The organism is Gilliamella sp. wkB18 (assembly GCF_001690875.1).
Classification (GTDB): Bacteria; Pseudomonadota; Gammaproteobacteria; order Enterobacterales; family Orbaceae; genus Gilliamella; species Gilliamella apicola_A.
In genome coordinates, this window is sequence record NZ_LZHM01000083.1 from 1 (window position 1) to 51,885 (window position 51,885).

The 51,885-nt window shown below is 32.9% G+C and carries 49 protein-coding genes, 4 tRNA genes and 1 other annotated feature; of the genes, 30 read left to right on the plus strand and 23 right to left on the minus strand.

Annotated features, from left to right (window positions below; translation table 11 throughout):
* Nucleotides 1-314 precede the first annotated feature (314 nt).
* A tRNA-Leu gene (locus tag A9G48_RS08875) sits at nt 315-402 on the plus strand.
* 13 nt (nt 403-415) lie between these two features.
* Nucleotides 416-491: transfer RNA gene (locus A9G48_RS08880), tRNA-Gly, on the plus strand.
* A 351-nt stretch (nt 492-842) separates the two neighbouring features.
* Here the strand turns inward: A9G48_RS08880 and A9G48_RS08885 are convergent.
* Genes A9G48_RS08885 through A9G48_RS08915 form a run of 7 tightly spaced genes read right to left on the minus strand, consistent with a single transcriptional unit; the run spans nt 843 to nt 6,121 of the window.
* On the minus strand, nt 843-1,124 hold the full coding sequence (locus A9G48_RS08885) for a YciI family protein (RefSeq protein WP_034945941.1): 282 nt from the start codon (nt 1,122-1,124) through the stop codon (nt 843-845).
* Nucleotides 1,125-1,152: 28 nt separating this feature from the next.
* Nucleotides 1,153-1,896 (minus strand): SDR family NAD(P)-dependent oxidoreductase, encoded by a 744-nt coding sequence (locus A9G48_RS08890; protein WP_051825228.1) that lies wholly within the window; start codon nt 1,894-1,896, stop codon nt 1,153-1,155.
* Nucleotides 1,897-1,908: 12 nt separating this feature from the next.
* A complete protein-coding gene (locus tag A9G48_RS08895) occupies nt 1,909-2,685 on the minus strand; it encodes an SDR family NAD(P)-dependent oxidoreductase (protein ID WP_051825226.1) in 777 nt (258 codons plus the stop codon).
* Nucleotides 2,686-2,690: 5 nt separating this feature from the next.
* Nucleotides 2,691-3,845, minus strand: a complete 1,155-nt coding sequence (locus A9G48_RS08900) for an NADH:flavin oxidoreductase (protein WP_034945938.1) — start codon at nt 3,843-3,845, stop codon at nt 2,691-2,693.
* 19 nt (nt 3,846-3,864) lie between these two features.
* Nucleotides 3,865-5,004 carry an AfsA-related hotdog domain-containing protein gene (locus tag A9G48_RS08905; protein ID WP_034945935.1) on the minus strand — a complete coding sequence of 380 codons (1,140 nt, stop codon included), beginning with the start codon at nt 5,002-5,004 and terminating at the stop codon, nt 3,865-3,867.
* 3 nt (nt 5,005-5,007) lie between these two features.
* Nucleotides 5,008-5,532, minus strand: a complete 525-nt coding sequence (locus A9G48_RS08910) for a DUF2867 domain-containing protein (RefSeq protein ID WP_034945932.1) — start codon at nt 5,530-5,532, stop codon at nt 5,008-5,010.
* On the minus strand, nt 5,504-6,121 hold the full coding sequence (locus tag A9G48_RS08915; RefSeq protein ID WP_051825224.1) for an NAD(P)H-dependent oxidoreductase: 618 nt from the start codon (nt 6,119-6,121) through the stop codon (nt 5,504-5,506). Before A9G48_RS08915 ends, A9G48_RS08910 begins: the two co-directional genes overlap by 29 nt.
* A 1,105-nt stretch (nt 6,122-7,226) precedes the next feature.
* Here A9G48_RS08915 and hcp point away from each other — a divergent pair.
* Both hcp and A9G48_RS08925 read left to right on the plus strand, forming a co-directional pair.
* Nucleotides 7,227-8,897 (plus strand): hydroxylamine reductase, encoded by a 1,671-nt coding sequence (gene hcp / locus A9G48_RS08920; RefSeq protein WP_034945929.1) that lies wholly within the window; start codon nt 7,227-7,229, stop codon nt 8,895-8,897.
* A 124-nt stretch (nt 8,898-9,021) separates the two neighbouring features.
* Nucleotides 9,022-9,438: an Rrf2 family transcriptional regulator gene (locus A9G48_RS08925; RefSeq protein WP_034945926.1), complete on the plus strand. Its 417-nt coding sequence runs from the start codon at nt 9,022-9,024 to the stop codon at nt 9,436-9,438.
* A gap of 182 nt (nt 9,439-9,620) precedes the next feature.
* On the opposite strand, the gene A9G48_RS08930 is transcribed toward A9G48_RS08925, so the two are convergent.
* Complete coding sequence (locus A9G48_RS08930; RefSeq protein WP_034945923.1) at nt 9,621-10,268, minus strand: DUF421 domain-containing protein; 648 nt, start codon at nt 10,266-10,268, stop codon at nt 9,621-9,623.
* Nucleotides 10,269-10,694: 426 nt separating this feature from the next.
* Between A9G48_RS08930 and A9G48_RS08935 the strand changes: the two genes are divergently transcribed.
* Complete coding sequence (locus A9G48_RS08935) at nt 10,695-10,901, plus strand: hypothetical protein (RefSeq protein ID WP_034945920.1); 207 nt, start codon at nt 10,695-10,697, stop codon at nt 10,899-10,901.
* Nucleotides 10,902-11,183: 282 nt separating this feature from the next.
* On the opposite strand, the gene A9G48_RS08940 is transcribed toward A9G48_RS08935, so the two are convergent.
* Nucleotides 11,184-11,456 (minus strand): DksA/TraR family C4-type zinc finger protein, encoded by a 273-nt coding sequence (locus tag A9G48_RS08940; RefSeq protein WP_034945916.1) that lies wholly within the window; start codon nt 11,454-11,456, stop codon nt 11,184-11,186.
* Nucleotides 11,457-11,622: 166 nt separating this feature from the next.
* On the opposite strand from A9G48_RS08940, the gene msrA reads away from it, so the two are divergent.
* The 3 genes from msrA to msrB are packed head-to-tail and all read left to right on the plus strand — an operon-like array spanning nt 11,623 to nt 13,190.
* Nucleotides 11,623-12,174 carry a peptide-methionine (S)-S-oxide reductase MsrA gene (gene msrA / locus A9G48_RS08945; protein WP_065576087.1) on the plus strand — a complete coding sequence of 184 codons (552 nt, stop codon included), beginning with the start codon at nt 11,623-11,625 and terminating at the stop codon, nt 12,172-12,174.
* Nucleotides 12,174-12,692, plus strand: coding sequence for a cytochrome b (locus tag A9G48_RS08950; RefSeq protein WP_034945908.1), 519 nt, complete (start codon nt 12,174-12,176; stop codon nt 12,690-12,692). The genes msrA and A9G48_RS08950 overlap by 1 nt, the downstream gene beginning before the upstream one ends.
* Before the next feature lie 54 nt (nt 12,693-12,746).
* Nucleotides 12,747-13,190 (plus strand): peptide-methionine (R)-S-oxide reductase MsrB, encoded by a 444-nt coding sequence (gene msrB, locus A9G48_RS08955; RefSeq protein WP_034945905.1) that lies wholly within the window; start codon nt 12,747-12,749, stop codon nt 13,188-13,190.
* Nucleotides 13,191-13,338: 148 nt separating this feature from the next.
* On the opposite strand, the gene lptG is transcribed toward msrB, so the two are convergent.
* Together lptG and lptF are read right to left on the minus strand one after the other, a co-directional pair.
* Nucleotides 13,339-14,403 carry an LPS export ABC transporter permease LptG gene (lptG, locus tag A9G48_RS08960; RefSeq protein ID WP_034945902.1) on the minus strand — a complete coding sequence of 355 codons (1,065 nt, stop codon included), beginning with the start codon at nt 14,401-14,403 and terminating at the stop codon, nt 13,339-13,341.
* Nucleotides 14,404-14,414: 11 nt separating this feature from the next.
* Nucleotides 14,415-15,518 carry an LPS export ABC transporter permease LptF gene (gene lptF, locus A9G48_RS08965; protein ID WP_065576088.1) on the minus strand — a complete coding sequence of 368 codons (1,104 nt, stop codon included), beginning with the start codon at nt 15,516-15,518 and terminating at the stop codon, nt 14,415-14,417.
* Nucleotides 15,519-15,662: 144 nt separating this feature from the next.
* Between lptF and A9G48_RS08970 the strand changes: the two genes are divergently transcribed.
* The 12 genes from A9G48_RS08970 to A9G48_RS09025 all read left to right on the plus strand — a co-directional run bounded on the left by A9G48_RS08970 (nt 15,663) and on the right by A9G48_RS09025 (nt 29,610).
* Nucleotides 15,663-17,147 carry a leucyl aminopeptidase gene (locus A9G48_RS08970; protein ID WP_034945896.1) on the plus strand — a complete coding sequence of 495 codons (1,485 nt, stop codon included), beginning with the start codon at nt 15,663-15,665 and terminating at the stop codon, nt 17,145-17,147.
* A 14-nt stretch (nt 17,148-17,161) separates the two neighbouring features.
* Nucleotides 17,162-17,617: a DNA polymerase III subunit chi gene (locus tag A9G48_RS08975; protein WP_034945893.1), complete on the plus strand. Its 456-nt coding sequence runs from the start codon at nt 17,162-17,164 to the stop codon at nt 17,615-17,617.
* Between the two features lie 151 nt (nt 17,618-17,768).
* Nucleotides 17,769-20,627, plus strand: a complete 2,859-nt coding sequence (locus tag A9G48_RS08980) for a valine--tRNA ligase (RefSeq protein ID WP_034945890.1) — start codon at nt 17,769-17,771, stop codon at nt 20,625-20,627.
* 182 nt (nt 20,628-20,809) lie between these two features.
* A tRNA-Lys gene (locus A9G48_RS08985) sits at nt 20,810-20,885 on the plus strand.
* 1,265 nt (nt 20,886-22,150) lie between these two features.
* Complete coding sequence (locus tag A9G48_RS08990; RefSeq protein WP_034945887.1) at nt 22,151-22,483, plus strand: DMT family transporter; 333 nt, start codon at nt 22,151-22,153, stop codon at nt 22,481-22,483.
* Between the two features lie 653 nt (nt 22,484-23,136).
* Entirely contained in the window at nt 23,137-23,856 is a 720-nt protein-coding gene (locus A9G48_RS08995; RefSeq protein ID WP_034946235.1) for an epoxyqueuosine reductase QueH, read from the plus strand.
* A gap of 144 nt (nt 23,857-24,000) precedes the next feature.
* Complete coding sequence (locus A9G48_RS09000) at nt 24,001-24,612, plus strand: CDP-alcohol phosphatidyltransferase family protein (RefSeq protein WP_034946232.1); 612 nt, start codon at nt 24,001-24,003, stop codon at nt 24,610-24,612.
* A 9-nt stretch (nt 24,613-24,621) separates the two neighbouring features.
* Nucleotides 24,622-26,379, plus strand: coding sequence for a bifunctional alpha/beta hydrolase/class I SAM-dependent methyltransferase (locus A9G48_RS09005; protein ID WP_034945884.1), 1,758 nt, complete (start codon nt 24,622-24,624; stop codon nt 26,377-26,379).
* A 6-nt stretch (nt 26,380-26,385) separates the two neighbouring features.
* A complete protein-coding gene (locus tag A9G48_RS09010; RefSeq protein WP_051825222.1) occupies nt 26,386-27,717 on the plus strand; it encodes a phosphatase PAP2/dual specificity phosphatase family protein in 1,332 nt (443 codons plus the stop codon).
* Nucleotides 27,711-28,193, plus strand: a complete 483-nt coding sequence (locus A9G48_RS09015) for a hypothetical protein (RefSeq protein WP_034945882.1) — start codon at nt 27,711-27,713, stop codon at nt 28,191-28,193. Before A9G48_RS09010 ends, A9G48_RS09015 begins: the two co-directional genes overlap by 7 nt.
* Before the next feature lie 62 nt (nt 28,194-28,255).
* Nucleotides 28,256-29,194, plus strand: a complete 939-nt coding sequence (locus A9G48_RS09020; RefSeq protein ID WP_034945880.1) for a phosphatidate cytidylyltransferase — start codon at nt 28,256-28,258, stop codon at nt 29,192-29,194.
* Between the two features lie 152 nt (nt 29,195-29,346).
* Nucleotides 29,347-29,610, plus strand: coding sequence for an HPr family phosphocarrier protein (locus A9G48_RS09025; RefSeq protein WP_034913021.1), 264 nt, complete (start codon nt 29,347-29,349; stop codon nt 29,608-29,610).
* A gap of 122 nt (nt 29,611-29,732) precedes the next feature.
* Here A9G48_RS09025 and A9G48_RS09030 read toward each other — a convergent pair whose 3' ends face one another.
* Entirely contained in the window at nt 29,733-31,094 is a 1,362-nt protein-coding gene (locus A9G48_RS09030) for an APC family permease (protein WP_034945878.1), read from the minus strand.
* Between the two features lie 350 nt (nt 31,095-31,444).
* On the opposite strand from A9G48_RS09030, the gene A9G48_RS09035 reads away from it, so the two are divergent.
* A complete protein-coding gene (locus A9G48_RS09035) occupies nt 31,445-31,666 on the plus strand; it encodes a hypothetical protein (RefSeq protein ID WP_065576089.1) in 222 nt (73 codons plus the stop codon).
* 907 nt (nt 31,667-32,573) lie between these two features.
* A complete protein-coding gene (locus A9G48_RS11675) occupies nt 32,574-32,729 on the plus strand; it encodes a hypothetical protein (protein WP_155268323.1) in 156 nt (51 codons plus the stop codon).
* 168 nt (nt 32,730-32,897) lie between these two features.
* Here the strand turns inward: A9G48_RS11675 and A9G48_RS09045 are convergent, their stop codons facing one another.
* Complete coding sequence (locus A9G48_RS09045) at nt 32,898-34,586, minus strand: amidohydrolase (RefSeq protein WP_034945875.1); 1,689 nt, start codon at nt 34,584-34,586, stop codon at nt 32,898-32,900.
* Nucleotides 34,587-34,736: 150 nt separating this feature from the next.
* Between A9G48_RS09045 and matP the strand changes: the two genes are divergently transcribed.
* The 3 genes from matP to cysB all read left to right on the plus strand — a co-directional run bounded on the left by matP (nt 34,737) and on the right by cysB (nt 38,977).
* Complete coding sequence (matP, locus tag A9G48_RS09050; protein WP_065568516.1) at nt 34,737-35,201, plus strand: macrodomain Ter protein MatP; 465 nt, start codon at nt 34,737-34,739, stop codon at nt 35,199-35,201.
* A 29-nt stretch (nt 35,202-35,230) separates the two neighbouring features.
* Complete coding sequence (topA, locus tag A9G48_RS09055) at nt 35,231-37,840, plus strand: type I DNA topoisomerase (RefSeq protein WP_065576090.1); 2,610 nt, start codon at nt 35,231-35,233, stop codon at nt 37,838-37,840.
* Nucleotides 37,841-38,005: 165 nt separating this feature from the next.
* Nucleotides 38,006-38,977, plus strand: coding sequence for an HTH-type transcriptional regulator CysB (gene cysB / locus A9G48_RS09060; protein ID WP_034945872.1), 972 nt, complete (start codon nt 38,006-38,008; stop codon nt 38,975-38,977).
* A 75-nt stretch (nt 38,978-39,052) separates the two neighbouring features.
* Here cysB and hisIE read toward each other — a convergent pair whose 3' ends face one another.
* The 10 genes from hisIE to lolB all read right to left on the minus strand — a co-directional run bounded on the left by hisIE (nt 39,053) and on the right by lolB (nt 48,358).
* Complete coding sequence (gene hisIE / locus A9G48_RS09065; RefSeq protein ID WP_065576091.1) at nt 39,053-39,679, minus strand: bifunctional phosphoribosyl-AMP cyclohydrolase/phosphoribosyl-ATP diphosphatase HisIE; 627 nt, start codon at nt 39,677-39,679, stop codon at nt 39,053-39,055.
* Nucleotides 39,673-40,449: an imidazole glycerol phosphate synthase subunit HisF gene (gene hisF, locus A9G48_RS09070; protein WP_065576092.1), complete on the minus strand. Its 777-nt coding sequence runs from the start codon at nt 40,447-40,449 to the stop codon at nt 39,673-39,675. The genes hisIE and hisF overlap by 7 nt, the downstream gene beginning before the upstream one ends.
* Complete coding sequence (hisA, locus tag A9G48_RS09075) at nt 40,431-41,183, minus strand: 1-(5-phosphoribosyl)-5-[(5-phosphoribosylamino)methylideneamino]imidazole-4-carboxamide isomerase (RefSeq protein ID WP_065576093.1); 753 nt, start codon at nt 41,181-41,183, stop codon at nt 40,431-40,433. Before hisA ends, hisF begins: the two co-directional genes overlap by 19 nt.
* 2 nt (nt 41,184-41,185) lie before the next feature.
* Nucleotides 41,186-41,773 carry an imidazole glycerol phosphate synthase subunit HisH gene (gene hisH, locus A9G48_RS09080; protein ID WP_065576094.1) on the minus strand — a complete coding sequence of 196 codons (588 nt, stop codon included), beginning with the start codon at nt 41,771-41,773 and terminating at the stop codon, nt 41,186-41,188.
* Complete coding sequence (gene hisB, locus A9G48_RS09085; RefSeq protein ID WP_065576095.1) at nt 41,774-42,841, minus strand: bifunctional histidinol-phosphatase/imidazoleglycerol-phosphate dehydratase HisB; 1,068 nt, start codon at nt 42,839-42,841, stop codon at nt 41,774-41,776.
* Between the two features lie 8 nt (nt 42,842-42,849).
* Nucleotides 42,850-43,908, minus strand: a complete 1,059-nt coding sequence (gene hisC, locus A9G48_RS09090) for a histidinol-phosphate transaminase (protein ID WP_065576096.1) — start codon at nt 43,906-43,908, stop codon at nt 42,850-42,852.
* 9 nt (nt 43,909-43,917) lie between these two features.
* Nucleotides 43,918-45,219 (minus strand): histidinol dehydrogenase, encoded by a 1,302-nt coding sequence (gene hisD / locus A9G48_RS09095; RefSeq protein WP_034945864.1) that lies wholly within the window; start codon nt 45,217-45,219, stop codon nt 43,918-43,920.
* A 4-nt stretch (nt 45,220-45,223) separates the two neighbouring features.
* Nucleotides 45,224-46,123, minus strand: a complete 900-nt coding sequence (hisG, locus tag A9G48_RS09100; protein WP_034945862.1) for an ATP phosphoribosyltransferase — start codon at nt 46,121-46,123, stop codon at nt 45,224-45,226.
* Nucleotides 46,124-46,162: 39 nt separating this feature from the next.
* Nucleotides 46,163-46,287: a sequence feature (His leader region), on the minus strand.
* A gap of 597 nt (nt 46,288-46,884) precedes the next feature.
* On the minus strand, nt 46,885-47,730 hold the full coding sequence (gene ispE, locus A9G48_RS09105) for a 4-(cytidine 5'-diphospho)-2-C-methyl-D-erythritol kinase (protein ID WP_034945861.1): 846 nt from the start codon (nt 47,728-47,730) through the stop codon (nt 46,885-46,887).
* A gap of 13 nt (nt 47,731-47,743) precedes the next feature.
* Nucleotides 47,744-48,358 (minus strand): lipoprotein insertase outer membrane protein LolB, encoded by a 615-nt coding sequence (lolB, locus tag A9G48_RS09110; protein ID WP_034945856.1) that lies wholly within the window; start codon nt 48,356-48,358, stop codon nt 47,744-47,746.
* A 174-nt stretch (nt 48,359-48,532) separates the two neighbouring features.
* Between lolB and hemA the strand changes: the two genes are divergently transcribed.
* The 5 genes from hemA to A9G48_RS09130 form a co-directional block, all read left to right on the plus strand.
* Nucleotides 48,533-49,804, plus strand: coding sequence for a glutamyl-tRNA reductase (hemA, locus tag A9G48_RS09115; protein WP_034945854.1), 1,272 nt, complete (start codon nt 48,533-48,535; stop codon nt 49,802-49,804).
* Nucleotides 49,805-49,841: 37 nt separating this feature from the next.
* Nucleotides 49,842-50,093, plus strand: coding sequence for a DUF1289 domain-containing protein (locus A9G48_RS12215; RefSeq protein WP_080715888.1), 252 nt, complete (start codon nt 49,842-49,844; stop codon nt 50,091-50,093).
* 118 nt (nt 50,094-50,211) lie between these two features.
* Complete coding sequence (locus tag A9G48_RS09120) at nt 50,212-50,454, plus strand: zinc ribbon domain-containing protein (RefSeq protein WP_034945848.1); 243 nt, start codon at nt 50,212-50,214, stop codon at nt 50,452-50,454.
* 94 nt (nt 50,455-50,548) lie between these two features.
* Nucleotides 50,549-50,635: transfer RNA gene (locus A9G48_RS09125), tRNA-Leu, on the plus strand.
* Between the two features lie 716 nt (nt 50,636-51,351).
* Nucleotides 51,352-51,885 (plus strand): contractile injection system protein, VgrG/Pvc8 family (locus A9G48_RS09130; RefSeq protein ID WP_218057862.1); only part of this gene is annotated, 534 nt, incomplete at its 3' end.

The following is a 51,885-nucleotide window of genomic DNA, read 5'->3' on the forward strand; positions in this document are numbered from 1 at the left end:
CTTTATTCCATTATAATTTCAAAAAACATTTTATTTATACTAAGAAAAGTGGTTGGTATACAAAGCAAAATTTAAAATCAACTGAATATAATTTATTATAAAAATTCATTGCCACTTAATTGCAAATACAATCACTAGTTTAATCAAGATATACGTTTAAAATGTATTTTATTTTATGATAGCTTAATAAATCCACAAAAATGATAAACATTGAGCAATTAATCAATAATTTTAAATTTTTAGTTGACGTAGAAATTCAGATAGGTAAAATGCTCAGCATTCGAAACGCAATTATATTTTGTAATGTGTTTTGAGCCCGGGTGGTGAAATCGGTAGACACAAGGGATTTAAAATCCCTCGGCCTTTTTGGCCGTGCGAGTTCAAGTCTCGCCCCGGGCACCACTTACTTACCTATGCGGGAATAGCTCAGTTGGTAGAGCACGACCTTGCCAAGGTCGGGGTCGCGAGTTCGAACCTCGTTTCCCGCTCCAATCTAGTGTTTTTAGATGAAAATCAATATTTATTATTTCATGAAAATTAATAATTGTGTCTGACTTTTCTATTACAATATAGAACCCAATCATTAGGCTTATAGCATTAAAATTTGACCTAACACTTTGGTTGATAAGAATTTTGTTATTATTATTTTATTAACAATTGGTAAAAAATAAAAGTTGATTCAAATACTAGCGATAACCATTTTTCAATTTTAGTGTCTGAATATGACTAGCTAGTGTAATTTATCTGTTTCCCTTCCCATAAAGAACTATACAACTTTAAATGTACTTAATATGCTATCTAAAGTAGTTTCATAGTTTTTTAAGAGAAGGGCATAAAGTGACTTATTGTGTCGTTAGATTAGGTGATAATTTTGATGCTTGAAAAAAGGTATAACTAAGATCTACAAGGTCGTGAATATAAAAAGGGTCTTCTTTTATTATATTTTTTGTTTCTTCAATCGAGTCACTCATTACTAAAATTATACCGCCTGTTTTATCTTCAAAAAGTCCAGAAGCTAAAAACTTACTGCGAGCGAAATAGTTATCTAAAAATTTATTATGTTCATCTAATTTTGCTAAAATCTCTTGCATTGGTTTTTTAAATGTAGCAGTTACAATTATCATTTGTTTTTCCTTATTTAATAAAATAAATTTAATGTAGTAGATCACGTATTTCAAAAAAATCACCAGATGTGATTTGTAAAGTTTCAATATTATTTAAAACATGAATCAATTCTTTAGCCCTTTGTTGTGAACTTACTAAATAACCATCATTTTTAGATAAGCGCTCAGCTAATTTTTTTAATTCTGGAAATTCATTTAGCTTTGGATTGTCTAAAGTTATTACACGAGAAACTGCTGAGTCAAAAATACATAGTCCAATTACAGCAAAAAATAAATGTGGGTTTTCTAATGCATATATTTTTATCATCATATTTAATGCTGCTTTAGATACCGCATAAACAGACATTCCTTGTCTCGGACGAACACCGGCAATTGAACTGGATATTATAATTTGTTCTAATGATAGCTGGTCATGATTTAGAAAAAAATCTAATAAAATCTTATAAGAAAATAAGTTAACTGACATAACATAATTAAAGTCATCAAAACTTAATTGATCTAACCGAGTAACTTTATTAAATAGACCTGCATTTAGGTATAAACGGTCAATCTTTTTAATTTGTTTTAGATTAGAAAATTCTTTCAAATGGCTAACTATAAATTCCGATTGTGATAAATCTATACAGTGATGATGGAAATGTTGATATTTTTCAAGCTCAGCACATTTACTTCGGGAAATACCATATACACTGTCTCCTTCTTTTAAATGATAAAGAGCTAGCTCACGACCTATTCCTGAGCTTACTCCAGAGATAAAGATATTTTTTTTCATAAAGTTTGTCTTTTAATTGAATTTACCTGAATTAAATCCACCATCAATAGGTAATATAACGCCTGTAGTATATGATGATTGTTGACTTAATAACCATAAAACACTATTAGCAACTTCGTCAGCTGTGCCAAACTTTTTCATTGCTGTAATTGATAATTTTCTTTCTGTCCGTTCAGGGTTCTTTCGCAAATTTTCCTCATTATTCATTCCTCCTAATATTGGTCCTGGAGCTACAGCATTAACTCGAATTGCATGTACATTATCATGATCAACGGCACACTCTATAGCAGCAACTTGTGTTAGCATATTAATGGCGGCTTTACTTACGGAATACGCAGCTTGCATTCGTAATGCTTGTAATCCTGCACAGGATGAAATATTTACTATAGCGCCACCTTTACTTTGAGAAATTAATTGGATTTCTCTTTTTAAGCAATGGGCTGTACCTGTTAAGTTGGTGTCAATAATTTTTTTCCATTGAATAATATCCAATTCGGAGATATTACTATAAGGGGCTGTGATACCAGCATTATTTACTGCAAAGTGTAAAACTTTATATTCGTTTTTAATATGATCAAAAGTATTATCAATGTCATTAGAGTTTGAAATATCACATTTAAAAAATTGGCAATGATCCTTTAATTTTTTGAGTTCAGGCTTGTCAATATTTCTTCCAAGAACAATAATATTTGCTTTTAATTCAATAAGTCTTTGTACTAAGCACAGACCTATACCATTTGTACCACCAACAACGATGATATTTTTGTCTTCAAAATCAATGTATTTCATTTTATTTACTCATATTTAGTTTGAGAATCTCTTAAATAATCAGGGTTAACACAGCAATAAACTCTGTCTAATTTTGGATTGCTTTTATCTTTAAAACAAAAACCATCAAATCTACAAGCGTTGATTTCTCTTTTTTCAAAAAATTTGGATAAAAGTTTTGGATCGGCAAATAATGCCCTTGCCATACCAATATAGTCAAGTTTGTATTTATGGAGTTGCTCTTCTGCATCCAATATTGAGTGAACTAGTCCTGTACATCCTACTGGAATTTTAGTTGTATAAGACTTAATTTTACTTGCGCCAGAGAAAATTCTATTTTTGCTGTTTTGATTATAACCACTTAAAAATTTGTAAAATGTTTCGCCTATACACATTGAGCATTCTATCCCATCAATGCCTAATTGTTCTAATTCATGTATTACTTCCTCTAAATATTCTGGTTTTTGCCCTTCTTCATTATCAAAATAATCATCAATGCCCAAGCGAATAAAAATACTTAGGTTATATTTAGTTTTAACTTGAATAGCTTCAATGATTTTTATCAGTATAAGCGCTCTTTTTTTAGGGGTTCCACCATAGTCATCAGTTCTTTTATTTGTATAAGGCGATAAAAAACTACTAATTAGGTATCCATTAGCTGCTTGGATTTGAATAGCTTTACCACCAGCTTGTTGAACTAACCATGCAGAATGAGCAAATTCCTCAATGACATTTTCAATATCACTTATAGACATTTCTATAACTTTGTCTTCTGGGAATTTTTTTTTCATTTTTTGACTAAATTGCCCACTAGGGGATAATAGAGGGCAATTTGTGTGTTTTGATGAACCTTGTGCACCATAATGCTGGAGTTGTACTACCACTAATACATTTTTTTGATGGGCATATTCAAAAATTGGCTTTAGAGCTTGTGCATGTTTCCATTCATATAAAGCTAGCCCTCTTTCATGTAAGCGGGAGGATGGTGACACCGTTGAATTGCCAATTATAATCATCCCAACGCCGCCATCGATAATTTTTTTATAAAAATTGATCAATTCTTCGGAACATTCGCCAGTGGGTTTTGCTAAGTCTAGTCCTATCGATGATAAAAATAATCTATTCTTAATCGATATTCCATTTTCAAAATGTAAAGGTGATAATAGAATTAAATCATTCATGTATTTTTTATCCCAGTTTTTAAATGTTTAGTTCATCAAACATAGGTTTATGATAAAAAGAAGTATTTATTATATTATTCAATGTTAGTAACTGAGATTTAGATAAATCGTCAAATATCAAATAGTGCCAATTACTGTTTGTTTCTATTGTTGTGTGTTGTTTTATTGAGAACTCATGTTTATTCAATAAAATTACACTAGAAATATTTGCATTATCATCTTTATCACTTTCTATTGTGATCCCTGTTAATGATAAGTATATTATTTTTTTATTTGATTCTTGGCCATTATTGCTAAATACTTTTATTGACATGTCCTTATCGAAAGGATAAAAATTATGTGTTTTAGCATAGTGTTCATTTCTTAATCTAGGAAAAATACTCATGGGAATAACTGCACAATTTAAGGAGAAAGTTCCTTTAAGCTTACCTTTCTGATAAAACCATGCTTTCTTTTCAAGAATTTTAGGTTTTACCCTACGAACATAATCTTTTTGAGAAAAAAGTATCTCTAGTGGATAAGATGACACAACATAGTCTAAAAAATTTACTCCAAGACTTGTCATTGAGATAGAAACCTCTTTGTATTTATGCCCTGTTGTTGAGTAAACGTAATCATATGCAGCTTGTCTTGCAGCTTCTAATAACATCATTCCAGGAACATGTTCATGGACTTTTTTGTAAAAATATTGGTTTTTTGTATTATTAAATAAGAAATAAGAATAAATAGGGGCGGTGTTTTGTATGTTAGAAATTGCTCTTTTATCATCATCATTAATTGGAGGAATATTGGGTAATAATCTACTTCTAATAATTTCCTCTAGATGTAGAGGCATATAAGCACTAATTAATTCTAAAGTATTATCATCTAGTGGTTTATAAAACTCAGCTATATGTATATCAGAAAGAATAGTACAAGCTACATCTTTTGATATCTCTATTGGTAATGTTCTAAGAGTATAAATATGTTGTTTATTAGATTTACAGCGTTTATAAACAGATTTAAGAAGATGTTCATGCTCTGGATTAGAGAGTATTAAATCGTTAAAATCATCTTCTTTAATCATATTTAATAGTACAATACTAGGTTCATAAATAAGTACATCTTCTACTTCTGATTTATGAACTATGTACGAATCAACAAGTGCTTTTTTATCCATTTTTTATTCCTTCTGTTTAATATTAAGATTTTCGAACAATTTACTTACAATATATGGATGCATGATAGAAACAGGCAACATATATAATTTTCCAACAAGATTGTGATTTTTAACTGATGTAATTAAATATAACTTATTATGATAATCATTAGCGTTGATAATACGAATATGCACACAAACATCTAGATGCCAGTCTCTTACTACCAACGTTAATATATTTTCTTCTTTTTCAATGACTGTAAAAAAGTGGACTTTATTTCCTATATCGGGTTCGTTTTTGTCTAATACATTGAACCCGTTAATGGATTTAATTCCAACTATTTTTCCTAAAAAATCTCTAATGTTAAACAGTAACTCTATCCATTTAGGTTGATAACTCGTTATTTTTTTATAAGCATCATATGCTGAAATTTTTTTAGAAATATATAAGCTTTGATAGCTTAAATAATCAACTTCTTCTGCTATAAGAGTTATATTGTTTAATAAAGCATTGAGTTTTTTAATAGAACCCTTTTGCTTGGCATTCATAAGCTAATTTAATCAATTTTTTATATTGTTTATCTTTAGGAATATATTCTGAAAATATATGTTCTTTGTAATCTTTAAAAATATCATCCAATTTGGACGTTTCTTTAATAAAGTTTGAACCATAAATAAAAAATGGGTAAGTATATATACCACCAACATATTCAATTGTTATCTGTAAATGTCTTAATAACTCATTAATAGAAAAACCTACAACACCTCCAGGAGTATATACTTCTTTTGTTCCACCAATAGATGCTATGACACTAAATTGTTTATTAATGAGCTTAGTTCCTAAATCTGTTCCTTTTCTACCATAAGCAAAACCCGGAAGAAAAATTTCATCAATCCATTTTTTTAATATTGCAGGGTAGGAATACCAATATAATGGAAATTGAAAAATAATGCGTTCGGAGTTTAATAGATAAGATTGCTCTTCTTCTACATTGAACTGATTATTTACACAGGATTTTGAAATATCACGAATTATCAAATTTTCTGAAGCGAAAGGAGTTAATTTCTGTATTAAAGCTTTATTAACAACTGATTCATTTAAATTTGGATGTGCAAGTAAAATTAATGTTTTTTTCATACCCTAGTTCCTTATATAAAAAAGATTATCTTTACATGCTATCATGGTGTTTAAAAAATATCAATACAGCAGTAATTTTCCAGTTAATATTATTTATTATTTTGAAAAATAAGAAGTTATTAAAGGTGCTTTTAATGTCAAAGATTTAAAAATGATCTATAGTGTGGGTGATGTGCTTAAGCGGTTGATTGCTAAATTCAGGGTAAGTTGCATACTAAAAAGTTATGATAAAATTTAGTTTTATTAAATTAGGTAAGTAAAACATGGTCAATTAAGCTATATGCAAATGTAACTATCTCCTAAATAGTACATTTTCAAAGTCAAAAATTTTCTCCATTAACCCACATAGAGTTTACATAATAAAAAATGACAGAGCACCAATCGTATTTATTTTAAAAGATTCTTTTGCAGGCATTTCAGTCTAAGAGCTTTGCTGTTTATGCTGAATGTATGATTCAAATTTAGCTGCTATGCATAATATGTTTAACTTAAATTACTAAATTTAGGTTGTTGTTTTGGAGTTCAGTCCTTTTACTGACAAGCATTTACTCTAGGTCTTTTCTAATTGTTTTTACTATATATGAAAACTTAGCTATTAGTGTAACCATAATGTATTTACCTTAAGAATTGAGACTTAAAAGGCAATCTCAAGGTAAATTGTAAAAAAGCATTCAAGTGATAGGTGACTTTAATAGTGTGGCACTAGGCTTGATATTGTAGTCAGTTGTCCGTTAGTAGGATAATCTGGCTCAATATCATGGTTATTTACCCAAAATACGGATAGGTAATAAACCAAATTTATAGAAAAACTTTCACTAGCTAGGAAAAAATTTATGTTATGGTTACTATATCATCCTTTATAGTCCATATCAAAGTGGCTATACCAAATAATTTAACCCTACTTATTAACAACTAGGAGCCAGGGCTGGTTATCGAAGAATAGTTAATTATTTATAATTTTGAAGAACTTTATAGGGCATTAAATAATTTAATCCTAATTTTCTATGATTGTTTTTAAATCAATAAAGCTTAATCTGCTTTTCTTTTTTTATTTAAACATGTATTTTATTTATATGTTTACAAGAATGGAAAAAGAGGAGATATTATGTTCTGTATTCAGTGTGAGCAAACAATAATAAAATCAAATAATAAAGGCTGTAATTATGCAAAAGGTATGTGTGGTAAAACAGCAGAAGTTTCTGATTTGCAAGATGTTTTAGTAGCTAGTTTACAAAAGATTTCGTATTGGGCCACGCTTTGTCGTAGGTATAACATTGTGGATAGAGAGATTGATAGGTGGTCGTTTCAAACTTTTTTTGCGACATTAACTAATGTCAATTTTGATGCGCAGCGGATGCTAGAATATCTTGAGCAAGCTAATATACATTGTCAAAAGTTAGCACATTGCGCTAAAAGTGCTGCGCTTAAAGTAAATGATATTTTACCAGCATTAAGTTATGCAGCTAAGCTTAATTATCCAGAAGCAAAAGAGGATCTATTAGCGTTTGCTAGTCAAGTCAAGTTGAATCGAGAGCAAGAACAAGTTGGTGATGATGTAATAGGGCTTCGTTTATTAGCTTTATATGGCTTGAAAGGCGCGGCAGCTTATATGGAACACGCTGCGGTATTAGGTCAATTTAATGATGAAGTTTATTCAGAATATCATCACATCATGAACATTCTTGGCGATAATCCAACTGATGTAGATAAGCTTTTTGAACTTTCAATGCAGATTGGGCAATTAAATTATAAAGTTATGTCGATGCTTGATATGGGAGAAACAACTGAATTTGGTCATCCTGTCCCAACTAAAGTAAATACTAAGCCAATTGCAGGCAAATGTATTTTAGTTTCTGGACATGATTTTCATGATTTACGTTTGATTTTAGAACAAACGCAAGGAAAGGGCATTAATGTTTATACTCATGGAGAAATGTTACCCGCTCATGCTTACCCAGAATTAAAAAAATATACTCATTTAGTCGGAAATTATGGTAGCGCTTGGCAAAATCAGCAAGTTGAATTTGCTAATTTTCCCGGGGCAATTGTTATGACGTCAAATTGTATTATAAACCCTTTTACAAACGGATATGCGGATCGCATTTTTACTCGTAATATGGTTGGTTGGCCTGGGGTTGCTCATATTCAGACTGATGATTTTAGTCCTGTTATTGATTGTGCACTTAATCAATCAGGTTTCAATTATACTGAAATTGAACATTATATAACTGTTGGTTTTGCAAGAAATACATTAATGAATGTTGCACCTACAGTTGTTGAACAAGTAAAAGCTGGAAATATTAAGCATTTCTTTTTAATTGGGGGATGTGATGGTAGCAAAAGTGAACGTCATTATTATACCGAAATGGCAAACCAAGTACCTAAAGATAGTGTTATTTTAACTTTAGGTTGTGGTAAATATCGCTTTAATATGCAAAACTTTGGTGATATTAATGGCATTCCTCGTTTACTTGATATTGGGCAATGTAATGATGCTTATTCGGCAGTTCAATTAGCGCTTGCATTGGTTGAAGCTTTTGAGTGTAGCGTTAATGAACTTCCATTAACATTGGTTCTATCATGGTTTGAGCAGAAAGCAATTGTCATTTTGCTCACTTTACTATCATTGGGTATTAAAGGAATTTATGTAGGGCCTTCAATTCCCGAATTTTTAACAGATAACTTATTGAGCATATTGAAAAATAAGTTTGATTTACGTATTACGGCAGATGCAACCAGTGATTTAAATCAAATATTAACTTTTAATGCGGCTTAAAATAAATGGATTTATGCTATTATCTGCTTTTCGATGCAGATAATAGTGTTTATGGGAACAGATTATTCTAAACTAGAATAGGCCAAATAAGAATATTAATAGATTGTATAATATAGGAGATTTAGTGCAATTATCAAATTTTACTGATTATAGCATACGTGTACTTATTTATTTGTCAGCTTTAACTGAAGGTGAAATGACAAATATTACTGAGGTAAGTAAATATTATAATATATCTAAAAATCATTTGGTTAAAGTTGTCTATAAACTAGGTAAGTTAGGTTATATTGAAACAAAACAAGGAAAGTATGGCGGTATAAAATTAAAAATGCATGGGAGTCAAATTAATGTAGGTAAAGTTATTAGGCAGATTGAACCGCTAGAACTACTTGATTGTAGCGTTTCAGCATGTAATATTAGCCCAGTTTGTCTTTTAAAAAGATATTTATGGGATGCAAAAGAGGCATTTTTAAAAGAATTAGAACAATATACAATTGATGATTTAATTAACGACAAGACAAAATTAATTAGCCTATCATAATTTTATTTGGTTTTAACTAGATAATAACCTATTCCTGAACAGTTTTATTAGTAACTGCCAGGTTAGGTTAAAAGTGATTAAGCACACGCATTAGACAATCTAATTAAATAAAACGATCAAATAAAAATATATGAACAATTAGCAATATAAGTTTATACTTATAAAGTTATATTAATCGGTTATTAATTTTTTTGCTGGGCTTTATCATAAGGATAAATAAATAATTTATTATCAAACCATTCCGCGCAGAAAATATCCTCTATCTTTTCATATCCTTGTTTATGAATTTCTTGTTTAACCCAATCTTCATCTTTTTGGATCTGATCGAGGTTATCATGGCTTATTCCTCCATTTTCAATAATTAGAACCGCAATATCTTTCTCACCTTTCTTGATAATTGTTAATGATCCATTTAATTCATACCAAACTTGCTTTAATTGTTCGAATGATGAAATACCTTGTATATTAACTAAAGTTTCAAAGTCTCGTACAGGTAAATTGGCTTTGATAAAATTATCGGTTATTAATTTTCCATTTTTGACCAGCTGAATAGGCGCACCATCAATTGCATCTCTTAAACGAGAATTTTTGGATTTGATGAATCTGATTATAACCAATAAACCGGCCCAAATTGCTACAAGAGCAGCTGCTTCCCATGCAGAGACGGTTGGGCTTAACAATGCTCCCCCAACCAAAGCACCAATTACCATACTACCAACTTGATCTAACTGAGACATAGGTGCTATTTGGCTTTTGCCTGATAATTTCACATAAATAAGTAAGATAACTAATGCTAATAAAAATTTTGGTGCCATTTCTAATAAATACATTCACTACCTCCTAGTTAATATTTTTATTTATCTGTATGCTGTTACTGTAGTAGTAAGTTGAAGCATTAACTTCAGAATATTTAGTAACTTTTGTTAACAATATGTATGAGTTTTAGTCTAGCGTGAATCATTGATTTATTATAACTTTATTAATAAAAGATATTAATATTTCGAAAATTGGAAACTGTATTATACGCTATATATCTAGATTGGAAAATCGACAATATAAGTCTTATTTGTATATAGCTATTTAATATAGTCTGTATAAACCATGCATAGTTAATAATCATCAACTTTTATTCACTGCTTTTTTATAAAGTGTAAATTAACGAAATCTAATCTTGATTTTTGTTTAATCACAGTTTATATATATTAATGATAAGTAAGGTGCTTATCGCTAATATAAAATTATTGGAGGAGCTTATAATGGTACAAAAATTTGCTTCGTACGGTAGTGATGTTTCAGCGGGTACTTATAAATGTGCAGATTGTGGTTATATTTATTCAAATCAAAGTAAAAAATCCTTACCACCTTGCCCAGATCATAATAAAAAACCACATATTAAGAATGGTTGGTATATTGTTACAGGACAAGGTGATTCAGCTAAAGACCCTCATCCAGATAAAAAATAATCTCAATTTTTTCAGTGGATAATAGATATACTTGCATTTTGATTATTTTGTAAAAAATAAAACGGAGCGTTACTTTTATTTTGATCTGGAATATTTAGTTTGTAATCAGGTTGAGTAACGCTTTAGTTACTGAAAGTTAAATTACATATAATAAAGTTAAAACGGTAAGACTGCTAATTTTTAATATGTTAGTTATTAATGAAATTAGAGTTTTAATTCTATAAATTGATACAATTTTGTAAATTATGGAAGAGTAATTAATTTAGCAAATATATGGTATTGTTACCTAAGCTGGCTGTCTTTACTGCCCCGACGATTATATAAGACTGCTGCCTTTGCTATTTGCTTATCAATTTCTTGTTGACAGGTGAAGCAAAACTGGACACCAGGCAATACATGCCTTCTTGCTTCAGGGATGATTTCACCACATTCAATACAAAAATTAGCACTATTAACACCTTGTTTTAATTGGCGTCTAGCATTTTCGATAGCGTCAGAAATTGTACCTTCTATTTGTTGATTTACGGCATCATCTGATGCCCAGCCATTAGCCATAATGTAACCCCTATGATAGTAACGTAGCTTTTTAGATATGGTTTTTTAAATCTTTTTCAAGCCATGGTTTGGCTATTATTAATTTGTATGAATGTTAATGTAAGTTGAATGATAATATATTGATGTAATCAACATATCTATTTTGTATTATTTAGCGGAGATAGTTATGCAACAATATGAACAAGCAATATTTGCTGGTGGTTGTTTTTGGTGTATGGTTAAACCATTTGATCAGTATGATGGTGTTATTCGTGTTATTTCTGGGTACACTGGAGGACATGTTGCTAATCCTACTTATCAACAAGTTTGTCAGGGAAATACAGGGCATACTGAAGCTATTCAAATAACTTTTGATCCATCTAAAATAAGTTATCAAAAATTACTTGATGTTTTTTGGCAACAGATAGATCCTACAGATAAAAGAGGACAATTTGCCGATCGTGGCGATTCTTATCGTCCGGCTATTTTTTATCATAATAAATCTCAACACCAACAAGCATTAATATCTTTGCGTGCACTTGAAGCAAGTAATCGATTTGCTAATCCAATAACAGTGGATATTGAGCCCGCTGTTGAATTTTATTCAGCAGAAGATTATCATCAAGACTATTATAAAAAGCAACCTGAACACTATAATCGTTATTATCAATTATCAGGCCGAGCTCATTTTATATCGACGCACTGGCAGGACAAAAATTCATCTAAGGTAAATAAATAATGCAAAATTATCCACAATATTCTGTAAAACAAAAATGGATTCATTGGTTATCAGCGATATGTGTTTTAATGACTTTTTTACTGATAGCATTTAAAGGAAGCATGTCATATTATTTGGGGGGAATGCCTAATATTTATTTACTACATAAATCTTTTGGGATAGTTATCGTGGTATTAACCGTATGGCGAATACTTGTCGTAATATTCGAAAGTTCTCCGAATCTATTATCTAATGATAATAGATTACTAAAAATATTGTCAAAATCAGTCCAAGGATTTATTTACATCTTTCTTTTAATTGTCCCTATTTCAGGATATTTGATGAGTAGCCGTGACTTTAATGTATTTGGTGTTATTTCAATTCCTGCAATTGATATGCCTAATAAGTTTTATACATTTTTTTACAATACTCATATTTTAACCTCTTTTATTTTTATGATTTTATTGCTTTTGCATGTTATAGGGGCAATGTATCACTACTTTTTTCTTAAAGATAAAGTTCTACAATCAATGTTATAAACTTGATATTTTGCCGTTTTAATTATCTTAATAATTTAAAGGGTTTTACTGATTATGAATAAATTAATGAAAGAAAAAGTACTTTCAACGTTAACGCCTATGCAATATCATGTAACGCAGCATAATGGAACTGAACCACCATTTGATAATGAGTTCAACGACAATTATCAAGAAGGGCTTTATGTTGATATCGTTTCTGGTGAACCATTGTTTACTTCATTAGATAAATTTGATTCAGGGTGTGGTTGGCCTAGTTTCGCTAAACCTATTGGTAAACACTCTATTGTTGAAAAAAAAGATAATAGCTATGGAATGCATCGTATTGAAGTTCGCTCAGTAACTTCTGATTCCCATCTTGGTCATGTTTTTCATGATGGACCAAAAACATTAGGTGGATTACGCTACTGTATAAACTCAGCAGCGTTACGCTTTATACCTAAAGATGATCTTAAAGCAGAAGGATATGGGCAATATTTAAAACTTTTTAAGAAAGCTTAGCTAATTAAAACACCCTATTATTTAGTATGAATAATAGGGCTTAGAAAAAAGGTCTTCAATTATTTATGTTTATTTGTTCATTTATAAAATAAAAATGAATTTTGGGGTTTTTCATACCTAACTTGCAGTATTTAACAATTCGTACGAGTTAATTCTTTTTTTTAAATAAAACATAACAAATCATTAAAAATACAATGCTAGTTAATAATGAGCCAATTAATGGATAAAGTCCAATTACAATACTTATTTGTGCAAGGAGATTGTCTGTAATATAGAATAGAAAACCAAAACTTATACCGGTAATGACTCTAACACCCATAGATACGCTGCGCAGAGGTCCAAATATAAAAGATAATGCTAGTAGCATCATTACTGCTACAGATATTGGTTTAATTATTTTTTTCCAGAAAAGTAAATCGTAATATTTTGTATCTTGCCCTGAATTATGTAAATATTTGGAGTATTGATAAAGACCACTAGCAGAAAGTGAATCAGGATCAAATGCAACTATGCTTAATTTATCTGGTGTGATATTGGTACGCCACTTCATAAGTACTAAATTGGTACCAGTTATTTGTTTTGGGTTTGTTAGATCATTTTTTTCAACCTGAGCCAACGTCCATTCATTATTAGAATATACGCCATAATCAGCATGTGTGATTGAAAGTAATTTGTTATTTTCGACTGTGTAAATAAAAATATGTGATATAGAATTATCATTATTGATGCGGCCTATATAGATGTAGTTATTTCCATCTCTTGCCCACAAACTTCCTTTCTCTGCCATTAATGAATTACCATAAAGTTTTTCAGAGCGCATATTTCGAGCAGCTTGTTCCGTTACAGGGGCAACCCATTCACCAATTGCCATGGTAATCACAACCAATGGAATAGCTGTTTTCATCACTGCTTTAGCAATTTTAAATCGACTGAATCCAGATGTTTCCATAACAATAAGTTCACTGCGAGATGCCAGTAAACCTAATCCAATTAATGCACCTAATAATCCAGCCATAGGGAAAAATGTTTCTAAATCTTTGGGCGCCATTAAGGTGGTATAAATTCCTACAGCAAATGCATCATAGTCGCCCTTTATTTTTCGAAGCTGATCAATAAAACGAATGATTCCTGATAAGCTAATTAGTAAAAAAAGTGATAACCCAATGGTACTTAATATTGTTTTACCAATATAGCGATCTAAAATCGAAAACACAATTTTCCCCTTTATGATGCTAAATATTTAAGACGAAGTTTACGTATAAACAAGTTATCCCAGCAATTTAAAAATAACGCAATAATAAAATATACTGTATTAATGATATAAAACCAAGGTTCTGGATTTATATGTCCTTTTCCTGCACTTCCTTTTATTGAACTCGATAGTAAAAAATAGATCAAATAAAGTAGTAAAGCAGGGAGTATTTGGGTAAGCCTTCCTTGTCTCGGATTTGAAACACTTAAAGGAATTACAAGAAAAGCCATTAAAGGTACTGAAATCATCAGCGTTAATCGCCAATAAAATTCTGCTTTAGTTTTTGATGATCGGATATTGTATAAGTCAAATAGTCCAAGTTGCTGGGCATCTAATTTTTCTTCATCGTCATAATTCTCTAATTCTTTGGGTTTTATTATGCCTAAATAATTATGGAAGTTTGATATCCGAAAATCTTTTAATTGTGTAGTACCTTCGTAACGATTAGCATTTTCTAATGTGATTGTTTGGTTACCGTCTTTATCACTTCCTGTTTTACCTTTATTCGCTACAATTATTGATGGTCTTAAATTATTTTTAGGATTAGTTTGTACAATGAAAATCTTTTCAAGATTGTTATTATTAACATTTCCTATATAGATTACGGAATTACCGTCAGGTGTTTGTTGAAACTGTCCTTCTAATAAACCTGTTAAACTTGGATTAATTTTTGCATTTTCAATTAATTGCCCTTGTTTGACGCTAGACCATGGTCCAAACCAAAGTGTATTTATCATTGTTAATATACAAGTAAAAATGCAAAGTAAAAAAACAACTTGATAGGCGATATTTTTTTTCACTCCACATGCATGCATGGCAACCATTTCACTATCAGAGTAAAGTCGCCCAAAAGTAACTAATACACTTAAAAAAAGACTTAGCGGTAAAATAAGATCTGCTATATTAGAAATACCCAAGATGAGCAATGGCATAATTAAATCACGAGGTATATTCCCTTCAATGGCGCTCGATAGAATTTTAATTAGCTTTTGAGAAAAGAAAATTAATAGTAAGATGAAAAGAATTGCACCTTGAGTTTTCAATGTCTCTTTAACTAAATATCGTCGAATTATCACATTTAACCTATCTGCAAAATTAATGTTTTATAAAATTGAACTATTATAAACTGAATTAATCGGTTTAGTTATCTTTTTTGTTGCTATCCCATAATGAATCGATAGAATATCAGTATTTATCCCATATTTTACAAGAGAAGTTTTATGAAATTTTTAATTAAAAACAGTGATATTATAACCAAACTAAAAAATGAATGTTTAGTTATTTCAATAAGTTCAGAAAAAGAACAATCAGCTTTTGTAAAAGATTTAGATCAATTTACTAAGGGAATGATAACTCAATTAATCAAATCAGGTGATATAAGTGGTGAATTAGGACAAACAACTTTGCTATATCCATACATGAATAATTTAAGGCAAAAGATATTATTTGTAGGTTGTGGTAAATTCAAGGAATTTGATTTAAGCAAATCTAAAAAATTGATACAAACGGTTATTAATGAAGTGATTGCCAAAAAAATTAAAACTATTTCCTGGGATCTTTTAACCATTAATTCATCAATAAGTGATGAGGTAGCTAAACAACTTCCACAAATTGTAAGCGAGATAACTTATCGCTTTGATGAATTTAAATCAAATAAAACAGTTGGATTAAGTTTAAATAACATTGCTTTATTATATAACGATCCAAAATTAGTTGATACTGTAAGTAATAATTTGGCGCAGGGTCAAATTATTGCAAACGCTGTTGAATCGACTAAAACTTTAGCTAATATGCCTTCAAATATTTGCAATGCTCAATATTTGGCAGATCAAGGTAAGCAACTTGGAAAACGTCACTCTTCTTTAAAAGTTTCTTGTTTAGGGGAAAAAGAGCTAACTAAACTCAATATGAATGCTTATTTAGCTGTCGGACGTGGTTCACAGAATGAATCAATTATGACAGTTATTGAATACAAAGGTGCCAAAGAAAAAAATGCTCAACCTTATGTATTAGTTGGCAAAGGATTAACCTTTGATTCTGGTGGAATCTCAATTAAGCCTTCTGCAAGCATGGATGAAATGAAGTATGATATGTGTGGTGCAGCAACAGTGTATGGGGTTATGAAAGCTGTCGCCGAATTAGAGTTACCTATTAATGTAGTCGGAATTATGGCCGGTTGCGAAAATATGCCAAATGGTAATGCTTATAGACCAGGTGATATTTTAACGACAATGTCTGGCATAACTGTTGAGGTCATTAATACTGATGCCGAAGGTCGTTTAGTTTTATGTGATGTGTTGACTTATGTTGAACGTTACAATCCTAAAATTGTGATTGATATAGCTACGTTAACAGGAGCCTGCATTGTTGCACTTGGTCACCATTATACTGGAGTAATGGGTAACAATGAAAAATTAGTTGCACAGCTAATTTTATCATCGAATAAGGCGGGCGATAAAGCATGGGCGTTACCGATAGATAATGATTTTCAAGAACAAATTAAATCAAGTTGTGCTGATATTGTTAATGCAGGGGGCCGTGATGGTGGTACGATAACCGCTGCTTGTTTTCTATCACGGTTTACAGAAAAATATCCGTGGGCTCATTTAGACATTGCAGGCACAGCTTGGCAATCAGGAGCAAAAAAGGGGGCTACTGGGCGCCCAGTTGCAATGTTGATTCAATATTTACTTGAAAGTAATTAGCGAGCTTACATTCTATGAAAAAAGTGATTTTCTACCTATTAGAAAACCAGACGGAAGCGAGTGAATTAGGCATGTTATTTTATGAAAAACTCGCTTGTGAAAAAATTGTTGAGGCTTGGCAAAACAAATTGCGAGTATTGGTTGCTTGTCAAGATCAAACTCAAGCAGAACGAATAGATGAATATCTTTGGCAATTAGATACTGAAAATTTTGTTCCACATAATTTAGCTGGTGAAGGCATGAAAGGAGGCTCCCCAATAGAAATTAGTTGGCCGGCGAGGCGCAGTAGTGGTACTCGTCAATTATTAATTAATTTACAAGAGCAATTTCCTGAATTTGCAGGTGTTTATCGTGACATAATAGATTTTGTACCCGTTAATGAACGATTGAAATTGCTAGCTAGAATTAGATATATGTCTTATAAAGACGCAGGTTTTAACCTTAAAACTATTCCTACTTTATGTAGATAGGTTTAAAAATTATCAATAAAATTTTAGACAAAAGTTTTTTTAAAAGGGATCAAATGTATCTAGTTTATTGTTCTGCCAATTTATTGTTTTTCTATTTTACTGTAGAATAGGAAGTATTTTTATGCCCTAAATCAGGATTTATGCATTAATTATGAAAAATACGACTTATAATCCACACGAAATTGAACAACCTATTTATAAACATTGGGAAGAAAGTGGTTATTTCAAACCCAATGGCGATAAATCTCAGCCAAGTTACTGTATTGCTATTCCACCGCCGAATGTAACTGGTAGTTTACATATGGGGCATGCTTTCCAACAAACAATTATGGATGCCTTGATTCGTTATCATCGTATGCAGGGGCATAATACCCTTTGGCAATCCGGAACCGATCATGCGGGTATTGCAACGCAAATGGTAGTAGAGCGTAAAATTGGCGCAGAAGAAAACAAAACTCGCCATGATTATGGTCGAGATGCTTTTATTGACAAGATTTGGCAATGGAAAGCTGAATCAGGTGGTAGCATCACAAAACAGATGCGTCGTTTAGGGGATTCGGTCGATTGGGATCGTGAACGATTCACAATGGATGAAGGTTTATCAAACGCAGTAAAAGAAGTTTTTGTTCGACTATATCAAGAAAACCTCATCTATCGCGGCAAACGTTTAGTTAATTGGGATCCTAAATTACGCACGGCGATCTCAGATCTAGAGGTTGAAAACCGAGAAGTTAAAGGCTCAATGTGGCATTTGCGTTATCCATTAGCTGATGGAGTCAAAACAGCCGAGGGTAAAGATTATTTAGTTGTTGCAACCACTCGTCCTGAAACCTTATTTGGCGATACTGGAGTTGCGGTTAATCCTGAAGATCCACGCTATAAAGATCTGATTGGTCAATTTGTAATATTGCCATTTGTGAATCGCCGGATTCCAATTGTTGGTGATGAACATGCCGATATAACCAAAGGTACAGGGTGCGTAAAAATCACCCCTGCACACGATTTTAATGATTACGAAGTTGGGCGACGTCATCAATTACCGATGATCAACATATTTACTTTTGATGGTGATATTCGTCAGCAAGCTGAAGTGTTTGATACTAATGGTGAACCAAGTGATGCTTATGAACCCACTATTCCAGAGCAATTTCAAAACCTAGAACGTTTTGCTGCTCGTAAAGCTGTGGTTTTTGCATGTGAATCACTTGGTATTTTAGAAAAGATTGAACCTCATGATTTAACTGTCCCTTATGGTGATCGTGGTGGTGTTGTGATCGAACCTATGCTAACAGATCAATGGTATGTACGTGCAAAAGTACTTGCAGAGCCTGCGATCGATGCTGTAAAAAATGGTGATATCCAATTTGTACCAAAACAGTATGAAAACATGTATTTTTCTTGGATGAATGATATTCAAGATTGGTGTATTTCACGTCAATTATGGTGGGGGCATCGTATTCCTGCTTGGTATGATAAACAAGGTAATGTTTATGTTGGTCGTGACGAAGCTGAGGTACGACGTGAAAATAATTTGTCGAACGATATTGAGTTAGAGCAAGATGAAGATGTACTTGATACTTGGTTTTCATCTGCACTTTGGACATTCTCAACGTTAGGTTGGCCGGAAAATACTGACGAATTAGCCACGTTCCATCCAACGAATGTACTAGTGACCGGCTTTGATATCATTTTCTTCTGGGTTGCCCGAATGATCATGATGACCATGCATTTTATTAAAGATGAGCAAGGTAAACCACAAGTTCCTTTTAAAACAGTGTATGTTACAGGCTTAATTCGTGATGAAGAAGGACAAAAAATGTCAAAATCTAAAGGTAACGTGATTGATCCTTTAGATATGATTGATGGTATTTCATTGCACACATTATTAGAAAAACGTACTGGCAATATGATGCAACCTCAATTAGCTGAAAAAATTGCTAAACGAACTCAAAAGCAGTTTCCTAATGGTATTGAAGCTCATGGTACTGATGCATTGCGTTTCACGTTAGCTGCCTTAGCATCAACAGGACGAGATATTAATTGGGATCTAAAACGATTAGAAGGATATCGAAACTTTTGTAACAAACTTTGGAATGCTAGCCGTTATGTATTAATAAATACAGAAGGGCATGATTGTGGGTTTAATGGGGGAGATTTTGATTACTCTTTAGCAGATAAATGGATCTTAGCTGAATTTAATCAAACCGTTCAATCTTATCGTGAAGCATTTGATACCTATCGATTTGATTTAGCCGCAAATATTTTATATGAATTTACTTGGAACCAATTTTGTGACTGGTATTTAGAGCTAACCAAATCGGTTTTAGCCAATGGCAAACAATCACAGCAACGTGCTGCTCGTCATACTTTAGTGACGGTGCTAGAAGCTTTATTGCGCCTTGCTCATCCAATTATTCCATTTATTACGGAAGAAATTTGGCAAAATGTAAAAGGATTAATGCACATAACGGCTGACACCATTATGTTACAACCAATGCCTAATTTTGATAAACAACATATAAATGACGAAGCTGTAGCTGATATTAATTGGATAAAAGATGTGGTAATTGCTGTGCGAAATATTCGTGCAGAAATGAATATTGCACCAAGTAAGCCATTGCAACTACTAATTCGAAAAGCCTTACCAACGGTACATCGAATTATCAGTGACAATATCAACTTTATTGAATCACTAGCAAGATTATCCGAAATTGTTTTACTTGATGATGGCGAAACAGGACCACTGTCTGTCACTAAATTGGTGGATGGTGCTGAATTACTTATTCCCATGGCAGGATTAATCAATAAAGAAAACGAACTTGTGCGTTTAGAAAAAGAGATCGAACGCATCAATAGCGAAATTTCTCGTATTGAAAACAAATTATCTAACGCAAGCTTTGTTGATAAAGCACCGGCTGCAGTAGTAGCGAAAGAGAAAGAAAAACAACAAGGTTATATTGACGATAAAGCCAAACTGCAAGAGCAGTATACTGCAATAAAAAATCTATAATTTGATTATAAAAAATCTCTCAATAATAACCTTAGTGAGAGATTTTTATTTTAATTCATGTGGTTAATTCCACTTCAAATAAAAAACAAATCGGTAGTAAAATTTTATAATGATAAAATTAATTCAAATGATAGTTTGCATTTTATTATAGATTTATATACAATGATCCGGATTAATTCTGTGGGTTGTTAGCTCAGTCGGTAGAGCAGTTGACTCTTAATCAATTGGTCGCGGGTTCGATCCCCTCACAACCCACCATTAAATGCCTGCTTTTACAACGCTATTTAGGTTGTTTGTGGTCCTGTGTATGAGTGTCAATTATACTTTGTGCCGTGAATGTGACATTATTTGGCAAGCTCCAGCATATGATCAGTATTCAAGTGAGTGTATTTCTTTATCATTTCAACATTTCCGCTGCAAGCACTTTTAACGTAAATAATAGTGTACTAACTTGAACGTGCCAGCTTGACCAAGTGTGGCTCAAATCATGGAATGTAAAATCTTCAATACCCTATAGTTCATAGGTAGTGCTAAGATCTGGTTGATCAATATCATTAATGCGTTTTGGGTTTACGTGTAAAAACTTATTCACAATTATTTTTAAATCGTAATTTATGTATCAATTCAATTGCACCATGATTTAACAGTAACAACTTAGTTCTCTTTGATTTTGTATTATCATTTATTACCGTTGCCACACGGTTAACAAGATTCACATTGTGCCATGTTACACTTGGAAGAGGTTGCACTAACCTCTTGCTTGTCGAAGATTTGTCTCTGCACAACTAAATATCACTACATTCATTTATCCTAGCCCAATTTCTATTTTTTATTAACTAATTGCCACATTTTACGTGTAATTAGTAACGTGTTATTGGTGAGAAAATACGATATTTAGTTTCGTCATCAATATAAAAAATTAGCTAATCAAAAATTAATTATAGCAATTTTTAGGCTTAATAAATCAAATGGAATCTTTTAAAAATTATTTAGATAGAATTTGTTATTAATTTGTTTATATTGTATTAATACATTTGTATTTATTTTTTGACTTTGATTTAACCGTTATGATTTGGCGAAAATGATTTTATTTTTAGAAATAGAATTAATATGATAATCAATATATTAATCGTGATTAGCATATTACAACGATGAATTTTCTTCTAATGTAATATCATATTTAGTAGAAAAATATGATAAGATTAAATAGAAAGTGTATCGATATTAAAAATATGCTTAAAATAGAAAAAAGAAATTCTATTTTATGATTAATAAATAAAAAAGCATGTTATGAACCATCATTTTGTCTATTTAAATTTATGATAAATTGTTATGGTAGTATTGATTTCAAAAATTCAAAGTATTTCAGTATCTTTCATTTACTAATAGCCAACTTATTGCATATGATATTTTTAATCATTAGCGATTGAAATTTTTGTTTAGATAATTAAAAATTTTGCAAAATGCTGTAATATTTTGGATATTATTTATATTAGCATTTTAAGTAATTATAGGTATTAAAAATGAATTCATATTTGCTTCTTTTTTTTGCAATTATTTGTGAAGTTATCGCAACTTCTTCATTGAAATTATCTAATGGTTTTACCAATCTTGTTTTCTCGATTATAACCATTATCGGTTATAGCGCTTCATTTTATATTCTTTCTTTAGCATTAAAAACAATTCCAGTAGGTATCGCTTATGCAATTTGGTCAGGAATTGGTATCGTTCTTATTAGTTTAATAGCTTGGATTTTCTTAAAACAAAGTTTGGATTTAGCTGCAATGATTGGCATGGGATTCATTATGTTTGGTGTTATTATAATAAATCTGTTTTCTAAGGTCTCAGGGCATTAAAATTACTTATTGAGAGAGTGCTCTGTAAATCTGTTCAATAATGTAAATTTCTAAAAATAGAAAAGTAATTATTCAACACTCGTTCATTTATTTTATAGACAACTTGCATGGTTTAGTTGACATTTTTAGTACTCTCTAAGCGGTGTGGTAACATAAACAAACTAACCCCAAAAAATGAATCAAAAATTAAAGTGAAGTAAAATAAAATTAGTTATATCAACCTTTTCATGTTAAATAATACCAAAAAGAGTTTTAAATAATTTTCAACGCTACCTATATACAAAAACTATATTAATTATAAAAATAAGTTTACTTACTTTTTATAAATCCTATTTATTAAGTTTCTTTTTTATAGAATAATTTGCCTTAAAATAATCATTGCTTTCCATATAAAATAGTTAACATTTTTGTAAGTAACCGTATAAAAATAAATATATTTGGTTCATCGAAAACTTTAAAAGTTATCAAATAACACATCATCATTAATAAGAATGATAATATTAAAGTAATAATTCTGTATGATAAAATGTTTTAAGTGATGTGAACGTTGAAGCATTAAAATTTTTATGCTTATCTTGAATGGTTGCATATATCGCTATATTATATATCCACTTAAAAAGACTTTAACCACCAAAATTATAAATTTAGTCCTCATGTTAATTAATGCCAAAGATATTCTCGAAAAACTAAACCCTCATAATAAAATCAATTATGATTCTGTGTTAAAAGATGTGATTGCCGATTGGCAATTGAAAGAAGTTCGTCCTAAATTATTGATTCATAGCTGCTGTGCGCCGTGTAGTACTTATGTTTTAGAATATTTAGCTCAATATGCTGATATTACGATCTATTTTGCTAATTCAAATATTCATCCTCGTGTTGAATATGAGCATCGTAGCGTGGTACAGCAAAAATTTATCGCCGACTTTAACGAAAAAACAGGCAATAATGTGCAATTTTTAGAGGCGCCTTATCAGCCAGCAGAATTTATTAAACAAGTTGGTCATTTGCGTGATGAGCCCGAAGGTGGCGAGCGTTGCCATATCTGTTACAAAATGCGTTTAGATTTAGCAGCCATTAAAGCTCAAGAGTTGGGATTCGATTATTTTGCTAGTGCATTAACGCTTAGCCCTAAAAAAAATAGCCAAAAGATAAATGAACTTGGATTTGAAATCCAAGAGATTTTTTCAGTGAATTATTTACCTTCTGATTTTAAAAAGAATAATGGTTATAAACGCTCAATTGAACTTTGTAAAGAATACGATGTATATCGACAATGCTATTGTGGTTGTATTTTTGCTGCCAAAGCACAAGGTGTCGATTTGAAAAGTGTGATAGCTATTGCTAAACAAGGATTAGAGAAAGACCTTTAAGCATAAAGATACATTAAAATCATGGTAGGTTTATTTATGAACACGCAATTCTCAAAAATTATTCAATAGTTATATCTATAATTTATATTATTATAATTCATTAGATTAGCTATAAGTTATGTGTTTGCAATGAGGGGTATTAGCATATTGTCAATTTATCAATTAAAACCAAAATTTCAAGCAATCCTTAGGCCTTATGCTAATTTTCTTTATAAGGCCAATATTACCGCCAATCAGGTAACATTAACCGCCTGTTTTGGTTCAATTTTGATTGCTTTAGTTGTTGGCGCATTAGTTACGTACCAATGGATTTTTTTCCTTGTTCCAATATGGATGTTTATTCGTATGGCACTCAATGCTATTGATGGCATATTAGCAAAAGAATATAACCAACAAACAAATTTGGGTGCTTATTTAAATGAAATTTGTGATGTTGTGTCAGATAGTGCATTATTATTTATTTTTACGACAATAGATGTCGTGAATAATGATTTAGTCATTTTGGTGATTTTATTGTCATTATTAACAGAATATAGTGGCGTGTTAGGTATTATGGTCGGTGTTTCACGGCGGTATGACGGCCCAATGGGAAAAAGCGATCGAGCGTTTGCTTTTGGGGCTATAAGTCTAGCCATTGCAACTTATTTATTACCTTTAAATTGGATCAATATATTATTATCTATAATCAGTATTTTGCTAATTTATACCATTATTAATAGAATTCGAAAAGGGATTTTAGACGCTCAAAAATCATAAGGAGAAAATATGCGTCAACAGCAACAAAAAACATTTATTAGCCATGATAGCTGCCAATTATTTTATCGTTATTGGCCAGCAGTTGACAGTGATAGCAATACTAAACCTTCGCGAGCAATTGTTCTTTTTCATCGTGGTCATGAACACTCTGGGCGAGTAGCACATCTTGCTGACGAATTAAATCTACCCGATTATCATATCTTTGCTTGGGATGCACGAGGTAACGGTCAATCTGAAGGTGAGCGAGGTGATGCTCCTGATTTTGCAACTTTAATTAAAGATGCAAACTGTTTTATTGAACATATTATAGATGGCTATGATATAAACCCAGAAGATATTGCTGTTATAGCCCAAAGTGTGGGTGCGGTTATCGCTTCAGCATGGGTACATGATTATGTGCCAAATATTCGTGCTTTAGTACTTGGCTCGCCAGCTTTTGACATAAAATTGTATGTGCCATTAGCTGTGCCAAGTTTAAAATTACTGTATAACTTGAAAGGTAACTTTTTTGTTAATAGCTATGTAAAACCTAATTTGTTGACACATGATGCTGATCGAGTACAATCTTTCACAGAAGATCCGTTAATAACACGACCAATATCAGTACGCTTACTTTTGGATTTATATGCAGTGTCGGATCGTATTGTTAAAGATGCAAATGCGATAACTGTACCAACACAGTTGTTAGTTTCAGGTTCAGATTATGTTGTCAAGCGCAAACAACAAAAACTGTTTTACAATAATTTAGGTACAGAACAAAAAGAGTTTCATATATTACCTGGATTTTATCATGACACTTTTGGTGAAAAAGACCGTAAATTAGCAATTGATTATGCAAGACGATTTATTATTGGTTGTTTTGCTAACCAACCATGTGTTCCATTATTAACTAATGCTGATTTGATAGGATACACAAGGCAAGAGGCCGACAATTTAACATTGCCGCCATCAGGTTTGATTAAGACTTTATACTGGCGATTTATTAAAGCTAATTTAAAATATGCTAGTAAACTCTCAGATGGAATCAAGTTAGGATTTAATACAGGATTTGATTCGGGAAGCACACTTGATTACGTTTATCGTAATGAACCATCAGGAACATCAAAACTTGGACATTTTTTGGATTATATTTATCTTCAATCGATTGGTTGGCGAGGAATTAGACAGCGTAAAGTGCATCTTGAAGAACTATTAAAATTAGCCATCGATAAGTTACATGCGCAGAACTATTCTGTGGATATTGTTGATATAGCCGCAGGGCACGGGCGTTATATTTTAGAAACAGTTAATCAAATTTCTAACAAGCCTAATTCTGTATTATTACGAGATTACAGCGATATTAATGTACAAAAGGGTAGAGCGTTAATAGAAGAAAAAGGCTTAACGGATATAGTGCGTTTTGAAAAAGGGGATGCTTTTAATCGACAGCAATTAGCCCAATTGTCACCTACCACCACATTAGCTGTTGTTTCTGGGTTGTATGAGCTGTTTAGCGATAATCAGATGTTACGTGATTCTCTAGCAGGGCTTGCTGAGTCTGTGCCTGAAGGAGGATATTTAATTTATACCAACCAGCCATGGCATCCACAGTTAGAGCTTATAGCAAGGATACTAACATCTCATCGTGATGGAAAACCATGGATTATGAGAAGACGTACTCAACTTGAAATGGATCAATTAGTTGCATCGGCAGGTTTTAGAAAAATAACCATGCGTATTGATAAATGGGGAATTTTTACCGTATCACTTGCGCAACGAATTAAATAATTAATAATGATTAGCGTAAAATGGCGGTTTAATAAGTTTATTGCTTATAAATCAATATGGCTAATTAGTTTGGTCGCATTCTTTTTTACTAGCTATAATTTTGCTAACTGGTTTACTTCTACACGTAACGATGTAGGTCGTATTGTTTTTGAATGGGAACGTTTAATCCCTTTATGGCCTTGGTCCATCATACCTTATTGGTCGATAGACCTTATGTATGGGCTTGCAATTTTGCTGGCTTGTTCTTATCAAACACTAAAAATCCTCTGTTTTCGTCTTTTATCTGCTCAGATTATTTGTATAACCTGTTTTTTGATCTTCCCGCTCAAATTTTCTTTTGAACGACCTGCATTAGATGGATTATCGGGGATATTATTTGATATCTTAATGGGGTTTGATAAACCCTTTAATCAAGCACCATCACTTCACATTACCTTATTGGTTATTTTGTGGCAATTTTACGCCAGTTATTTTCGAGGAATTTGGCGTTATATGTTGAATATTTTGTGCTTATTGATCGGCTTATCAGTATTAACCACTTGGCAACATCATTTTTTTGATATTCCGACAGGGCTTTGGGTGGGGTGCTTTTGTATCTGGTTATGGCCAGACAATCATTTATCGCCAATAAAAATTGATCAGTTACCTAAACAATATGTGTGGGGTAGCATCTATTTTTTACTGTTTTTATTCTCGTTTTGTTCTGCTATCTATTTTTCTTCTTGGGCATTATGGTTATTATGGGTTTCAGGTGCATTTTTACTAGTATCTCTAAATTATTTATTATTTGGCGTGGTCGGTTTTCAAAAACAGGATAATGGGCACTTTAATTTGGTCGTTACTATTTTATATTTGCCTTATTTTATTATTATGTGGATTAATTCACGGGTATGGACATTTAAAAATAATCCAATGGATTTAATTGCTGATAATGTTTATTTAGGTCGCATACCATCTAATAAGATATTGCTAGGAAATCAATTTACTTTTATTGTAGATCTTTGTGCTGAATTACCGATAACCCAATTTAATAGCCATTATAAACTGATCCCTGTATTGGATATGACACCACTCAATATTGAAAAATGTCAACAAACAGCCGAAACTATTGAAAAGTTTAATAAGCAGGGTAAATTATTAGTCTGTTGTGCTTTGGGGTATTCGCGCAGTGCTACAGCTATTATTGCTTGGTTAGTGTTGACTAAAAGAGTATCAAGTATAGATGAAGCAATAGCTAAGGTAAAAACATGCCGGAGTAATACGGTTATTACCACTAAGCAACGGTTAATATTATCTGAATGGTTTTCACAAATAGTAAAAAGGGAATTGACATGTTAAATCATGATGAATACAAAATAGTAACAGTGTCTCAAACATCACTGGTGACATTTTGTAGCTTATTGGCTATTAGCTTACCAATTGGCCTATTTTCACTACTATTAACCATTATAGCCTTATGCTTTGGTTTAATAACAAATGGGATAATTAATGGGCCTTTATCATTAACTATTTTTTATTTTATGGCCTTTATTATTGGCTTAATTAACCTCTATTACTTCTTGCGTATCCAATTTGACAAGCGGTTGTTTGATTATCTAGTAACCTGTAACGAACAACTAACTAATACACTAATAGAATTAGATAATGCGTTAGTAACCTTTCATTTAATTAAATCTGACCAGTTACCAACAAGAACCATTACAGCACGTCAACAAGGTACATTAAGGTTGTTTAAGCAACAAATTATTGTGCTTGTAATACAAATCATATTGTTAATAAACGCATGGGTTAGTAGTATTATTCAAGTTTGTTAATAAACTTGATAATAAAATAGCTTTATATTAAACAATAAATAATAAGAGGAAAATAATAAATAATGTTTAATTATCAAAGTGATATTTTGTTGTTATTTAGCGGTATTGCTATTTTTCTTATGATTGCATCAACTATTGGTTGGCTGCTAAAAAGGCGTTTTAATAGTCCAAATAGTGTAATTGATAATCTCAATACTCGCATAAACGCATGGTGGGTAATGGTGGCAATTATCAGTGTTGCGTTTTTGATAGGGAAATTAGCTGTGATTTTTCTGTTCTTTGTGATATCAGGTATTGCATTACGTGAATTTTTAATTTTAACCTCTGTCAATCGTTATGATTTTTATGCATTGATATTTGCTTATTGTATTGCTTTACCAGTGCAATACATTTTAGTGGTTATGTCATGGTATGAGTTGTTTAGTATCTTTATTCCTGTTTATGGTTTTTTATTATTAGCAATTTTAGCAGCAATAACAGGGTCAACGGATAATTTTTTAGCACGAACTGCTGAAGTGCAATGGGGGTTAATGATTACAGTTTATAGCATTTCTTGTGTACCAGCAATATTAATATTACCTATTGATAATTATGAAGATCGTAATCTTTTGTTAATTGCTTATTTGGTATTAGTTGTTGAACTATCTGATGTGTTGCAATACGTGTTTGGTAAGTTGTTTGGTAAACGCAAAATTAGCCCTAATCTATCACCATCTAAAACCATTGAAGGATTTATTGGTGGAATATTATCAGCAAGTTTAATAGGTGCTTGTTTATTTTGGTTAACCCCTTTTAGCTTTATACAAGCGGGCTTAATTTCACTTATGCTTACGTTGCTGGGGTTTCTGGGGGGATTGGTTATGTCAGCCATTAAACGTGATAGAGGTGTAAAAGATTGGGGAAAGCTAATCGGTGGTCATGGTGGTGTACTTGATCGTTTTGATTCTATCTGTTTTGCTGCGCCTATCTTTTTTCATGTTGTCCGTTATTTTTGGATATAGGGCTTCTATAATATTTAACTAACTGTAATTTTAATAATTTACAAAAATGAAATAGTATAAAAATTTACATGTAAAAAAGAGAAAAACAATTTAATTTATGATATAAATACAGGCATTGTATTAATATTAAGATATAAAGAAGGATATATAATATGTTAAAAGAGCAAATGGTAGTAAAAAATTCAACGGGCTTACATGCTCGCCCAGTTACAACACTAGTTAAATTAGCTGGTCGCTATAAATCTTCAATTGAGCTTGTTTATAATGATAAAGCAATTAAATTAAAAAGTATGATGGGTTTACTTGGTGCAGGCGTTAAAGGTGGTTCAACTGTAGAAATCATCTGTGATGGTGAAGATGAACAAGCAGCAATGGACGAAATCCGTGAATTATTTGCAACTGGTTTTGGTGAATAATTAACTTAGTTAATATAAGTTAGCTTAAAATATTTTAATAATCCCGTCGATTTTAATCGACGGGATTTTTTAAAGGGCATAACTAAATACTTTTAAGTAGACCTGTTTAAAAAGATTTTAACTTAATCTTTAATTATTGAACTTAATTCTTTATGATCAATTGATGGCAATAATGTAGTAAAACCTTTAGTTAGATAAATTAGATAGAAGAACCCAATTGCTAACCAAATTAAACCAACAATCATTGCTGTCGCATCAAGGCTTGTCCACAACCACAATGAAAGTAAAACGCCAATTGTAGGTAATAGTCCATATTTAAATAGCATTGATATTGTTTTTGAGCTTCCTTTTCCTAAATAGCTTTTAATAACACATAAATTGACAAAAGTAAAAGCCACTAATGCACCAAAACTTATCATTGAAACCACTAAACTAAGATCTAGTACTAATGACAGCAATGAAAAACAGGCAACAAAGATAATCGATAAATAAGGTGTTCTAAAGCGTGGGTGAATTTTATAAAAAATCTGTTTAGGTAGCACCCCTTCACGTCCCATTGCATAGAATATCCGTGATACACTGGTTTGTGCAGTCATTGCTGAAGCAAACACCCCCGTTAAATAAGCCGCTTGGAAAAAGTTATACATAAATTCACTACCTAAATGGCTAATAATACCAACTTGACGAACTACTGCTAAACTTGCGGTATCTTTATTATCAACAAAATCAGTCCAAGAAGGATAAGCCAAATGTGCACAATAAGAAACAACTAAAAAGATACATCCAGCAATGAGTACTGTCCATATAATTGCTTTTGGTAGTGATTTTTGGGCATCATTAGATTCTTCAGCTAATGTAGCAATAGCATCAAAGCCTAAAAAAGCAAGGCATAATATTGCTGCACCAGATAGTAATCCACTAAAATCTTTTGGATTGACTAATAGAGGTTTCATCATAGAATCAGGGGTCAAATTGACACTGGTAAATGTCAAAAAGATAAATAATCCGATAAAAATTACTTGGACAATGATCAAAGTGAAATTAACCGAATTAATTAATTTAATTCCTAAATAATTTAAAAAGCTAACACTAATTAAAGACCCCAATACAAAAAAAGGTGCAGGAATACTAGGAAATGCTTCATTAAGATAAATACCTAGTACCAAATAATTTAATATTGGTAAAAATAGGTAATCAAGAATTTGTGCCCAACCCACCAAAAATCCAACTTTTCCACCAAAAGTGCGTTGTACATAGGAATAAGCAGAACCAGCAATAGGTAGCTTATTTGCCATACGACAATAGCTTAAGGCTGTAAAAAAGATCATCGCAAGGGTGATAATATAGGCTATAGGCAAGTGTCCATTACTGGCAACAGTGACTTCCCCATAAGTGGTAAAGATTCCCAAAGGAACCATATAAGCTAAACCAAATGCAATTAATGCAGGTGTGGTTAAAACTCGTTTCATTTTTATTGCGGACATGACTACTTTGCTCCTCTGTCCCAAAAAACAATAAAAAACTACTAAGTATAGTTTTGCCTTTTTACCCGCTTAAAGCGGCAGGGAATTCTGCCATATTATAATAATTATGCAAGCTAATTTTAATTATATTGACATTAAATTATGCAAATTATTTAATATGAACTAATTATAATCAACTCCTAATAAAGTAAAATTTTTTCCACTAATTCAATATCGATTTATATTTGATGTTTTAAAATAAATAATATTTTAGGAAAAAATTAGAGCTATAAAACAGTAAATCTAGTTTTAAGGTAAAAGGGAAATCAAAAAATGAAAAAAATTATTTTTTATTAATTATTTGTTTAGTTTTGACAAATTGTAATAAAGCACTATTAGAAAAAATATTAAATAATATTGAAGAAAATTCTATTAAAACTATCAAGTTAACTGATTATACTGATTTAAAATGGGATGAGTTGTGGTTAATAAGTGGCAATATCGGCAGATATTATTTAAAGTTTATGCGTGATCAAGCTATTGATGTCAAAAAAGTTCAATATTTTGATACCAATACTGATTTTGGACTATAATCAGTAACATTCTGACACGATCGTGTATGTCTATAATAAAAAAGTTGTTTATTATGAGTTTCCTCCAGATAACAGAGATAGAGAGTTTTATACATTAGCTCCCGTTGTACCATATGCACTTCTTGACTTCAAATTACCATTGGGACAAATCATTATTCTTTCAAATAAAAATTCTGAATGTGAAGTAAACCACAAAGAATTAATTCCTCTTAAACCGATTAAAATATATGAAAATATGGATACAAAATTAAGATGTAGGGATAATTTAAGAAATTACTATAAATAACATGAAAAATTCCTATAGTTTCTCTTTATTTAAAAATGACATCAAACTAGGAAATTTTTATTTGCTGTTATTGATATGATTTTTGTTTTTACTTAAACACATTGCGTTCCTGAAACTTTTTAACAAAAATGCGCTATCTTTGTTTATTTAGGTAAACTGTGTGATAACCATTATATTAATCAAAAATTCACAAAATTGCCTATCCACAAACGAATAGAAAATCCCAAAATTTGAACTGAGATATAGCATTATCAATAATTATTTAGCGATTCACAAGACAGAAAACAAAAGCTTTAGCGATTTCGGGAAAAACACATTATGCGTTTTAATTTTCATATTTGTGATCCAAATCTATTATTTGTCATACAAAATAAATGTCGGCATAAATAAATTATTGTATATTTAATGTGCGAAATAATGCAAAAATTAAGTTATTTTTGATAGTTATCAATAATAAAGAGGCTATATTTATGCTGTCAATCCTTGTTTTATCGGTTGATTTAATCAGTGAAGTTACGAATCACAAATCATCTATCATTAATTTAATGGCTGAAACTGGCCAACCTTATTTAAATAGATGTTAAAAGTTTTTTTGAAGATGTGATGGCTCATGAGTAACAAATGGAAATAGATGTGTTGCCAAATATTGCATTGGCTCATGCTAAAAGTATAGTGGTTGCTGGTCTGTTAGGCATGATAAATGGCATAGATTCGCTTGTCGCATTTAGTGGTTTAGTAGCTTTAGGGGGAATGACTAAGGGACCATATGGTGTGTGATTGATATGTTTATCGAAGCATTGATTATTGCTATTATTTTACATTTCATAAAAACGAAAGCGGTGGAAACAGAAAAAGCAATTGAAGTTGATTAAAGCTTGGATAATTATTTATGCTACACCACTAATAATTGTTGGTGTAGCAATTTGACATAAAAAAATTTAAATTTTAAATTACATCATTTTGATAAACCGTTTTACCGCCAACAATAGTTGTTAACACATTAACGTTTTGGATATCATTAGTTGGTATGGTAAATGGGTTGCGATCTAAAATAATTAAATCAGCAAATTTACCTTTTTCAATTGAACCAATATATTCATCTTGTTTTAATACATATGCAGCATTGATAGTGGCACTACGTAATACTTCGGTAATGGTTAAATTACGATCACTATCTAATTGCGGATGATCAGCATCAATTTGTCGGGTCATGGCAATTTGGAAATCATACCACTCATTTAACGGATCAATTGGCCAATCACTCCCAAATGCGCAAGTTACACCTGCATCTATATATTGTCCATGAGCTTCTAAACCGTTATAACGCTCTGGACCAAATAACGTTTTATATTGTTCGATCATTGCCGAACTACAACCAGCCCACTGGAAAGAAAATACTACGCAAGCGTTTAATTGTTTATATCTGGCAAACTGGTGTGCTGCGCTTAGTTCGTTATGTGCAGTGCTTGGACGGATATCAGCATTAGGTAAGGCTTTTCGCATTTTTTCAATAGCATCAAGTACCACTTCAATTGCCCCTTCACCTACAGTATGCATATGTGGATGAAAACCTGCTTTTGCAGATTCAAGTATTAATGCATCTAACATTTCAGTGGAATAATAAAGATCTCCGTAACGATCTTTTTCGTCTTCTAATTGATATGGTTTAAGTAATCGTGCAGTCATCAAAGGTGCTTGCATTACGCCATCTACAAATAACTTAGTATGTGATATTTTAATGCCTGGTTTAGGTTGCCAGTTTTTATCATCATAACGAGCGGCAAACTGTTTTACTTTCTCAATGACATTTGGAATATCGGCGATTGATGACACATCATCAGGTGGCAATTCTCGAGCCCCAAACAAACGGATAGAAAGTGTATCTTGTTGCTGTAGTCTTAAAAAGGCATCTGCTTGAGTTTCAGTAATTCGAGCATCCATAACGGCAGTAACGCCCTGTTTATTTAATTCTGCTTGCGATAATTTTGCAATATTAAGTGCTTGTTCATCGGTGAGTTTAGATATGCTGTCAAATGCACGCATGGCTGGGGCATCTTCTAATATACCATTTAATTCGCCGTCATCAGTACGACCAATTTTACCATCAGTTGGCTCTGGCGAGTTTCTATCTAGCCCAAATTTTTCTAAAGCAATGCTATTGGCAACTAATGTATGACAGTCATTTGAAAATAAAATAACAGGGCGTTTTGTATTGAGCCTATCAAGGTCAAAGCGTGTAATATCGGTACCGATAGGTAACACCTCTTGTCGTAACCAACCACGAACTTGCAACCAGTGATTATCATCGCTTATAGAATCTTTATCTAAATATTGTTGTATAATGGCTAAGGTTTCATCAATAGTTAAGCTTTGATAATTCAAATTACATGAAGATAGTTGCATTCCTCCCCAAAAAGTATGCAAATGCGAATCAATGATGCCAGGCATCATGGTTTTACCTTTTAAATCATTAATTATTGTTTGATTATCAATATAATTACTGCTATTTATTTCTTGCGAAGTTCCTGTTGCAATAATATAGCCATTTTTAATCGCTACAGCCTCACAAACACTGTTTTGTTTATCTGCTGTATAAATATAGCCATTAATATAAATAACATCAGCTTTAACCATTATGAGTGATTCCTTAAATAAACATCAAAAATGAAAGGTGAACGATAGCAGATTTATAAAAAATTTGTCAAATGTAATAATTTTCTTTATTGTGTGTCGAGATTATGCTACAAATAAACTAGATTAGTTACAGCGTCACAAGGTGAGCAGATGAAGTATCAACAATTAGAAAACCTTGAATGCGGTTGGAAGTGGCATTATTTAGTAAAAAGGCATCTAGAAGGTGAGTTAATTACTCGTTATATTGAAAAAAGCGCTGCTGAGCATGCCGTAAATGAATTAATGCAATTAGAACATAATCCAACGAATGTCGTTGATTGGATAAAAGCGCATTTAAACCCTGATTTAGATAATCGTATGAAACAAACTATTCGGGCTAAACGGAAACGACATTTTAATGCAGAACAACAATATACTCGAAAAAAATCCATTGATTTGGAATTTTTAGTCTGGCAACGATTGGCTAATTTGGCGAAACGCCGAGGATGCACGTTGTCACAAACCATTACGCAACTGATTGAAGATGCTGAGCAGAAAGAGCAATATGCAACAAAAGTATCAACAATTAAAGACGATTTACTGTCAATTCTTAATGTGAAACTGGACGGTAAATAACTAAAACAACAGGATAAATAGGTTTAATTATGGGAAAATCCCTTGTTATTGTGGAATCGCCAGCCAAAGCAAAAACGATTAATAAATATCTTGGTAAAGATTTCGTGGTTAAATCAAGTGTAGGTCATATTCGCGATCTACCTGTGAGTGGTAGCAGCCAACGAGCTGAAAAAACCGCAAAAGAAACAAAAAATAAAACCGAGAAAAAAGTTAAACGTTCCGAAAAACAAGCCTTAGTCGATCGCATGAGCGTTGACCCATATAACGGTTGGAAAGCACATTACGAAATTCTACCTGGCAAAGAGCGGGTTGTGTCTGACCTGAAAAAACTGGCTAAAGATGCTGACATGATCTATCTCGCAACCGATTTGGATAGAGAAGGGGAGGCCATTGCATGGCATCTTAAAGATGTGATAGGTGGTGAAGATAGCAAGTATCGTCGTGTTGTTTTTAACGAAATTACCAAAACGGCCATCAAAAATGCTTTTAATGAACCGTCGATGCTTGATATGGATAGGGTTAACGCCCAGCAAGCACGTCGATTTATGGATCGAGTCGTTGGCTTTATGCTATCGCCATTACTTTGGAAAAAGGTTGCTAGAGGCTTATCAGCAGGTCGTGTACAATCTGTTGCAGTACGTCTTGTTGTTGAACGTGAACGTGAAATTCATGCTTTTATTCCTGAAGAATACTGGGATCTGTTTGCTGATTTGAAGACGGCTAAAAATGAACCATTAAGTTTACAAGTCACTCATTATAAAAACGAAGCATTCGAACCTAAAGATAAAGTTGCCATTGATATTGCGCTAGCTGAACTTAGTAAAAGCCAATATCAAGTAACTAATATTGAAGAAAAGCCAACTAAAAGTAATCCAACAGCACCTTTTATTACCTCGACTTTACAGCAGGCAGCAAGTACTCGTCTTGGTTTTGGTGTTAAAAAAACCATGATGTTGGCTCAAAGATTATATGAAGCAGGTTACATTACCTATATGCGTACTGATTCGACCAATTTAAGTCAGGATGCACTAGTGATGGTACGTGATTATATCGGTAAAAATTTTGGCGATAAATATCTACCAAAATCGGCTAATGTATACAGTAGTAAAAAGAACTCGCAAGAAGCACATGAAGCGATTCGCCCATCAGATGTTACAATCTTAGCTGATAATCTTAGTGATGTTGAAGCTGATGCCGCTAAATTATACCAACTAATTTGGCGCCAATTTGTAGCTTGCCAAATGACATCGGCTGAATATAACTCAACAACAATTACGGTTAATTCAGGTGATTTTACTTTAAAAGCCAAAGGTCGGACATTGCGTTTTGATGGTTGGACTAAAGTACAGCCACAACTAGCCAAAAATAATGAAGATAAAATATTACCATCACTATCGATAAACGATCTGCTTGATTTAATTAACTTAAATCCAAATCAGCATTTTACCAAACCGCCGGCAAGATATAACGAAGCATCTCTTGTTAAAGAGCTTGAAAGGCGAGAAATTGGGCGACCATCGACTTATGCAACCATTATTTCGACAATTCAAGATCGTGGTTATGTACGTTTAGATAATCGTCGGTTTTATGCTGAAAAAATTGGTGAAATTGTTACCGATAGACTTAGTGAAAACTTCAATGACCTAATGAGTTATGATTTTACAGCACGTATGGAACATGCTCTGGATGAAATTGCTCATAAAAAACAAGAATGGCGAGAAGTGCTTGATCAGTTTTTTAGTGATTTTAGTCAGCATCTTGAGGTTGCTGAACAGGCGCCAGATAAAGGGGGAATGAAGCTTAATCCATTGGTGCTAACACCTGAAATTAAATGTCCAAATTGTGGGCGTGAAATGGGTATTAAGACTGCCGGTACTGGTGTGTTTTTAGCTTGTTCAGGCTATGCGTTGCCACCTAAGGAACGTTGTAAGCAAACTATTAACTTAATTCCTGAGCACGAAACATTAAATATTCTAGAAGAAGCTGAAACAGCAGAAACCGATGCCTTAAGAGCACGTAAACGTTGTCCAAAATGTCACACAGCTATGGATAGTTATCTGCTTGATAATGAACGAAAACTACATATCTGTGGCAATAACCCAATTTGTGATGGTTTTATTGTGGAAAAAGGTAACTTTAAGGTTAAAAGTTACGAAGGACCAATTATTGAGTGCGAAAAATGTGGTTCAGAAATGCATTTAAAATCAGGGCGATTTGGTCTATATATGGGCTGTACTAATCCTGATTGTAAAAATACGCGTAAGATCTTAAAAAATGGTGATGTTGCACCACCAAAAGAAGACCCAGTTGATCTACCTGAACTAAAATGCACCAAGTCAGATGCACATTTTGTATTACGTGACGGTGCTGCGGGTATCTTTTTGGCGGCGCATAACTTTCCAAAATCAAGAGAAACACGTGCTCCTTTGATTGAAGAGTTACAACGTTTTAAAGATCGTTTGCCGGAAAAATTTGTTTATTTAACTGAGGCTCCAAATAAAGATCCTAATGGAAATCCATCAATTGTCCGTTTTAGTCGTAAAAACAAACAACAATATGTTACTTCTGAAGTTAATGGAAAATCCACAGGATGGGTGATGCAATACGTAGATGGTAAATGGGTTAATGGTAAAAAGTAGGTAAGAGCCTTTAAATTTTGTTAAAAAGTTTCAGGAAAGTATGCTTTTCAGTATAAAAACGATTTTATTTTGTGCTGACATGTAAAATCTTACCTTCTAAATTCTCCCTTTTAAAGCATTATTAAAAGAGAGAAAAGCATACAGTTAAAGGAGCTTTTGTGTAATATGAAATTGCAGCAATTACGTTATATTGTTGAGGTCGCAAATAACGACCTCAATGTATCGCTAACATCCGAAAAACTGTATACTTCTCAACCGGGTATAAGCAAACAAATAAAATTATTAGAAGACGAGCTTGGCGTTCAGATATTTACTCGAGTGGGTAAGCATCTTTCTCAAATCACACCTGTTGGTGAAAAAATTATTGCTCTTGCTCGAGAAATCCTCAATAAGTCCAATGATATTAAGATTATCGCCAAAGAATTTAGCCAACCTAATCAAGGTTCATTAACGATCGCAACTACCTATACTCAAGCACGTTATACCTTGCCAGTTGTGATCCAACAATTTATGCTGCAATACCCAAGTATTACTTTGCATATGGAGCAAGGCTCATCCCTACAATCTATTTTACAAACTCAAGCAGGCCTGGCTGAATTTGCTATTGTGACCGATATCTCACAGCTTAGCGATGATATGATTGCCTTACCTTGTTATCACTGGAACCAAGCTGTGATTGTGATGAAAGAACACCCGCTTGCCAAAAGTAAATTAATTTCGATTGAAGAGCTTTCAAAATATCCGTTAGTTAGTTATGATTTTTCTAATGATGGTTCAGATTTAAATCAAGCTTTCTTGCGTGCTAACCAATCGCCTAATATTGTTTTTAGCACAACGGATGCCGAGTTAATTAAAACTTATGTTAAATTAGGCATTGGCGTTGGTATTGTAGCAAAAATGGCCGTGTTCAATGCTTCAGATGATGATTTAGTTGTACTTAATGCTGGGCATATTTTTCCTTACAGCACGACCTATATTGTTTTTTCTCGCTCATTATATTTACGCAGTTATATGTATGATTTTATCAGTCAGTTTTCGCCTCATTTGAATCGACAAACAGTTGACAAAATTATGTTATGTGAAAACACTTCCGAAGTATTAACGATGTTTAACGGGGTAAAATTACCGGTTTACTAATTTATTCTATCTTTTTTATAAGAATAAAAAATTGAAACAAAGTGCGACACAACTCGCACTTTGGATGGATTATAACTATTCATGTCTAGCTTTTAAAATACCAATGACATCTTGTAAAGACAGATTTTGGTCTTGGAGTAAAACTAATAAATGATAAATTAAATCGGCAGATTCATTTTTTAGTTCCTCGCGGTCATTAACTGTTGCTGCAAGGGCTGTTTCAACGCCTTCTTCTCCCACTTTTTGGGCTATGCGTTTAGTGCCGTCATGATACAGTTTTGCGGTATATGATGACTGAGGATCGACATTTTTACGCCCAGCAATTATCTGCTCTAATTCAAACAAAAATCCCCATTGGGTTTTAGTCGAAGCAAAACAACTTGTTGAACCGGTATGGCAAGTTGGACCAACTGGATCAACTAAAATCAATAACGTATCATTATCACAATCAGTTGAAATACTCACAACATTAAGAAAATTGCCAGAAGTTTCGCCTTTTGTCCAAAGGCGCTGTTTGGTTCGTGAATAAAAAGTGACTTTGCCGCTATTTTGTGTTTGTGCTAACGCTTCTTGATTCATATAGCCAAGCATTAACACATCGCCCGAAACATAATGCTGAATAATGACTGGCATTAAATTATCCACTTTTTGCCAATCCAGTTGTTGTAAATCTAATTGGGTATTGCAATTTTGCGTTAACATAATCGAATATTTACTCCATGTTGTGCCAAATATTGTTTAAGTTCACCAATATTAATAATTTGTTTATGAAAAACTGAGGCAGCTAATGCTCCATCAACTTGTGCTTCATTAAATACCTGTAAAAAATGCTCAATAGTACCAGCACCGCCAGAAGCAATCAGTGGCACGTTGCATACTTCTCGAACGGCGTTTAGTTGAATAATATCATATCCATTACGAACGCCGTCTTGGTTCATCATATTAAGCACAATTTCACCTGCACCACGTTTTTGTACCTCCTGTACCCAGTCGAGAGTGTTCCATTTTGTGGCAACGGTACGTTTTTCGTCACCAGTAAATTGATAAACATGATAATTGTTTGACTGTTTGTCATACCAGCTATCAATGCCAACTACAATGCACTGTACTCCGTAGCGATCTGCAAGCCTTGTAATTAAACTAGGATCAGCAAGGCCAGGGGAGTTAATCGAAATTTTATCGGCCCCAAAGGTTAATATTTGACCTGCATCTTCCACCGTTTTAATACCACCAGCAACACAAAAAGGAATATCAATTACTTCGGCAACTTTTGCGATCCAACTTTTATCGACAACACGACCGTCAGATGAAGCGGTAATATCATAAAAAACGAGCTCATCTGCACCTTCTTCAGCATATCTTTTTGCTAAGGGGACTATGTCTCCAATAATTTCATGATGGCGAAATTGTATACCTTTAACCACTTGTCCATCGCGAACATCTAAACAGGGGATTATTCTTTTAGCCAACATGAAATTGCCTCCTGAACGGTAAATTTTTCTTCAAGTAAAGCTCGCCCAACAATGACACTTTTAACACCGCTGTCTTTCAGTGCTTTGACATCACTCAATTGACCAATTCCTCCAGACGCTTGAAAAGCAATCTGTGGGTATTTATGACTAATTTCCTGATACAACTGAACGTTTGAGCCACTGAGAGTGCCATCTTTAGAAATATCTGTACACAATACATGTCTTAAGCCATAGGGAAGGTAATCATCAATCACTTGTTCTAGTGTCTGACAGGAATCTTCTTGCCACCCATGAATAGCGACATATTTATTTCCTTGGTTGTTAATGCGGACATCAAGAGCCAATACTAGCCTTTGTGCACCATATTTTGAAAACCACTGTTTGACCAATTCGGGTTGCTTAATAGCTGTCGAACCAATTACTATGCGAGCCGCGCCGGCAGATAGCAATGATTGTATATCTTTTTCAGTACGAATTCCTCCACCGACTTGAACCGGTATTTGCACGCCATTAATCAGAGTTTGTATTAGCGAAATTTGGCGTTTTTGGGGATCTTTCGCACCTGTTAAATCAACAAGATGTAACAGTTTAGCACCTTGTTTTTCATAATCCTGTAAGCGTAAAAGTGGATCGTTGCCATAATCACGTTTTTGCTCATAATCACCTTGATGTAATCGCACAACAGAACCATCGATTAAATCAAGTGCAGGAATGATTGTTGGAAAAGCTATCATAGTTACATCTCCAAAAAGTTTTTTAGCAATTTTGCACCGACTGAGCCAGAACGCTCGGGATGAAATTGCACGCCGTAAAAGTTTTCTTTTTGTACGGCAGCGGTAAAGCTTTCGCCGTAATTGGTTTCTGCTATTGTTGCTGAGCATAATGGCATCGCGTATCCATGTACAAAGTAAAAATGAGCAGCATCAGGAATATCTCGAAATAAATGATGACCGGCTTGAGGAAAAACCTGATTCCACCCCATATGAGGTAAAGGTAAACCACAATCAGGAATTTTTCTAACTTTTTCGTGAATAATTCCCAATGTATTAACATGTCCTTCGGTACTATAATCGGCTAAAAGTTGCATACCAAGGCAGATTCCTAATACTGGTTGAGTACAAACTCTTATTAGTTCGATTAAATTACGCTCTTTTAATTTTTTCATTGCCGAACTTGCAGATCCTACTCCTGGTAAAAACAACTTATCTGAGCTGAGCACGATATCTGGGTCAAGGCTAATTATTGGATCATAACCTAATCGTTGCACGGCATATTTGACCGAAGATAAATTAGCACAGCCAGTATCGAGGATGACAATCTTCATTTATAGTACTCCTTTTGAGCTTGGTAATCGGTCACTTTCAATTTTGATGACTTGTTTTAATGTTCTAGCAAAAGCTTTAAATAAACTTTCTACTTTATGATGATCATTATCGCCTTCTGTTTCAATATGCAATGTAATAGCCATAGCATAACTAATTGAGTAAAAGAAATGTTCTACCATTTGCGTGCTCATATCGCCAACTTTAGGGTGAGTAAACTCTGCTTTAAATTTTAGATAAGGGCGTCCTGAAATATCTATTGCACATTTAGCTAAACACTCGTCCATAGGGATAACTGAGGCATAACGAGTAATACCACGTTTATCACCTAGTGCTATTTTTAGTGCCTCTCCTAAAGCTAGTCCAGTGTCTTCTATGGTATGATGATCATCAATATGTAAATCACCATCAACTTGGATATTGAGTTTAATTCCGCCATGAGTTGCAATTTGATCGAGCATATGATCAAAAAAACCAACTCCAGTATTAATTTGACTGCCACCTTGGCGATCAAGCCACACTTCAACAAGTATTTTAGTTTCTTTGGTATTGCGTTTAACTTTTGCATAACGATCTTTAATGGTTAATCGTTGGGCGATTTCCTCCCAGTTTAAATTTTCAGGATGATATCGTAATCCTTGGATTTGCATGTTTTCAGCCAATTGAATATCAGTGACCCTGTCACCAATAACATAACTGTTTTGTTTATCCAATTTACCACTCGTAAGATATGGAAAAACTAATTGGATTTTCGGCTTACGACACTCACAATTATCTTCTGGAAAGTGAGGACAAATTAAGACATCCTCAAAATTAACACCTTGCGATTTAAAAATCTGCATCATCAGATTGTGTGGACCATCAAAATCAGCCTGTGGATAGCTACTAGTACCGAGCCCATCTTGATTGGTAACCATCACTAAATGGTATCCCGCAGTTTGTAGCTTGAGTAGTGCTGGGATCACATTAGGTTCAAAAGCCAATTTTTCAAACTGATCAACCTGAAAATCAACCGGAGGCTCCGTAATTAATGTGCCATCTCGATCAATAAATAAGTACTTTTGTAACATTTTTGCTCCTATTTAATTTTTTTGAGCGCAGAAATGACAGCTTCGCACTCGGCTTGAGTACCAATGGTAATTCGAATTATATTTTGTTGCCCAATAGATTTACTTTGATTGCGTAAAATAATGCCTTGGCACCATAAAATATTAAATACATCTTTATCATATTGAAATTTAACACACAAATAGTTGGAATAACTCGGATAAATTTTTTCGACAATTGGCAATTGTCGAAGTAAATTGGCAAATTTTTCCTTTTGATTATTTAAATTTACCACATGTAGCTTCATGGTATTCACACCATCTTTACTCAATGCTTGAGCTGCAATATCAGCAACAGGGGTTGCTAGAGGGTATGGTGCAATAACCTTCTGTAAGGCTTCGATCACAGGTTTATTAGCAATGGTGAAACCGCAACGTAATCCAGCCAAAGCAAAGGCTTTGGATAATGTTCGTAAAATCACCAAGTGAGGATAGTCATTAAGCCAACTAACGACACTAGATTCAGGTGAAAACTCAATATAAGCCTCATCAATAATGACCAAAGCACGATCTTTGGCAATATTAAGTAAAGCTTTGATATCATCAGAATTGATTAAATTACCGGTCGGATTATTTGGTGAACAGACATAAATTAGTTTTACAATATCAATATTTTGTTTTATACCCTCAAGATCAAGTTGCCAATCAGAAGTGGTTGGCACAGTTTTGGTTTTAATACCTAATGTCTCAGCACTTACTTGGTACATGCCATAAGTTGGTGGACAATATAAAATACTATCGTGCTGAGGCTCACAAAATGCACGCATTAAAAGCTCAATGGCCTCATCAGCTCCTCGGCTAACAAGCACTTGTTCAGTTTTAACCCCTGCATATTGTGCATAACGCTGAATTACTTTTTCAGGCTGCGGTTCTGGATAACGGTTTAAGGTTTGATCTGTCAAGTCAAAATGTGGAGCAACGGGGTACTCGTTGGCATTTAGCCACACATCGCCTTGACCACCAATTCGCCGAGCAGATTGATAAGGTGTTAATTGCTGAACATTTTTTCGAACTAATTTATTAATATCCATTTTAACTACCTATTTTTGATTTATTGAATTTAATACCGATAAACGAAGACTAACTGCTTGTTTATGAGCGGTTAGTTGTTCAGCCTCTGCCATAAGCTCAACGGCATTACCTATTGCTTTTAATCCTTCTGGTGTTAATTTTTGCACCGTCATACGTTTTTGAAAATCAGCAAGCCCAAGACTAGAATATGTGGCTGTATAACCATAAGTTGGTAATACATGATTGGTTCCTGATGCATAATCACCTGCTGACTCCGGTGACCAATCCCCTAAAAAGATTGAGCCAGCACTAGTAATTTGCTCAACTAATTCATCCGCATTTGCAGTTTGAATAATTAAGTGTTCGGGACCATAGCGATTACTAATAGCAACACATTCATCCAAATCTTTAGTTACAATAAGGCGACTTTCTTGCAATGATTTTTCAGCGATATTCTGGCGGGATAGTTGCGTAAGTTGTTTATCGACTTCAATCGATACTGCTTGTGCTATTTTTTCATCAGGTGTTAACAAAATAACTTGTGAATCAGGACCATGTTCAGCTTGCGACAAAAGATCGGCTGCAATAAAAGCTGGATTAGCCGAACTATCAGCAATGACTAATACTTCAGATGGACCTGCAGGCATATCAATGGCTGCGCCATCAAGGCGTTGGCTAACTTGGCGTTTGGCTTCGGTAACGTAAGCATTTCCAGGACCAAAAATCTTAGCTACTTTAGGCACTGATTCGGTTCCAAATGCCATAGCTGCAATTGCTTGGGCTCCACCAAGCTGGTAAACTTCGGTCACGCCACAAAGTTCAGCCGCATATAATATTTCATCAGCAATCGGAGGCGGCGAGCATAAAATAACTTTACTACATCCTGCAATTTTTGCAGGGATTGCTAGCATTAATACGGTTGATAATAAAGGTGCTGAGCCACCAGGAATATATAGTCCTACTGATTCAATTGGGCGAGTCACTTGCTGACAATTTATACCTGGCATTGTTTCAACTGTAATAGCTTGTTTTACTTGAGCTAGGTGGAATTTTTCGATATTAGAAACAGCAAGTTGCATAGCTTGTTTCAATTCTGAATTAACTCGGCAAGTTGCAGCTTTAATTTCATCTTGAGTTAATTTAAATTGCTTGATCTGAACTTTATCAAACTTGTTACTAAGCGTTTTTAATGCCTCATCACCATTTTGTTTAACTTGACCCAAAATATCAGTTACCGATTGACTAATCGAATCAGAAGCAGTAATTGCAGGGCGAGTTAGTAGCGCTTTTTGTTGTTCGTTAGTACATTGTTGCCAATAAGAGAGTTTCATATTATTACTCCATCATTTTTTCAATTGGTAATACAAGAATTGAACTTGCGCCTAATGTTTTTAATTTTTCCATGGTTTCCCAAAAAAGAGATTCACTACTCACCATATGTAGCGCAACACGATTTTGCTCGCCCGTTAACGGTAAAATGGTTGGGTTTTCGGCCCCCGGTAATAGCTCAACAATATCATCTAACACCTCAGTAGGGGCGTGGAGCATAATATATTTGGATTCACGCGCTTGAATAACGCCTTGAATGCGTGTCATGATTTTATCGATTAACGCCTGTTTTATTGGCGACATTTCGCCTTGACGTTGAATTAAGCAGGCTTTTGATTTATAAATAATTTCAATCTCTTTTAGTCCATTAGCCTCAAGCGTTGCACCACTCGAAACCAAATCACAAATTACATCGGCAAGCCCAGCCCGAGGGGCAACTTCGACCGAACCATTAAGCAAACATGTTTTAAAGTTAACATTATATTGAGCAAGATAACGGCGGAGTAGGTGAGGGTAAGTGGTGGCAATACGCAAATCATTTAAACATTCTGGTCCTGTATACTCAAAATCACGCGGTGCTGCGATCGACAACCGACAGCCACCAAAATCTAAACTGCGCAATTTTTTAAATTGTGGATCTTCGCCTTCGGCCTGCCTATCTAATACTTCCTCCTCTAAAACATTTTCGCCGACAATCCCAATATCGACAACGCCATCAATGACCAGTCCGGGGATATCGTCGTCACGAACACGCAAGATATCAATGGGCATATTTTCAGCAAAAGCGATCAAACGTTGTTCTTGAAGATTAATTTTAATACCACATTGGGCAAGTAACTTTTTTGATTCGTCACTTAATCGACCTGACTTTTGCATAGCAATGCGTAAACGCGAATTATCCAACATATTTTTCTCCAAAGTTATCTAAAAAATTTATAAACCACAAACAAAAAACCCTCGGAAGTTTGATCTTCCGAGGGTTTTCTATTTGTTTTTGCGATATCACCGGAAGACCAAAGTCTTCCAGCACCAATCGCCCGAAGACTATTCAGGAATGATGATGGTGGTGGTGTTTAGCAACAAAACTAGTAATAAAAATGCAAAAACAAATCATAAAATCAAAAGCCAATAAGTTAATTAATTATCAATACTGCTATACAACATATAACATAAATTTCTAGCTAGCAACAATTTTTACAAATTTTCGATAAATCAATCCAAAAATAGTTGTTTATTGATTACAATTATATAACTTGTTTTCATTACTAATTGGCTTTATATCAGTAATTTTTTGAAAAAATGTGCTAACTTTTTATTTGAAAACAGTTTTTTATAAAATAATAATTATCAATTAAAATTTCATAAATTTTAATAAAGTCTAAAAGGTAGCCAATTTTTTTAACGGTATATGTTGGTTTAATATATATCATTTTTAGAAAAAGAATGATAAAGAAGTAATCAAAAAATAACGTGTCGGTTGTTTTGCAGCTTTATGAGCATCTAGGATGATACATTATAGCGATCATCACCTAATAAAACTAAACTAAATCAGTTTTATATTGTTTCATTTTTATTTTCCTATAAATCAGCAAATTAACATCAATGAATAATTATTTAAAAATTGCAACAGAGGTTATTACTTGTCACATAATATGTGATATTCAATTTTATATTAAATTTGAGTATAAAGGAGATGTATTTAATGATTTAGCAATAAAGCTTTGAACAGACAATTTGCTTAACTGTGCTTGGATTTTTTTAGCTTGCTCTTTGGAGTTACAACGAGTAAAAACGCATGCTCCAGTACCAGTTAATCGGGTAGGTGCAAATTGCGAAAGAAATGTTATAAGTTCGTCCACTTTAGAATAACGTTTACGTACAATTGGCTCACAATCATTACTAAAATCATCTAATGCTAATGACAGTAACTCCTCAAGATTACGAAACGGCGTATCACGCTTAAGTTGTGGATCATTAAATACTTTGACGGTGGAAATTTCAATATTAGGATAGGTGATTAAATACCAATGTTCAGGAATATTGACGATTTCAAACTGATCACCTATACCTTGAGCATAAGCTGCGTGACCATAAATAAAAATGGGAACATCTGCGCCAATTTTTCGTCCAATATTCATTAATATATCGTTTGATAAGTTCAATTGCCATAGTTGATTTAAGGCAACCAAAACAGTTGCTGCATTTGATGATGCGCCACCAAGCCCTCCACCCATGGGTATTTTTTTTTCAATAGTGATATCAACACCTAAATTCTGTTGATTAACATAAGATTTTAAACATTCGGCCGCAATAACAATTAAGTTTTTATGTGTTGGAATTTGAAAAAATGTGGTATTTAAATTTATCACTCCGTCTTTGCGTAAAGTGAATGATAATTTATCATAATAATCAATAAATTGAAATAAGGTTTGTAAGTTATGATAATTATCAGGACGACGGCCTGTAATATACAAAAATAGATTTAATTTAGCTGGTGATAACCATTGTTTCATAAAAAAATCCTTATTATTTTAATATCCACTTATCAATTTTTAAACGGATGCGTTCATCATCATGGGTAAGCTCAATTGTTGCCGGCATATCTATATTTCTATTTTTTAATGAGTAGGCTATGTAATTTGCAATTTTTACATTCCATTTTTTGCTATCTTGCATAAATGAGGTCGATATTAACCGACCAGCATTATCTAATTTATCATTAGCAATATCATTAGAATACCCTTTTAGCCAATCATGTAACGAATTAAGGGGAATATTAATATTCGAGATCTTTCTTATTAGATTTTCAACATTATTATCGATGTAACGATAGCCATTTCGATCTATTAATTCCGCATAATTAGTATCTACTTTTAAAGTGAAAATATTACCACCAAGTGGTGTTGTAAGCTTAATTCCATAACGATCAACAGATTGTTGAATAATTAAAAAACGTCCATAGTTACGACTTTTGTCGCTAAAATACGCAATGCTTCCATTAACTTGAAAAGTATTTATTTGTTTTAAATCTTCTTGATGAATTTGCCATTGTTGTTGAATAGATGTAACGTCTTTAGGTGTTATTTGACATGCACTAAGCAATAAAGGCATTACTATCAATATATATTTAAATTTAAACATAAAATAACTCGTTAGTTGTTTATGCACATTAGATTGCAACATTATAACTGATAATAAGTTGAATAGAAAAAGTAACTGTCAATTAACGTTTAATATTTTTTTATGTATAATGTCGGCAACAAGACACTTAGTAAAAAAGTTATGTCTTATAAACGATTATAAAAGAAAAATGCAATGTCTATTACAATATTAGGTGTTAATCATAAAACAGCACCAGTGGCTTTACGGGAAAAAATTGCCTTTACTAATGAAATTATCGATAAAGCGCTGTATAGCCTTTTTCAGCATCCTTTAATTGAAGGTTGTGTTATATTATCTACCTGTAATCGCACTGAAATTTATATAAGTTATGAGCAAGAAACCGATCACCTAAAATTAAAGCGATCGGTTGAACGTTGGCTTGGACAATTCCATAATGTAGATATGACTCGCTATCAAGAAGCTATATATTGGCATCAAGGACAACGTGCAGTTGAACACTTAATGTCAGTTGCAAGTGGTATGGACTCAATGGTGCTTGGTGAGCCGCAGATTTTAGGACAAGTAAAACAGGCATATGGTTTTGCACAAAATAATCATTGTTTATCGCCTAACCTAAAGAAGTTGTTTCAAACTATTTTTCATGTGGCAAAAATTGTCAGAACAGAAACAAATATTGGTGCTAATACTGCTTCTGTTGCCTATGCTGCTTGCCTTGTTGCTCGTAGCCTTTTTGTCGATTCAAATCAATTAAATGTAATGCTTGTTGGTGCAGGCGAAACAATTGAACTTATTTCAAGATACTTAAAACCACATAATTTTAATCATGTTATTGTTGCTAACCGTACTCGCGAAAAAGCCTTAAAATTAGCTTCTACCATGGATGCTGAGATCATCTCATTACCTGATATTGCTAATCGATTAAAGGATGTTGATATAGTTATCAGCTCTACAGCGAGTCCTCTACCTATTATTGGTAAAGGCATGGTTGAAAGAACATTACAGGCACGAAATTATCGACAAATGTTATTTATAGATATAGCTGTACCGCGTGATGTTGAAGAAGAAATTAAGCAACTTGAAAATGTACATCTTTACACTGTTGATGATTTACAAAAAATGGTAGAAAGTAACCTAGAACAAAGAGCCATTGCAGCAAAAGAAGCGCAATATATTATTCAAGAACAAGCAGAACAATTTATTGATTGGCTCAAAACCCGTCATGCAATTAATTATGTAAAACAGTATCGTAATAATGCTGAGAATATTAAACGAGAGCTAGAAATCAAAGCTTTAAATGCAATCAAACAAGGTGCCAATATTGATGATGTTTTAGCTAAGTTCTCACGAAAACTAACCAATAAATTAATCCATGCACCTACGCAAACATTGCTTCATGCGGCAACTCATGAATGTGGTAATTGTTTCAAAGTGCTAAGTAAGGGGTTAGGCTTAAAAGATCAATAATTAAATTATTAGTGTTCGTTAAAAGAGGTATCACGAATTGGAACAGATCGAATTCTTTGATATTCAAAGTCCCTGTAGGCGTGTTTGTGAAACTGATAAACAGGGATATTGTAAAATGTGTTACCGTTCAAGAAATGAAAGATTTAACTGGTTAAATTTCTCCAATACGCAAAAACAAGAAGTATTGCGCTTATGCAAGCAAAGGGCCAAAAGAAAGCGTTCTATTCTTTTGAGTCAACAACATTCACAATCAACACAAGAATCACCACAAATCAGTTTGACTTTATAATTTATATTACCTTATTGCAACTATATCTTGTAATCTGGTTTAGCTCGGAGTAGCATCTTTTATAATTTGTTATATTAAATAGCTTAAAGCCTTAGTTAAATTAAACGAGACTCAATATATGAAAATGTGTATTGCATGCGGAATGCCAATGACATCTATTGGTGATTATCCTTTGCATGATATAACAAAAAATTATTGTAAGTATTGTGCTCATGATGACGGCAGAATGAAAACATTTGATGAAAAATGGCATGATTTAACCTTAAGTTATGTCGAAAAACATAATGTTGATTATCCGATTGCAAAACAAACCGCTTATACAATTCTTAAAAAGCTACCTGCATGGAAGCGCAAGTGGTAGCCGAATTTTTAGGCAAACAAAGCGCTTTGTTATAATATATATTGCAGATATCACACAGCTTAGTATAATGCTCTAGTTTATTTACACTTCTAATGCCAGTGTGGCGAAATTGGTAGACGCAGCGGATTCAAAATCCGCCGCCCTTAAAAGCGTGTCGGTTCGAGTCCGACCACTGGCACCAAGCTCACAAAACAGTTAAAACTGATTTTTAGATTTAAAACTTTACTAGTCATGATTTTTAGCACATCATTTATATCAGTTTGCGGTAACTGGAAATAATCAAAATCAGATGTAAAATCAAATAATAAACAAGATGCATTTAGTTCGGTAAAAGTTCCTATCCTAAAAATTTTATTTAAATTACATACAAAAAAAACTTATGCTGCATTAATTCAGTTAGCTTTCGCTTTAATGAATTACAGGTACTAATTGGCATTATTACGTTAGTCTTCATTGTTACGCTAAATATAAGTTAAAGTTTCATCAAAAATTAATCCTATTTAAAATAATTTTGTGAATTGTTTAATACATTTTTCTAAAAAAAATTTGAAAAATTTTATGAGTTAAATTATATTATCAGCAATAAATAGATTATCAATGTAATTTAATCAATAAAATATTACGAACACCTTAAGGTTATTTAATTCGATTATAAAGATTGCATTGTTATATTGATTTTATGGGGTTGTTATATTGCTGTAATAGATTAATCAATATTAAGCGATTTGAATTTTTATGTTATAGATTGATAAGTTAGAAAAAGCATTAATTAAAATAAACCATGCTATAATTTTCTCTTTTGACTGCTATATTATTAAAGATCTAAATAACTCAATGAAATATTAATAAAAATCAGATTAAATTATGAATTAAAAAGGATGAATGATAGGAGAACGCATGGTAAAACATTTAGATAAAATCGTCGAACAAGCAGGGAAAGACTTGCTTAGCCAATTAACAAATAAAGTTAGCCATAACCGTTACACACTAACCATTGATGAACTCAGCACTCCTATATCGGTGTTAAACGTCAAAGGCGAAGAGGCCTTAAACCAGCTGTGGCGTTACACCATTACTTTTACCAGTGCCAATAAAACCCTATCTACCGATGCTTTTTTAAACCAACCGGCTACTTTCTCATTTAATTCTGTTGTAAGCGATGCGCTCAGTTCTGCAATCCGTGCCTTGGGTGATTTTACCAATGATAAAAGCACCCGCAAGGTTTATGGTATTATCACCGAGTTTAGCCAATTATCGGTGAATAAAGAAGAAGCGCATTATCAAGTGGTCTTATCGCCACGACTAGCTAGACTAACGTTAAACCGCAACTGTGCCATATTCCAGAACCAAAGCGTAGTAAGCGTGGTTGAACAAATACTTAGAAGCCACGGACTTAATGGCATAGACTACCGCCTTGAACTTAAAGAGCAC

Bases quoted from the DNA above. Each gene is read 5' to 3' on its own strand.
- A9G48_RS08885 (WP_034945941.1), bottom strand. From the start codon at position 1,124: ATGATAATTGTAACTGCTACATTTAAAAAACCAATGCAAGAGATTTTA.
- A9G48_RS08890 (WP_051825228.1), bottom strand. From the start codon at position 1,896: ATGAAAAAAAATATCTTTATCTCTGGAGTAAGCTCAGGAATAGGTCGT.
- A9G48_RS08895 (WP_051825226.1), bottom strand. From the start codon at position 2,685: ATGAAATACATTGATTTTGAAGACAAAAATATCATCGTTGTTGGTGGT.
- A9G48_RS08900 (WP_034945938.1), bottom strand. From the start codon at position 3,845: ATGAATGATTTAATTCTATTATCACCTTTACATTTTGAAAATGGAATA.
- A9G48_RS08905 (WP_034945935.1), bottom strand. From the start codon at position 5,004: ATGGATAAAAAAGCACTTGTTGATTCGTACATAGTTCATAAATCAGAA.
- A9G48_RS08910 (WP_034945932.1), bottom strand. From the start codon at position 5,532: ATGAATGCCAAGCAAAAGGGTTCTATTAAAAAACTCAATGCTTTATTA.
- A9G48_RS08915 (WP_051825224.1), bottom strand. From the start codon at position 6,121: ATGAAAAAAACATTAATTTTACTTGCACATCCAAATTTAAATGAATCA.
- hcp (WP_034945929.1), top strand. From the start codon at position 7,227: ATGTTCTGTATTCAGTGTGAGCAAACAATAATAAAATCAAATAATAAA.
- A9G48_RS08930 (WP_034945923.1), bottom strand. From the start codon at position 10,268: ATGTATTTATTAGAAATGGCACCAAAATTTTTATTAGCATTAGTTATC.
- A9G48_RS08935 (WP_034945920.1), top strand. From the start codon at position 10,695: ATGGTACAAAAATTTGCTTCGTACGGTAGTGATGTTTCAGCGGGTACT.
- A9G48_RS08940 (WP_034945916.1), bottom strand. From the start codon at position 11,456: ATGGCTAATGGCTGGGCATCAGATGATGCCGTAAATCAACAAATAGAA.
- msrA (WP_065576087.1), top strand. From the start codon at position 11,623: ATGCAACAATATGAACAAGCAATATTTGCTGGTGGTTGTTTTTGGTGT.
- A9G48_RS08950 (WP_034945908.1), top strand. From the start codon at position 12,174: ATGCAAAATTATCCACAATATTCTGTAAAACAAAAATGGATTCATTGG.
- msrB (WP_034945905.1), top strand. From the start codon at position 12,747: ATGAATAAATTAATGAAAGAAAAAGTACTTTCAACGTTAACGCCTATG.
- A9G48_RS08970 (WP_034945896.1), top strand. From the start codon at position 15,663: ATGAAATTTTTAATTAAAAACAGTGATATTATAACCAAACTAAAAAAT.
- A9G48_RS08975 (WP_034945893.1), top strand. From the start codon at position 17,162: ATGAAAAAAGTGATTTTCTACCTATTAGAAAACCAGACGGAAGCGAGT.
- A9G48_RS08980 (WP_034945890.1), top strand. From the start codon at position 17,769: ATGAAAAATACGACTTATAATCCACACGAAATTGAACAACCTATTTAT.
- A9G48_RS08990 (WP_034945887.1), top strand. From the start codon at position 22,151: ATGAATTCATATTTGCTTCTTTTTTTTGCAATTATTTGTGAAGTTATC.
- A9G48_RS08995 (WP_034946235.1), top strand. From the start codon at position 23,137: ATGTTAATTAATGCCAAAGATATTCTCGAAAAACTAAACCCTCATAAT.
- A9G48_RS09005 (WP_034945884.1), top strand. From the start codon at position 24,622: ATGCGTCAACAGCAACAAAAAACATTTATTAGCCATGATAGCTGCCAA.
- A9G48_RS09010 (WP_051825222.1), top strand. From the start codon at position 26,386: ATGATTAGCGTAAAATGGCGGTTTAATAAGTTTATTGCTTATAAATCA.
- A9G48_RS09015 (WP_034945882.1), top strand. From the start codon at position 27,711: ATGTTAAATCATGATGAATACAAAATAGTAACAGTGTCTCAAACATCA.
- A9G48_RS09020 (WP_034945880.1), top strand. From the start codon at position 28,256: ATGTTTAATTATCAAAGTGATATTTTGTTGTTATTTAGCGGTATTGCT.
- A9G48_RS09025 (WP_034913021.1), top strand. From the start codon at position 29,347: ATGTTAAAAGAGCAAATGGTAGTAAAAAATTCAACGGGCTTACATGCT.
- A9G48_RS09030 (WP_034945878.1), bottom strand. From the start codon at position 31,094: ATGTCCGCAATAAAAATGAAACGAGTTTTAACCACACCTGCATTAATT.
- A9G48_RS11675 (WP_155268323.1), top strand. From the start codon at position 32,574: ATGGAAATAGATGTGTTGCCAAATATTGCATTGGCTCATGCTAAAAGT.
- A9G48_RS09045 (WP_034945875.1), bottom strand. From the start codon at position 34,586: ATGGTTAAAGCTGATGTTATTTATATTAATGGCTATATTTATACAGCA.
- matP (WP_065568516.1), top strand. From the start codon at position 34,737: ATGAAGTATCAACAATTAGAAAACCTTGAATGCGGTTGGAAGTGGCAT.
- topA (WP_065576090.1), top strand. From the start codon at position 35,231: ATGGGAAAATCCCTTGTTATTGTGGAATCGCCAGCCAAAGCAAAAACG.
- cysB (WP_034945872.1), top strand. From the start codon at position 38,006: ATGAAATTGCAGCAATTACGTTATATTGTTGAGGTCGCAAATAACGAC.
- hisIE (WP_065576091.1), bottom strand. From the start codon at position 39,679: ATGTTAACGCAAAATTGCAATACCCAATTAGATTTACAACAACTGGAT.
- hisF (WP_065576092.1), bottom strand. From the start codon at position 40,449: ATGTTGGCTAAAAGAATAATCCCCTGTTTAGATGTTCGCGATGGACAA.
- hisA (WP_065576093.1), bottom strand. From the start codon at position 41,183: ATGATAGCTTTTCCAACAATCATTCCTGCACTTGATTTAATCGATGGT.
- hisH (WP_065576094.1), bottom strand. From the start codon at position 41,773: ATGAAGATTGTCATCCTCGATACTGGCTGTGCTAATTTATCTTCGGTC.
- hisB (WP_065576095.1), bottom strand. From the start codon at position 42,841: ATGTTACAAAAGTACTTATTTATTGATCGAGATGGCACATTAATTACG.
- hisC (WP_065576096.1), bottom strand. From the start codon at position 43,908: ATGGATATTAATAAATTAGTTCGAAAAAATGTTCAGCAATTAACACCT.
- hisD (WP_034945864.1), bottom strand. From the start codon at position 45,219: ATGAAACTCTCTTATTGGCAACAATGTACTAACGAACAACAAAAAGCG.
- hisG (WP_034945862.1), bottom strand. From the start codon at position 46,123: ATGTTGGATAATTCGCGTTTACGCATTGCTATGCAAAAGTCAGGTCGA.
- ispE (WP_034945861.1), bottom strand. From the start codon at position 47,730: ATGAAACAATGGTTATCACCAGCTAAATTAAATCTATTTTTGTATATT.
- lolB (WP_034945856.1), bottom strand. From the start codon at position 48,358: ATGTTTAAATTTAAATATATATTGATAGTAATGCCTTTATTGCTTAGT.
- hemA (WP_034945854.1), top strand. From the start codon at position 48,533: ATGTCTATTACAATATTAGGTGTTAATCATAAAACAGCACCAGTGGCT.
- A9G48_RS09120 (WP_034945848.1), top strand. From the start codon at position 50,212: ATGAAAATGTGTATTGCATGCGGAATGCCAATGACATCTATTGGTGAT.